The 56334-nt window shown below is 65.9% G+C and carries 57 protein-coding genes (2 of these 57 running past the window's edge); 21 read left to right on the plus strand and 36 right to left on the minus strand.

Translation table 11 applies throughout. The features are described 5' to 3' along the window. The 5 genes from fliD to W930_RS27905 form a co-directional block, all read left to right on the plus strand. Positions 1-1834: the 3' portion of a flagellar filament capping protein FliD gene (gene fliD / locus W930_RS0117440; RefSeq protein WP_023598392.1), read on the plus strand. Its footprint begins 215 nt before the window's first position; 1834 of the gene's 2049 nt are visible here — the last part of the coding sequence; its start codon lies beyond the left edge, outside the window; it ends in the stop codon at positions 1832-1834. Between the two features lie 57 nt (positions 1835-1891). Next, entirely contained in the window at positions 1892-2326 is a 435-nt protein-coding gene (gene fliS / locus W930_RS0117445) for a flagellar export chaperone FliS (RefSeq protein ID WP_023598391.1), read from the plus strand. Beyond that, a complete protein-coding gene (locus tag W930_RS0117450) occupies positions 2319-2657 on the plus strand; it encodes a flagellar protein FliT (RefSeq protein WP_023598390.1) in 339 nt (112 codons plus the stop codon). Before fliS ends, W930_RS0117450 begins: the two co-directional genes overlap by 8 nt. A gap of 70 nt (positions 2658-2727) precedes the next feature. Further along, entirely contained in the window at positions 2728-4191 is a 1464-nt protein-coding gene (locus W930_RS0117455) for a flagellar hook-length control protein FliK (RefSeq protein ID WP_023872617.1), read from the plus strand. Beyond that, the gene (locus W930_RS27905; RefSeq protein WP_023872619.1) at positions 4188-4559 is read left to right on the plus strand and encodes an EscU/YscU/HrcU family type III secretion system export apparatus switch protein; all 372 of its coding nucleotides are present in this window, start codon (positions 4188-4190) and stop codon (positions 4557-4559) included. The genes W930_RS0117455 and W930_RS27905 overlap by 4 nt, the downstream gene beginning before the upstream one ends. A gap of 199 nt (positions 4560-4758) precedes the next feature. On the opposite strand, the gene fliE is transcribed toward W930_RS27905, so the two are convergent. Next, positions 4759-5094: a flagellar hook-basal body complex protein FliE gene (gene fliE, locus W930_RS0117465; RefSeq protein ID WP_023598387.1), complete on the minus strand. Its 336-nt coding sequence runs from the start codon at positions 5092-5094 to the stop codon at positions 4759-4761. Between the two features lie 348 nt (positions 5095-5442). On the opposite strand from fliE, the gene fliF reads away from it, so the two are divergent. The 13 genes from fliF (at position 5443) to fliR (ending at position 17020) form a co-directional block, all read left to right on the plus strand. After that, positions 5443-7131 (plus strand): flagellar basal-body MS-ring/collar protein FliF, encoded by a 1689-nt coding sequence (gene fliF / locus W930_RS0117470; protein WP_023872620.1) that lies wholly within the window; start codon positions 5443-5445, stop codon positions 7129-7131. Further along, entirely contained in the window at positions 7118-8116 is a 999-nt protein-coding gene (gene fliG / locus W930_RS0117475; protein WP_023598385.1) for a flagellar motor switch protein FliG, read from the plus strand. The genes fliF and fliG overlap by 14 nt, the downstream gene beginning before the upstream one ends. Positions 8117-8135: 19 nt before the next feature. Then, positions 8136-8795, plus strand: coding sequence for a flagellar assembly protein FliH (fliH, locus tag W930_RS0117480; RefSeq protein WP_023598384.1), 660 nt, complete (start codon positions 8136-8138; stop codon positions 8793-8795). A 149-nt stretch (positions 8796-8944) separates the two neighbouring features. Then, positions 8945-10522, plus strand: coding sequence for a flagellar protein export ATPase FliI (gene fliI / locus W930_RS0117485; RefSeq protein ID WP_369798665.1), 1578 nt, complete (start codon positions 8945-8947; stop codon positions 10520-10522). A 12-nt stretch (positions 10523-10534) separates the two neighbouring features. Next, positions 10535-10987 carry a flagellar export protein FliJ gene (gene fliJ / locus W930_RS0117490; RefSeq protein WP_023598382.1) on the plus strand — a complete coding sequence of 151 codons (453 nt, stop codon included), beginning with the start codon at positions 10535-10537 and terminating at the stop codon, positions 10985-10987. A 14-nt stretch (positions 10988-11001) separates the two neighbouring features. Further along, the gene (locus tag W930_RS27910; protein WP_023872621.1) at positions 11002-12420 is read left to right on the plus strand and encodes a flagellar hook-length control protein FliK; all 1419 of its coding nucleotides are present in this window, start codon (positions 11002-11004) and stop codon (positions 12418-12420) included. A gap of 213 nt (positions 12421-12633) precedes the next feature. After that, positions 12634-13116 (plus strand): flagellar basal body-associated protein FliL, encoded by a 483-nt coding sequence (gene fliL / locus W930_RS0117500; protein WP_023872622.1) that lies wholly within the window; start codon positions 12634-12636, stop codon positions 13114-13116. Between the two features lie 7 nt (positions 13117-13123). After that, positions 13124-14122 carry a flagellar motor switch protein FliM gene (gene fliM / locus W930_RS0117505; RefSeq protein ID WP_023598379.1) on the plus strand — a complete coding sequence of 333 codons (999 nt, stop codon included), beginning with the start codon at positions 13124-13126 and terminating at the stop codon, positions 14120-14122. Further along, positions 14122-14559 carry a flagellar motor switch protein FliN gene (gene fliN, locus W930_RS0117510; RefSeq protein WP_023598378.1) on the plus strand — a complete coding sequence of 146 codons (438 nt, stop codon included), beginning with the start codon at positions 14122-14124 and terminating at the stop codon, positions 14557-14559. Before fliM ends, fliN begins: the two co-directional genes overlap by 1 nt. Further along, positions 14556-15080 carry a flagellar biosynthetic protein FliO gene (fliO, locus tag W930_RS27915; RefSeq protein ID WP_023598377.1) on the plus strand — a complete coding sequence of 175 codons (525 nt, stop codon included), beginning with the start codon at positions 14556-14558 and terminating at the stop codon, positions 15078-15080. The genes fliN and fliO overlap by 4 nt, the downstream gene beginning before the upstream one ends. Before the next feature lie 137 nt (positions 15081-15217). After that, on the plus strand, positions 15218-15922 hold the full coding sequence (fliP, locus tag W930_RS0117520) for a flagellar type III secretion system pore protein FliP (protein ID WP_048806776.1): 705 nt from the start codon (positions 15218-15220) through the stop codon (positions 15920-15922). A 16-nt stretch (positions 15923-15938) separates the two neighbouring features. Further along, a complete protein-coding gene (gene fliQ / locus W930_RS0117525) occupies positions 15939-16208 on the plus strand; it encodes a flagellar biosynthesis protein FliQ (protein WP_010807718.1) in 270 nt (89 codons plus the stop codon). A 20-nt stretch (positions 16209-16228) separates the two neighbouring features. Then, complete coding sequence (gene fliR, locus W930_RS0117530) at positions 16229-17020, plus strand: flagellar biosynthetic protein FliR (protein WP_023598375.1); 792 nt, start codon at positions 16229-16231, stop codon at positions 17018-17020. 154 nt (positions 17021-17174) lie between these two features. On the opposite strand, the gene flgL is transcribed toward fliR, so the two are convergent. The 11 genes from flgL to flgB all read right to left on the minus strand — a co-directional run bounded on the left by flgL (position 17175) and on the right by flgB (position 27893). Next, a complete protein-coding gene (gene flgL / locus W930_RS0117535; RefSeq protein WP_023872623.1) occupies positions 17175-18410 on the minus strand; it encodes a flagellar hook-associated protein FlgL in 1236 nt (411 codons plus the stop codon). 16 nt (positions 18411-18426) lie between these two features. After that, positions 18427-20415, minus strand: a complete 1989-nt coding sequence (flgK, locus tag W930_RS0117540) for a flagellar hook-associated protein FlgK (RefSeq protein ID WP_023598373.1) — start codon at positions 20413-20415, stop codon at positions 18427-18429. Positions 20416-20561: 146 nt separating this feature from the next. Then, the gene (gene flgJ / locus W930_RS0117545) at positions 20562-21449 is read right to left on the minus strand and encodes a flagellar assembly peptidoglycan hydrolase FlgJ (protein ID WP_023872625.1); all 888 of its coding nucleotides are present in this window, start codon (positions 21447-21449) and stop codon (positions 20562-20564) included. Between the two features lies 1 nt (position 21450). Next, positions 21451-22635 carry a flagellar basal body P-ring protein FlgI gene (locus W930_RS0117550; RefSeq protein ID WP_023598371.1) on the minus strand — a complete coding sequence of 395 codons (1185 nt, stop codon included), beginning with the start codon at positions 22633-22635 and terminating at the stop codon, positions 21451-21453. Further along, on the minus strand, positions 22635-23348 hold the full coding sequence (locus tag W930_RS0117555) for a flagellar basal body L-ring protein FlgH (RefSeq protein WP_023872626.1): 714 nt from the start codon (positions 23346-23348) through the stop codon (positions 22635-22637). Before W930_RS0117555 ends, W930_RS0117550 begins: the two co-directional genes overlap by 1 nt. Positions 23349-23359: 11 nt before the next feature. Then, complete coding sequence (gene flgG, locus W930_RS0117560) at positions 23360-24142, minus strand: flagellar basal-body rod protein FlgG (protein ID WP_023598369.1); 783 nt, start codon at positions 24140-24142, stop codon at positions 23360-23362. Positions 24143-24176: 34 nt separating this feature from the next. Then, positions 24177-24920: a flagellar basal body rod protein FlgF gene (locus W930_RS0117565; protein WP_023872627.1), complete on the minus strand. Its 744-nt coding sequence runs from the start codon at positions 24918-24920 to the stop codon at positions 24177-24179. Between the two features lie 41 nt (positions 24921-24961). Continuing rightward, positions 24962-26218 (minus strand): flagellar hook protein FlgE, encoded by a 1257-nt coding sequence (gene flgE, locus W930_RS0117570; RefSeq protein WP_023598367.1) that lies wholly within the window; start codon positions 26216-26218, stop codon positions 24962-24964. Positions 26219-26290: 72 nt separating this feature from the next. After that, entirely contained in the window at positions 26291-27019 is a 729-nt protein-coding gene (gene flgD / locus W930_RS0117575; protein WP_023598366.1) for a flagellar hook assembly protein FlgD, read from the minus strand. Positions 27020-27042: 23 nt separating this feature from the next. Beyond that, on the minus strand, positions 27043-27447 hold the full coding sequence (gene flgC, locus W930_RS0117580; RefSeq protein WP_023598365.1) for a flagellar basal body rod protein FlgC: 405 nt from the start codon (positions 27445-27447) through the stop codon (positions 27043-27045). Between the two features lie 5 nt (positions 27448-27452). Then, positions 27453-27893: a flagellar basal body rod protein FlgB gene (gene flgB / locus W930_RS0117585; protein WP_023872631.1), complete on the minus strand. Its 441-nt coding sequence runs from the start codon at positions 27891-27893 to the stop codon at positions 27453-27455. Positions 27894-28345: 452 nt separating this feature from the next. Between flgB and flgA the strand changes: the two genes are divergently transcribed. The 3 genes from flgA to W930_RS0117600 all read left to right on the plus strand — a co-directional run bounded on the left by flgA (position 28346) and on the right by W930_RS0117600 (position 30313). Beyond that, positions 28346-29383, plus strand: a complete 1038-nt coding sequence (flgA, locus tag W930_RS27920) for a flagellar basal body P-ring formation chaperone FlgA (RefSeq protein WP_023598363.1) — start codon at positions 28346-28348, stop codon at positions 29381-29383. Between the two features lie 136 nt (positions 29384-29519). Further along, a complete protein-coding gene (gene flgM / locus W930_RS0117595) occupies positions 29520-29858 on the plus strand; it encodes a flagellar biosynthesis anti-sigma factor FlgM (RefSeq protein WP_023598362.1) in 339 nt (112 codons plus the stop codon). Then, positions 29855-30313 carry a flagella synthesis protein FlgN gene (locus tag W930_RS0117600; RefSeq protein ID WP_023598361.1) on the plus strand — a complete coding sequence of 153 codons (459 nt, stop codon included), beginning with the start codon at positions 29855-29857 and terminating at the stop codon, positions 30311-30313. The genes flgM and W930_RS0117600 overlap by 4 nt, the downstream gene beginning before the upstream one ends. A gap of 8 nt (positions 30314-30321) precedes the next feature. On the opposite strand, the gene W930_RS0117605 is transcribed toward W930_RS0117600, so the two are convergent. The 24 genes from W930_RS0117605 to W930_RS0117720 form a co-directional block, all read right to left on the minus strand. After that, entirely contained in the window at positions 30322-30648 is a 327-nt protein-coding gene (locus W930_RS0117605) for a type II toxin-antitoxin system HicB family antitoxin (protein WP_023872632.1), read from the minus strand. Further along, on the minus strand, positions 30638-30892 hold the full coding sequence (locus tag W930_RS29705; protein WP_072619129.1) for a toxin HicA: 255 nt from the start codon (positions 30890-30892) through the stop codon (positions 30638-30640). The genes W930_RS0117605 and W930_RS29705 overlap by 11 nt, the downstream gene beginning before the upstream one ends. A gap of 175 nt (positions 30893-31067) precedes the next feature. Next, positions 31068-31796 (minus strand): RNA polymerase sigma factor FliA, encoded by a 729-nt coding sequence (locus tag W930_RS0117615; protein WP_023598359.1) that lies wholly within the window; start codon positions 31794-31796, stop codon positions 31068-31070. Between the two features lie 37 nt (positions 31797-31833). Beyond that, positions 31834-32679 carry a flagellar synthesis regulator MotR gene (locus W930_RS27925; protein ID WP_023598358.1) on the minus strand — a complete coding sequence of 282 codons (846 nt, stop codon included), beginning with the start codon at positions 32677-32679 and terminating at the stop codon, positions 31834-31836. Beyond that, a complete protein-coding gene (flhF, locus tag W930_RS0117625) occupies positions 32672-33940 on the minus strand; it encodes a flagellar biosynthesis protein FlhF (protein ID WP_023872633.1) in 1269 nt (422 codons plus the stop codon). Before flhF ends, W930_RS27925 begins: the two co-directional genes overlap by 8 nt. Further along, positions 33937-36042, minus strand: coding sequence for a flagellar biosynthesis protein FlhA (gene flhA, locus W930_RS0117630; RefSeq protein ID WP_023598356.1), 2106 nt, complete (start codon positions 36040-36042; stop codon positions 33937-33939). Before flhA ends, flhF begins: the two co-directional genes overlap by 4 nt. 3 nt (positions 36043-36045) lie before the next feature. Further along, positions 36046-37197, minus strand: a complete 1152-nt coding sequence (gene flhB, locus W930_RS0117635) for a flagellar biosynthesis protein FlhB (RefSeq protein ID WP_023598355.1) — start codon at positions 37195-37197, stop codon at positions 36046-36048. 186 nt (positions 37198-37383) lie between these two features. Further along, entirely contained in the window at positions 37384-38007 is a 624-nt protein-coding gene (gene cheZ, locus W930_RS0117640) for a protein phosphatase CheZ (protein ID WP_028731189.1), read from the minus strand. Positions 38008-38060: 53 nt separating this feature from the next. Beyond that, entirely contained in the window at positions 38061-38459 is a 399-nt protein-coding gene (gene cheY / locus W930_RS0117645) for a chemotaxis response regulator CheY (RefSeq protein ID WP_023872635.1), read from the minus strand. A gap of 137 nt (positions 38460-38596) precedes the next feature. Continuing rightward, on the minus strand, positions 38597-39676 hold the full coding sequence (locus W930_RS0117650; protein ID WP_023598352.1) for a chemotaxis response regulator protein-glutamate methylesterase: 1080 nt from the start codon (positions 39674-39676) through the stop codon (positions 38597-38599). Beyond that, entirely contained in the window at positions 39673-40347 is a 675-nt protein-coding gene (gene cheD, locus W930_RS0117655; RefSeq protein ID WP_023872636.1) for a chemoreceptor glutamine deamidase CheD, read from the minus strand. Before cheD ends, W930_RS0117650 begins: the two co-directional genes overlap by 4 nt. A gap of 1 nt (position 40348) precedes the next feature. After that, a complete protein-coding gene (locus W930_RS0117660) occupies positions 40349-41293 on the minus strand; it encodes a CheR family methyltransferase (RefSeq protein ID WP_023598350.1) in 945 nt (314 codons plus the stop codon). Positions 41294-41303: 10 nt separating this feature from the next. Beyond that, positions 41304-42929 (minus strand): methyl-accepting chemotaxis protein, encoded by a 1626-nt coding sequence (locus tag W930_RS0117665; RefSeq protein WP_023598349.1) that lies wholly within the window; start codon positions 42927-42929, stop codon positions 41304-41306. Positions 42930-43113: 184 nt separating this feature from the next. Then, positions 43114-44898, minus strand: a complete 1785-nt coding sequence (locus tag W930_RS0117670; protein ID WP_023598348.1) for a methyl-accepting chemotaxis protein — start codon at positions 44896-44898, stop codon at positions 43114-43116. A gap of 71 nt (positions 44899-44969) precedes the next feature. Next, entirely contained in the window at positions 44970-47384 is a 2415-nt protein-coding gene (locus W930_RS31075) for a methyl-accepting chemotaxis protein (RefSeq protein WP_051610654.1), read from the minus strand. 112 nt (positions 47385-47496) lie between these two features. Next, complete coding sequence (locus W930_RS0117680; protein ID WP_023598346.1) at positions 47497-48012, minus strand: chemotaxis protein CheW; 516 nt, start codon at positions 48010-48012, stop codon at positions 47497-47499. Positions 48013-48029: 17 nt separating this feature from the next. Then, positions 48030-50267: a chemotaxis protein CheA gene (cheA, locus tag W930_RS0117685; protein WP_023598345.1), complete on the minus strand. Its 2238-nt coding sequence runs from the start codon at positions 50265-50267 to the stop codon at positions 48030-48032. Between the two features lie 66 nt (positions 50268-50333). Next, positions 50334-50717: a response regulator gene (locus tag W930_RS0117690; RefSeq protein WP_023598344.1), complete on the minus strand. Its 384-nt coding sequence runs from the start codon at positions 50715-50717 to the stop codon at positions 50334-50336. 17 nt (positions 50718-50734) lie between these two features. Then, positions 50735-51736, minus strand: coding sequence for a flagellar motor protein MotB (gene motB, locus W930_RS0117695; RefSeq protein ID WP_023598343.1), 1002 nt, complete (start codon positions 51734-51736; stop codon positions 50735-50737). Positions 51737-51748: 12 nt separating this feature from the next. Beyond that, on the minus strand, positions 51749-52609 hold the full coding sequence (gene motA / locus W930_RS0117700) for a flagellar motor stator protein MotA (RefSeq protein ID WP_023598342.1): 861 nt from the start codon (positions 52607-52609) through the stop codon (positions 51749-51751). A 117-nt stretch (positions 52610-52726) separates the two neighbouring features. Then, on the minus strand, positions 52727-53323 hold the full coding sequence (gene flhC / locus W930_RS0117705) for a flagellar transcriptional regulator FlhC (RefSeq protein WP_023598341.1): 597 nt from the start codon (positions 53321-53323) through the stop codon (positions 52727-52729). A 66-nt stretch (positions 53324-53389) separates the two neighbouring features. Continuing rightward, entirely contained in the window at positions 53390-53707 is a 318-nt protein-coding gene (gene flhD, locus W930_RS0117710) for a flagellar transcriptional regulator FlhD (RefSeq protein WP_023598340.1), read from the minus strand. A gap of 612 nt (positions 53708-54319) precedes the next feature. Beyond that, a complete protein-coding gene (locus W930_RS0117715; protein ID WP_023598339.1) occupies positions 54320-55531 on the minus strand; it encodes a Bcr/CflA family multidrug efflux MFS transporter in 1212 nt (403 codons plus the stop codon). Positions 55532-55644: 113 nt separating this feature from the next. Then, a protein-coding gene (locus tag W930_RS0117720) for an AMP-binding protein (protein ID WP_023598338.1) crosses the window boundary here: on the minus strand, positions 55645-56334 show its 3' portion. 1029 nt of this gene lie beyond the right edge of the window; 690 of the gene's 1719 nt are visible here — the last part of the coding sequence; its start codon lies off the right edge, out of view; its stop codon occupies positions 55645-55647.

Below are 56334 nucleotides of genomic sequence, written 5' to 3' on the forward strand. Positions count from 1 at the left end.
GAGCGCCTCGCAGTATCTGCAAATGTCGGCCAACGTCGCCGACAACACGATTCTCACCGCGTCGAGTTCCACCGGCGCGGCGGCCGGCGCCTACAGCGTCAATGTCTCGCAACTGGCGCAGGCGCAAAGCCTGTCGACGAGCGGGGTGGCCAACCAGACGAGCGCCATCGGTTCGGGCACCGCAACCAAACTGACGTTCTCGTTCGGTACGATCACGGGCGGCACGCTCACCAACGGTACTTATTCGGGCGCGGGATTCACCGCCAACGCCTCGCAAACGCCGGTCACCATCACCATCGACAGCAGCAACAACTCGCTGCAGGGCATCCGCGACGCGATCAACGCGTCGGGCGCGCCGGTCAATGCGACGATCGTCAACGACGGTAGCGGCACCCCGTACCGCCTCGTGCTGACGTCCAAGACCACGGGCGAGAACATGAGCATGAACATCTCCGCGGCCGCCGGTGGCGACGCGACGATCACGAACATGCTCACCTACGACGCAACGGGCACGCAGAACCTCACGCAAACGGCGGCGGCTCAGAACGCCAAGCTCACCGTCAACGGCCTGGCCATCACCAGCGCCACGAACAGCGTGCAGAATTCGGTGCAGGGCCTGTCGCTGTCGCTCATCAAGACAGGCACCACCACGGTCACCCTGTCCAACAATTCCAGCGCGGTCACCAGCGCGGTCCAGAGCTTCGTCACGGCGTACAACACGCTGCAAAGCACCATGACCACGCTCACCAAGTACGACCCGACGGGTCAGGCCACGGGGGCGCTGATCGGCGACTCCACGGTGACCCTGGTGCAAACGCAGTTGCAGAACATCCTGAACGGCCGCCTCCCGGGCGTGCAAAGCACGGGCCTCTCGTCGCTCGCGCAGATCGGCGTGAACTTCCAGACCGACGGCACGCTCGCACTCGATACCTCGGCGCTGAACAAGGCGATGTCGACGGGCACCGGCTTTCAGCAACTCGCGTCGCTGCTCGCCACGAACGGCATCAGTTCCGACAGTCTGATCACGTACAACAGCTCGTCGACCAAGACCCAGCCGGGAAACTACGCGGTAAACATCACGCAGATCGCCACGCAGGGCACGGCGACCGGCTCGGTGACGCTACCCGCCAGCACCACCATCACGGCGGCGAACAATCAGTTGAACATCCTGCTCGACGGTAACAACGCGAGCATCGTCATTCCGAACGGCACCTATACGGCGGACCAACTCGCCACAGCCATTCAGTCGGCCATCAATGGCAACAGCGTATTCTCGGGCGCCGGCTCCGGCGTGAGCGTGGCGCAGAAGAACGGCATTCTCACGATCACGTCGAATCGCTATGGCTCGGCCTCGCGCGTACAGGTCACGGGCGGCTCGGCTTATGCAGGCGTGTTCGGTACCAATACGCTCACGACGGGCGTCGACGTGCAGGGGACCATCGGCGGCCTGTCGGCCGTGGGCAGCGGCCAGACGCTCACGGGCGGCGCCGGTACGGCAGTGGACGGCCTGAAGCTGACAATCGGCGGTTCGAATACGGGCAGCCGTGGTACGGTATCGTTCTCGCAGGGGTATGCCTCGCTGCTGAACAATCAGGTCACCGACTTCCTCAGCACGAAGGGCGCGATCTCGTCCGCCACGAGCAGCCTGAACGCCACGATCAAGCAGATCCAGCAGCAGGAATCGGATTGGCAGGATCAGATGACGCAGATGCAGAACCGCTATCTCGCGCAGTTCACCGCGCTCGACGCCACGATGGCCAAACTGCAGAACACCAGCGACTACCTCAAGCAGGTGCTGGGCGGTTCGTCCTCGTCGTCCTCGTCCTCGAAGTAATCGAAGTCATCGAAGCCAGCGCGCAACGCTCGACGTCCACGCGCTTGGGAGAAAGTCATGTACGGTCAAAACGCCGCCAATGCCTATCGCAAGGTCGGTCTCGAAACAGGGGTGGTCGCCGCCAGCCCGCATCAGCTCATCGTGATGCTGTTCGACGGCGCCAAGGCAGCGCTCACCAAGGCACGCGTTCATTTCGAGGACGGACGCATCGCCGAGCGTGGCCAGGCCATCTCCAAGGCCATTGGCATCATCGGCGGGTTGCGCGATGGCCTGAACATGGAAGTCGGCGGGGAACTGTCCCGTAACCTGCGCGATCTCTACGACTACATGAGTCAGCGTCTGCTCGAGGCGAATCTCGAGAACGACGTTGCCAAGGTACGGGAAGTCGATACCCTGCTCGAGACGATTGCATCGGCCTGGCGCGAGATTGCCCCGGCTACCGGCACGGGTGTCCCCGCCGCGCAGGCGGGCACCGGAGTGCGCTATGAATGAAGCCACGACTTTGCTGAACTGCTACGAAAGTATTGCCGGCCTCACCGAGCGCATGCTCGGCGTGGCGCGCGACGGCGACTGGGATGCGCTCATCGATCTCGAGACGCAGTACCGCGCGCAGGTCGATTCGATCAAGCAACTCGACGCCTCGCTGCCGCTCACCGAAGACGAGCGAGCGCGCAAGCACGCGATCATCCGGCGCATTCTGGCCGACGATGCCGCCATTCGGGATCTCGTGGTGCCGCGTCTCGCGCACCTCGATGCCATGATCCACAGCACGCGCCGTCAACGTGCCCTGCACGAAGTCTACGGCCTGAACCTGGGTGCCTGACCCGCATCCGATGCGCCGCGGCGCGGCGACATCGGCGGCGCGTCACGACGCTCACACTTCGGAGTAAGGCATGGCCGGTCTCGACTCGGTTCTGGCCACGACACTCGCACGGCGGCTCGACTCGCTGCTCGGCCTCGGCCAGGGCGGTTCATCGACGAATGCTCCCAGTGCCATCGCAGGCACCCAGCCGACGGGAGACGCCACCACGGCCCTCGGCGACCTCGCCGCCAAAGCCTCGCCCACGGCCGTCGGTCTTGGCAACACGCCGTCGCAAACCCCTGCCCGGCTGCCGACGCCAGTCCAGCAGGCGACGCTGTCCGCCGCCGCCCGCACCATCGACACCATCCTGCGTCTCGCCCCCGACTCGCCCGGTCCCGTGCAGGCCAGCGCACCAGTGTGGCCTGCCGCCCCCGGCACGGGCGCGCCCGCACTGGCGCCGTTGCTCGCCTCGGCATTGAAGGAAGCATTGTCGGCCAGCGGACTGTTCTACGAATCGCATCTTGCGCAGTGGGCCTCGGGCAGCCGCTCGTTCGAGCAGTTGCAGGCCGAGCCGCAACTGCGCTGGCCGGCGTCGGCCAACCTCGCCGCGCAGTTGCGCGCCGCCGGGGCCGACGCCACGCTGCCCGGCCCCGGACCGCTCACCCGTTTGCTTGGACCCGCGGGGGCGGAAGCGTCGCTCGCGACCGGCTGGCCGACGCTCAGCGCGGCCGGCTTGCCCGGCGCAACGCCGCCGGCGCCGGTGCAGGCGGGCGTGCCGGGCCAACCCACGCCCGGCAATGCCGCCGACGGCGGATTGAACGCGAGCGCGAATCTCCCGAACACCGCCACGGCGCTGGCCCATGCGGCCAGCGTGGCGCATGCCACGAACACCGTGCTGCCGAGCGGTCACGACCTCGCCGCCGTGTCCCCGGCCGACGGCGGTGCCGCCACGGCCAGTTCCACCGGCGCACAGCCCCATGGACCGGCGGGCGCAATCGCCGCCGTAGCCAATACCCCGGCCGAGAGCGTGACGCTCGTGCGCCAGCAGCTCGACATGCTCGTCAATCCGCAGTTTCAATGGAACGGCATGGCGTGGCCCGGCGCACCGATGGAGTGGCAGGTCGAAGAACGCGCCGGACAAGGCGCGCCCGGCGAAGCGACGGCCCCATCGACCTGGCACACGCACTTGCGGCTCACACTGCCGTCGCTGGGTACCGTCGACGTTACGCTTGGCCTGTCGGGTCAGCAGTTGCAGGCACGCTTGCTGACCGACTCCACGGCATCGGCCGATGTGCTCTCGCATGAGGGCGAGGCGCTGCGCCAGCGGCTCGCGGCGGTCGGTCTCGTCGCAAGTCAGTTGTCGTTCGGCGCGATGGACGGCACGATGGACGGCGGAACCGGCGGCGGACCGGCGGGCGCGGTGTCAGGCTCGGACGAGTCCGTCGGGCCGTCTGCGCGCATGCACGCAGACACCGCTCCCCCACCGACGAGCGAAGGCCGGACGTCGCCTGCCGCACAGGGAACGGATGGCACGCCAACGGGAGGTGACGCATGACGCTGCCGCCCGAACGCCGCACCGCCGTTGCGCTTGCCTACGGCGCCAAGGACGCGGCACCGCGCGTCGTGGCCAAGGGCTACGGCCTGCTGGCCGACACCATCGTGCGCACTGCGCGAGAGCATGGACTGTATGTGCACGAGTCGCCGGAACTCGTGAGCCTGCTGATGCAGGTCGATCTCGACCAGCGCATTCCGGCGCAACTCTATCAGGCGGTGGCGGAACTGCTGGCCTGGCTGTACAAGCTCGAAGCGGGCCGGGGCGGCAAGCCGCCGCCGCTGCCCCCGGGCGTGCTGCCGCCCGAAGCACTCCCCGAAGCCGCTGCCGCGCCGGCGGCCCCACCCGCCGGGCCTGAATCGGCGGCCTGACTTCCACCGGCGCCAGGCCGCCGTCGCGTGGCTCGATCTCACCAAGACGCCAAGCCGTCCCCACCATAAAAAAGCCCCGCCTGACGACGGGGCTTCTTCATTCACGGCACTCACGTCATGCCCGGCGCATTCGCTCGCCACCGCCAACGTCTGCGGCAACGCACGCCTGCAACGGCCCGACAACGGCCCGACCGCGGCATTACACCTGCATGTTCATCACGGTGGTGTAGGCCGAAACCAGCTTGTTCCGCACCTGCAGGCTCATCTGGAAGCCGATGTTCGCCTTTTGCAGGTCGACCATCACGTCGTTGAGCGCCACGCCCGGCTCCCCCATTTCGAACGCCCGGGCTTGCGCCTCGGCGCCGTTCTGCGATGCCGACACCCGCTTGAGCGACGCTTCCAGCTCGGACGCGAAACCGCCCGTCTTCGACGCCGACGCCGCACCGGCGTTGGACGTACCCATAATCGAGCCCGCCGCCTGCGACGCCACGCCGCCCAGCTTCTGCAGTACCGATTCGATCCCCGGAATAGCCATATTGCCTGTCCTCGATTGGCCCGGCGGCACGCAACTTCGCGCAGCGCTGGCCGGTTTGCCTCTGGTTAGCCTTTTTCAGCTAGGTCGGAGCTTAGCACCGGTCGGCAAGCCTCCAATACCTTAATTAACGGCAAAACACCCGCCTAATCCACAGAACGATTCCACATTCGCCAACGAATAATCTGGACCATCGGCGTCGTGCGCTCCAGAGACCGGATCCTTTCCGTTCCTTCGCCCCCAAGGGCCTGAGCACCGCACCAAGCGTACCCCCGGAGAATCCTGTCGCATGTTAGTGAGCACTTCCACCGCGATGAACGTCATGACAACGCCGCTGGCGTGGAGCCGCGCATGAATGCCGCCACGCAGCCGGCCGACGTTGCCGCCAAACCCCCTCTGCTGGCGCAGTTGCGTTCGCGTGAACGCCTGCCCCTGCTCATCGGGGGTGCGGCGCTCATCGCGCTGCTGATCGCCGTTTTCCTGTGGAGCCGCGCGCCCGATTACAAGGTGCTTTACAGCAACCTGAGCGACCGTGACGGCGGCGCGATCATCACGTCGCTCCAGCAGATGAACGTGCCTTACAAGTTCGCCGAGGGCGGCGGTGCCATTCTGGTACCCGCCGAGCAGGTGCACGACGTTCGGCTGCGCCTGGCTTCCCAGGGCCTGCCCAAGGGCGGTCTGGTCGGCTTCGAACTGATGGACAACCAGAAGTTCGGCATCAGCCAGTTCGCCGAACAAGTCAATTACCAGCGCGCGCTCGAAGGCGAACTCGCCCGCTCGGTCGAGTCGCTCTCGGCCGTGCAGGCCGCACGCGTGCACCTGGCGATCCCCAAGCCGTCGGTCTTCGTGCGCGAACAGCAGAAGCCGAGCGCCTCGGTGCTCGTCACGCTTTACCCGGGCCGCGTCCTCGACGACGCCCAGGTCAGCGCCATCGTTCACATGGTCGCGTCGAGCGTGCCCGAGCTGCCGGTCAAGAACGTCACCGTGCTCGATCAGAACGGCAATCTGCTCTCGGCGCAAAGCGGCAATGCGCTGGGTCTGGACGCCAGCCAGCTCAAATACGTGCGCGAGCTCGAGCAGTCGTACGCCCGTCGCATCGAAGCCATCCTGAACCCGATCGTCGGGCCGGGCAACGTGCACGCGCAGGTCACGGCAGACGTGGACTTCAACCAGGTCGAGCAAACGTCCGAGAACTACAAGCCGAACTCCGGCGAGCAGGCGGTGCGCAGCCAGCAAAGCAGCGAAGCCTCGCAGATCGGCATCACGCCGCCGGGCGGCGTGCCGGGCGCGCTGTCGAACCAGCCGCCGGGCCAGGCCACCGCGCCGATCACGCAGCAGCAACAACAATTCGCTCAGCAGGGTGCGAACCCGGCAAGCGCGGCCAGCGCGCCGCAGGGTCCGCGCAGCGATCGCAAGGACGCCACGGTCAACTACGAGGTCGATCGCACGATTCGCCACGTACAGCAAGCCACGGGCGGACTGAAGCGCCTCTCGGCCGCCGTGGTCGTGAACTATCGTCCGGGCACCGACGCCAAGGGCAAGGCCGCCATGGTCGCGCTCACGCAGGCGCAGCTCGACCAGATCCAGAACCTGTCGAAGGAAGCCATCGGCTTCTCTGCGCAGCGCGGCGACACGCTCAACATCGTGAACAGCCCGTTCACGGTGGAAGAAGATCCGGAAGCCAACCTGCCGTGGTGGCGCCAGCGCCAGAACATCGAGCTGGCCAAACAGGTCGGCAAGTGGGCGCTGATCGGGCTGATCGGCATCTATTTGTGGTTCGGCGTGGTGCGCCCGGCCATTCGCAAGCACCTCACCCCGCCGCCGCCGGCCGAGCCCTCGCTCGCTGGTGCGGGCGGCGCGGTCGGTGCGGGCGAGGAAGGGGCCGAGGGCGAGAGCGCCGACGGCACGCCCGGCAAGTCGGGCGAACTCAGCGCGTACGAGCGCAACTTGCAGTATGCGCGCCAGGTCGCGCGACAGGATCCGAAGATCGTGGCAACGGTAGTCAAATCATGGGTGGGTGGTGGCGATGAGCGCGGCTGAGGGACTCCAACGCAGCGCCATCCTCCTGATGTCGCTGGGTGAAGACGAAGCGGCGGAGGTCTTCAAGTACCTTGCGCCACGCGAGGTGCAAAAGCTCGGTGCGGCCATGGCCTCGCTGCGGCAAGTCACGCGCGACCAGATCGCCGACGTGCTCCAGGACTTCGTGCTCGAAGCCGAGCAGCACTCGGCGCTCTCGCTCGACTCGTCGGAATATATCCGTTCGGTGCTCAACAAGGCACTGGGCAACGACAAGGCCGCGGGTCTCATCGAGCGCATTCTGCAAGGTGGCGACACCAGCGGCATCGAAGGCCTCAAGTGGATGGACTCCACTGCCGTGGCCGAGCTGATCCGTCACGAACATCCGCAGATCATCGCCACGATCCTGGTGCATCTCGACCGCGACCAGGCGTCGGAAGTGCTCGCGCTTTTCACCGAACGCCTGCGCAACGACGTGGTGCTGCGTATCGCGACGCTCGACGGCATTCAGCCGGCCGCCCTGCGCGAGCTCAACGACGTGCTCACCAAGCTGCTCTCGGGCAGCGAAAACATCAAACGCAGCCCAATGGGCGGCGTGCGCACCGCCGCGGAAATCCTCAACTACCTGGGCGGCGTGCACGAAGAGTCGGTCATCGAAGCCGTGCGCAACTACGATTCGGACCTCGCGGCGAAGATCGTCGAAGAGATGTTCGTGTTCGAGAACCTGCTCGACGTGGAAGACCGCAGCATCCAGGTGCTGCTCAAGGAAATCGAGTCCGAGTCGCTCATCATCGCGCTCAAGGGCGCGCCGGCCGAGCTGCGCGAGAAGTTCTTCAAGAACATGTCCGCGCGAGCGGCCGAACTGCTGCGCGAAGACCTCGAGTCGCGCGGTCCGGTGCGTGTCTCGGAAGTCGAAGCCGAGCAGAAGAAGGTGCTGCAGGTCGTGCGGCGCCTGGCCGATCAGGGCGCCATCATGATCGGCGGCCGCGGCGACGACGCCTACGTATAACGGATCGGGGCCCGCGCGCATGTCGACCATCATTCCGAAAGAACGCCTCTCCGCCTGGCAACGCTGGGAGATGGCGTCGTTCGATCCGCCGCCGCCCCCGCCGCCGCCCCAACCCGAACCGCCGCGACCGCTCGACGATCCGGCACTGGCCGCCCAGATCGCCGCATGGCGCGAGGAGGCCCGCGCCGAAGGTCACGCGCAAGGCTACGCGGCAGGCCACGCCGAAGGCTATGCCGCCGGTCAGGCCGCCGGTCAGCACGAAATCGACACCCGCGCGGCGCAACTCGCCGACATCGCCCATGGTTTCGGCAACGCGGTGAATGCCATCGACCGGGAAGTCGCCGAGCCGCTGCTTGGGCTGGCGCTCGACATTGCGCGTCAGGCGCTGCGCCAGACGCTCACGGTGCGCCCCGAAACGCTCCTGCCCATCGTGCGCGAGCTGCTTGCCAACGATCCGCTGACCGGCTCGCCGCGGCTGTTGCTCAACCCTGAAGACGTGACGCTCGTCGAAGCCCATGTGGGCGCGGAACTGCAGGCCGCCGGCTGGACCGTGCGCGCCGACCCGGCCATCGAGCGCGGCGGCTGCAAGGCGGAAGCGGCCAGCGGCGAAGTCGACGCCACCGTAGCCACCCGCTGGCAACGCGTGATGGCCGCCCTGGGCAAGGACCTGCCATGGTGAACGCCGAACTCACCCCGCTCACCGCTCATGCGCCGGTGCTGTCCAGCACCGAAAACACGCATGGCGAGGCACCGGCCGCGTCGCCTTCATCGCCCGAGCCCGTGCCGGCGAACGACGGCACGACGCCCTCGGTGCGGCTGTGGGATGAGATCGACACGCCGGCCCCGCCCGTGCAGGCCGGCGCACTGCAACCTGAAGATCACGACGACGCCCCGGGCGATCCCGAGACACGCCATGCCGCGCGCGCCACCCGGGAAGCGGACGGGCCGGCCGACGCTGACACCGACGCGCCCGCGCCGAAAGCCGCCGTGCACGCCCTGAACGCCCGTGAGATCGCTCGCGACGCGCATCTGCGCCGCTGGCAGAACACGTTGCGCGAGCGCATCGCGCACGTGCACGCCGTGGAACCCACGCGCCGCTGCGGCCGGCTCACCCGCGCAGCGGGCCTCGTGCTCGAAGCCGTCGGCCTGCGCCTGCCCGTGGGCGCCGGCTGCCTGATCGAGTTGCCGGTGCACGACGCATCGCGCGAACCGGCGACCGCCGAAGCCGAAGTGGTCGGATTCGGCGGCGACCGCCTCTTTCTCATGCCGCAAACGGAAGTCTCCGGCCTGCTGCCCGGCGCCCGCGTGTTCCCCATGGAACCGGCCGCGGACGGCCCGCTGCCGAGCCAGCGCCACAACGGCAAACGGCTGCCCGTGGGCGAAGCCCTGCTCGGCCGCGTGGTCGATGCCGCCGGCCGTCCACTCGACGATTTCGGCCCGCTCGGCATGACCGACAGCGCGTCGCTCGCCTCGGTGCCGATCAACCCGCTCGGCCGAGCGCCCATCGAGTCGGTGCTCGACGTCGGTGTACGCGCGATCAATGCCCTGCTCACCGTCGGACGGGGCCAGCGCATGGGGCTCTTCGCGGGCTCGGGGGTCGGCAAGAGCGTGCTGCTCGGCATGATGGCGCGCTTCACGCAAGCGGAGGTCATCGTCGTCGGCCTGATCGGCGAGCGCGGCCGCGAAGTGAAGGACTTCATCGAGAACATTCTCGGGCCGGACGGTCTGGCGCGTTCGGTCGTGGTGGCGGCACCGGCCGACGTCTCGCCGCTGCTGCGCCTGCAAGGCGCGGCCTATGCCACCACGCTCGCGGAGTACTTTCGCGACCAGGGCAAGGACGTGCTGCTGATCATGGACTCGCTCACCCGCTATGCCATGGCGCAGCGCGAGATCGCGCTGGCCATCGGCGAGCCGCCCGCCACCAAGGGGTATCCGCCTTCCGTGTTCGCCAAGCTGCCCGCGCTCGTGGAGCGCGCCGGCAACGGCCCGGACGGCGGCGGCTCGATCACGGCGTTCTACACCGTGCTCACCGAGGGCGACGATCAGCAGGACCCGATCGCCGACTCGGCCCGCGCCATTCTCGACGGCCATATCGTGCTCTCGCGCCAGTTGGCTGAATCGGGCCATTACCCCGCCATCGACATCGAACAGTCGATCAGCCGGGCGATGGCCGCGCTCATCGACGACAACCAGTTCGACACGGTGCGCCGCTTCAAGCAGATGCTCTCGCGCTACCAGCGCAACCGCGACCTCATCAACGTGGGCGCGTACGCGCCGGGCAGCGACCCGATGCTCGATCAGGCCATCGAGCTCTATCCCCGTCTCGAAGGCTTCCTGCAGCAGGGAATGCGCGAGCGGGCCAGTTATCCGGACGCCGTGCAGCAGTTGCGCGGCCTGTTCCACTGATCGGAGGCGGCCATGAATTCCACCCTGCCCCTCAAGTTGCTCATCGAACTCGCCCAGAAGGACGTCGACGAAGCCGCACGCCTGCTCGGCGAACGTCAGACGCAGCGGGCCGAGGTCGAGCGTCAGCTCGACGCCTTGCGCCAATATCGCCACGAATACCGCACGCGCATGCAGACGGCGACGGTTCAAGGCATGGCGGGACACGACTGGCGCAACTTCCAGCAATTCATCGACACGCTCGACACGGCCATCGGGCAGCAGGCCATGCTGCTCGAGCAAGCCGAGGAGCGTCTTGCGGCCGCACGCCGGGAATGGCAGGCGCAACAGCGTCGCCTGAATTCCTTCGGCACGCTCGCCACGCGCGAAGAAGCCCGCACGGCGCTGCGGGTGGCGCGTCGCGAACAGAAGGAAAACGATGAGTACGCCGCGCGCAGCCTGCGACGCCGCGCCGAATCCCCGATTTGAAGGACCGAACCGACATGTCGATTCTGAGCTTCCTGACCGACGCCGCCGGCGCCGCCCAAGCCGCCAAGGCCAATCGCGCCGGGGCGTCGAACGCCGACGACGGCAGCGCGCTGCCGTTCTCCACCGTGCTCTCGCAACAGACGCGCCAAACCGTGGCGCCGGCGGCAAGCAATGCTGCGGGCAACACTGCGCAGGGCGCGTCCTCGAACAACGCCGGCAGCACGAAGTCTTCCGACAACACGACCAACGGCAGCGCGTCGGCGAGCCAGGCCGGTCAGACGGCGCAAAGCAATCAAACGAACGCTTCGAACGCTTCGTCCAAGACGACGAAGGCAACGACGGCCGACACCGACAAGGACGAGAACGCCGACGACGAAGTGCAGGCCGCCGCGCCCGGCGACCCGGCGGCCGCCCTGGCCGTCGCCCTCGCCGCGATGAACAATGCACCGCTCGCGCCGCCGCAAGCGCCCCCACCCGCCGCCGCGGCCGGCGCTGACGCTGCCGATGGCAAGCCGGGCAAGGGTGCCGCCATTGCGGCCGCCGTGAACGGCGCCCTGCAAGCGAGTGGCGCCGCTCAACTGGCCGGCCAGCCACCGGTCGGCGCCGACGCAAACGGCGCGAAGGCAACCACGGCCGCGAGCCAGGCGCCGGCGGCCGGCGCCGTCACGCCGGCCAACCCGACCGGCGGCATCTCGCTCGACACCCTGGCAAAGAACGCCACGACGTCGCAGCCCGCCACCGTGCCGCAGCCGGCCGCGGCCGAAGCCAAGTCGACATCGCCCGCGGGCGCCGACGCCCAGCGCATGGCCGATGCCATGACGCAGGCGCAAGGCCATCGCGACGCCACCGCACAGGCGAACACCGCCACCCAGGCGATCCAGGCTGCCGCACAGGCCGCACAGGCAACAACGCCCGTCGTCGATGCCCAGCCACAGCTTCAGGCCCAGGCCAACCTGCCCGCGGCGCTCGCGCTGAACGCGCGCGTGGGTACGCAGGACTGGAACAACCAGCTCTCGCAGCAGGTCGTGTGGCTTTCGTCAGCCCATGCGCAGACCGCGCAACTGAGCCTGAACCCGCCCGATCTCGGCCCGCTTCACGTGGTGCTGAACGTGGCGAACGATTCGGCGCAGGCGATGTTCGTGTCGCAGCATGCCGCCGTGCGCGACGCGGTGCAGGCCGCGCTGCCGCAGTTGCGCGAGAGCCTCGCCAACAATGGCATTGCCCTGGGCAATACCACCGTGAGCAGCGACAGCGCGCAACAGCAGGCCTTCGCGCAGCACGGCGCCAATGGCAATGGCGGCAATGGCGGCGGGAACGGGAACGGAAGCGCGCGCGGCACGACCGGCTTCGGCCAGACCGACGACGCACCGCTCGCCACCACGGTCAGTGTGCCGATGCGCGCCGCCAACGGCCTGGTCGACACGTTCGCCTGACGCGCCCGACAGTCCGGGGCTGACGCGACGCCCGGGAACCGCGGCGGCATTGGCCGCCCGGCCGGGCGCGACGGTGCGCCGCAGCGCCCTAAAGCCCGCGAGCGTTTCTGCCGTTAAGACAAAGACACGAGTTAGACGCGATTGTCCCTTCTTTTCGGCCGATCACCCGATGGCGGGTTGGCCGACAATCTTTACCCAATAGCAGGCGAACACATGGCAAATCCCGCATCGACGCAAGCCGCGGCTCCCTCTGGCGGGGGCATGCGCAAATGGATTCTGTTGATCGTCGCGGTAGCCCTCATGGCCGCCGCCGGCGCCGCAACGGCCGTGTATTTGCTGACCGGACGCAACGAAGCGGCGAAAGCACCGCCGCCCCCGCCGCCACCGGTCTTCGTGAGCATGGACCCGTTTACGGTGAACCTGACCGGCGAGGACGGCGAACGTTACCTGCATATCGGCCTCTCGCTCAAGGTGGCGGATGCCGAGACGCAAGCCCGCATCACGCAGCACATGCCCGAAGTGCGCAGCCGCGTGTTGCTGTTGTTGTCGTCCAAGCAGCCGCAGGATCTGGCCACGATCGACGGCAAGCGTCGTCTGGCAAGCGAAATCCGCTCGCTGGTCGCGCAACCGTTCGCGGCCAACATGCCGCAGCAGGCCGTGGGCGAAGTGCTGTTCACCGCGTTTGTAATTCAGTGAGTGATTCATGGCGCATGAGGAGTTCCTGTCGCAGGAAGAAGTCGATGCCCTTCTGAAGGGTGTCACCGGCGAGCAGGATGACCGGTCCGAGTCGGTAGATCATTCCGGCATCAGGCCATACAACATCGCGACGCAAGAGCGTATCGTGCGCGGGCGCATGCCCACGCTCGAGATCATCAACGACCGCTTCTCGCGCCTGTTCCGTATTGCGCTGTTCAACTTCATGCGCCGCAGCGCCGAAATCTCGGTGAGCCCGGTGCGGGTGCAGAAGTACAGCGAGTTCATTCGCAACCTGCCCGTCCCGACCAATCTGAATCTGGTCCACATCAAGCCGCTGCGCGGCACCGCGCTGTTCGTGTTCGACCCGAACCTCGTGTTCCTGGTGGTGGACAACCTGTTCGGCGGCGACGGCCGGTTCCACACTCGCGTGGAAGGCCGCGACTTCACGCAGACCGAGCAGCGCATCATCGCGCGTCTGCTCGACCTGGTGTTCGAGAACTACGGCGCGTCGTGGAAGCCGGTGCATCCGGTGGAATTCGAGTACGTGCGCGCGGAGATGCATACGCAGTTCGCCAACGTGGCCACCCCGAACGAGGTAGTGGTCACCACGACCTTCGACATCGAGTTCGGCTCGGTCGGCGGCGAATTCCACATTTGCATGCCGTACTCGATGATCGAGCCGCTGCGCGACCAGCTCTCGAGCCCGTTGCAAGGCGAAACCCTCGAAGTCGACAAGCGCTGGGTGCGGCTGCTCTCGCAGCAGGTGCAGGCCGCCGATGTCGAGATCGTGACCAATCTTGCGCAGATCGACATGACGCTGTCGCAACTGCTCAACATGCGCGTGGGCGACGTGATTCCGCTCGACGTGCCCGAAGTGCTGGAAGCCAAGGTCGATGGCGTGCCCGTGATGCACTGCAATTACGGCGTCTTCAACGGCCAATACGCGCTGCGCGTGAACCAGATGATCAACCATTCGCACAGCGATTACTCGAAGGACAACGACTGATGAGCGATACCCCTCAAACGCCCGGTGACGACGCCCAGGCCATGGCGGACGAGTGGGCCAGTGCCATGGCGGAGCAGACGGCTGCCGAACCGGTCGCCGAAGCCGCGCCGCAGCCGACCGCCCCCGTGTTCCAGCCGCTGGCCGCCACCGCCGGCAACCCCGGCACGGCCACGCACAACGACATCGATCTGATCCTCGACATCCCGGTCCAGATGACCGTGGAGCTCGGCCGCACGAAGATCGCCATCAAGAACCTGCTGCAACTCGCGCAGGGCTCCGTGGTGGAGCTCGACGGCATGGCCGGCGAACCGATGGACGTCCTGGTCAACGGTTGCCTCATCGCCCAGGGCGAAGTGGTGGTCGTGAACGACAAGTTCGGCATCCGCCTGACTGATATCATCACGCCATCCGAACGCATCCGTAAGCTCAACCGATGATTCCTTCCGATGTCCGCGGCAAGCCCGTGTGGCGCGCCGCGGCAGCCGCCACCGCCCGAGTGGTAGCCAAAGCTACGCTTATTGCGTATTTCCCGGCGTCATTCGTCGCCACCGCCCACGCGCAGGGCGCGGCCTCCCAGGCCGCCGCCGTGCCGAGCCTCGGCGGAGCAGGCATCGTGCAGACGGGCCTCGGCCTGGTGCTTGTGCTGGCCCTGCTTTTCGGGCTCGCGTGGCTCGCGAAGCGATTCGGTCTGCAACGTCCGCTAGGCGGGGGCAACGTGCGTATCGTCGGCAGCGCCGCGGTCGGCCAGCGCGAGCGCGTGGTGGTGGTGGAAGTCGCGGGCGACTGGGTCGTGCTGGGCGTGGCACCGGGACAGGTGCGCAGCCTGCACGTGATCGATGCCGACCGTGTCGCCGATCTGCCCGCCGCGCCCCCCGTTGCCCATCCGGGCGCGCAAGCCAACCGTGCCGCGCAGGCTTTTGCACAAAAGTTGCGCGAATCGATGAAAAAGGATTCCTGATGTCACGCGGTCAGTCCCGGAGCCCGATGGGTCCGGCGCTGGGGTCGGCTCTGGGGTCGGCTCTTGAGTCGGCCCGGCTCGCGCGGAGCGCGCCTGTCGCGCTGATCGCCCTCGCGGCCGCCGCCCTCATCGCGCTGATGCTGCCGGGCGCCGCTTTCGCGCAGGCCACGCTCCCCGCCCTCACGAGCACCCCCACGCCGGGCGGCGGACAGACGTACTCGCTGTCCGTGCAGACGATGCTGCTGCTCACGTCGCTGGGGTTCCTGCCGGCGATGCTGCTGATGATGACGGCCTTCACGCGCATCATCATCGTGCTCTCGCTGCTGCGGCACGCCATCGGCGTGACCACCTCGCCGCCGAACCAGATCCTGATCGGGCTGGCGCTGTTTCTCACCTTCTTCGTGATGTCGCCGGTGTTCGACAAGGCCTACACCGACGCCTATCAGCCCTTCGCCGCCAACAAGATCAGCTTCGAACAGGCGATCGACACGGGCGCCAAGCCGTTCCACGCGTTCATGCTCAAGCAAACCCGCGAGGCCGATCTGGCACTCTTCGCCAAGCTGGCGAAGACCCCGCCGATGAACGGCCCGGAAGACGTGCCGATGCGCATTCTCGTGCCGGCGTTCGCCACGAGCGAGCTGAAGACGGCCTTCCAGATCGGCTTCACGATCTTCATTCCATTCCTCATCATCGATCTGGTGGTCGCGAGCGTGCTGATGTCGATGGGGATGATGATGGTTTCGCCCTCCACCGTGTCGCTGCCTTTCAAGCTGATGCTGTTCGTGGTGGTCGACGGCTGGCAACTGCTGCTGGGCTCACTCGCCCAGAGCTTCACGATGTAGCGGCGAGGCGCAGGATATGACTCCGGAAACCGTCATGGCGCTGGCCCATCAGGCAATGCAGGTGACGCTGCTGCTCGCCGCGCCGCTGCTGCTCGTCGCGCTCGTCTCCGGTCTGCTCGTGAGCCTGTTCCAGGCGGCCACGCAGATCAACGAAATGACGCTGTCGTTCATCCCGAAACTGCTCGCCGTGTTCGTCACGCTCGTGATCGCCGGCCCGTGGATGCTCAACCTGATGGTCGACTACATGCGCCAGCTGCTCACCGGCATTCCGGGCCTGGTCGGCTAGGCCGCGCGGGCGCACCGGCGGTGATCAGCTTCACTTACGAACAGCTCTCGGGCGTCATCGCGGCGTTCCTGTTTCCGTTCGTGCGCCTGCTGGCGTTGTCGATGAGCGCACCGCTCTTTGGCGACGTCTCCGTACCCTCGACCGTCAAGATCGGCCTGGCCGGCATTGTCGCGCTCGCGCTCGCGCCGGTGCTCGGGCCAATGCCGGCCGTCTCGCCGTTTTCGTGGGAAGGCCTGTGGATCATGGTGCAGCAGATCGTGATCGGCGCCGCGCTGGGCTGGTGCATGCAGATCGTGTTCTCGGCGATCAGCATGGCGGGCGATTTCGTCGGCTTGCAAATGGGCCTGTCGTTCGCCACCCTGCTCACGCCCAACAGCGACGGCAGCACCGCCGTGCTCGGCATGCTGCTCAACGTGGTGGCCATGCTCGTGTTCCTCGCCACCAATGGCCATCTCGTGATGTTCGCCACGCTCGTGCAGAGCTTCACGGTGCTGCCCGTGTCTTCCGTACCGCTTGCCGTGACCGGCTGGCAGTACCTTGCCATGCTGGGCGGTCAGCTGTTCACGCTGGCGCTCATGCTCTCGCTGCCGCTCGTGGCCGCGCTGCTCATCTGCAACCTCGCGCTGGGTATTCTCAACCGCGCCGCGCCGCAGCTCAACATTTTCGCGGTGGGCTTTCCGCTCACGCTGGGCGTCGGCCTGGTCGTGATCGAGCTGATGATGCCGCGCATCGCCCCGGTGATGGACCACTTCTTCTCGATCGGCATCGACATGATGATTCGCGCGAGCGCCGCCTTCGTGCCGAAACTCTGAGCGCCGGGCGCCATGCTCGCCTGCGTCGCGCTTCACGAGCGCCGCTTGCCGGCCATCCGCAAAAGGACGACGGGCCACCCGGCATTGCCGCGTGGCCCGCGCTTGTCGACGTTGGAGACCTGGGGGAGACATGCTCCCGGCCCCGCCTCGCCGATCAGAGGAAGTTGAACAGCGAGAGCTTCTGGGTCTGCATGAAGCTTTGCTGCGATGCCTGCAAGGCAGCCTGCAACTGCGCGAATTTCGTTGCCGCCGAGTTCCAGTCCACGTCGAGCAGATCCGACAGTTGCGACTGGTAGTTCAGCGAATTCGTGTCGCCGATGTTGTTGAGCGACGTCAACTCGTTCATGCGCGAGCCTACCGTGGTGCGCACCGTGGTCACGTTGTCGTAGGTGTTGCCGAACAACTGGTTGAACGTCGTGAGCGCGTTGCTCAGATTGGCCTGGCCGGTGCCGTTGGTACTGTTGATCGGCGTCTTGAGCGTATTGATGAGCGCCTGCAGGTTGTCGAACACGTTCGTGCTGCCCTTGTTCGCCGGTTGCACCGTGTACGTGTCGCCCGTGGCCGGTGCGCCGGTAAAAGTCACGCTCTTGCCGCCGAACGCGATCGGCTGGCCTGCCGTGTAGGCGCCCGTCACATCGGCCACCGTGGTGTCCGTCATGTCCTTGACCGTGTAGTTGGTCGAGGGCGGCGTGGTCGTGTTGTCGATCGCGAAGCTGATCTGATACTGGTGGTTCGCGCCGGCGTTGGTCACGTCGGTCGTCGACACCGTGGAGTACACGCCCGTGCCCTGGTTCGTTGCGCTGCCGCTGATCACCGCGCTGGCCGTGCCGGCCTGGACGCCCTGGAAGATGGACGAACCGATGTCGTTGACGGCGATCTGGCGGTTCGGGCTGACCTGAACGTAACGCACGCCGGTGTCTCCGGCATACGATGCGCCGGTCGCCGATGCCACGTACGCGGCCGAATTGCCCATGAAGCCCGAGAACAGGTACTGACCGTTTGCGTCGGTCGTGTTCGCCAGCGAGAGCAGTTGCTGAAAGCTCGACTGCAGATCGGTGGCGATGGTCGCACGATCGTTGTCGTTGAGCGTGGGGTTGCCCGCCGCGACCACCTGCGACATCACGTGCTGCAACGAATTGATGATGCTGCCGAAGGTCGAGTCCTCGAGCTGTAGTTGCGTCGTTGCCGAGGCGCGGTTCGACGCGTACTGCGTGTTCATGTCGTTGTCCTGCGACACCGCCACGGCCTGCGCTGCGGCGATCGGATCGTCGCCCGGCGTGGTCACGCGCTTGCCCGAGGAAAGCTGCGCCTGGGTGTTGAGCAGATCAGAGGTGTTCTGGCTCATCGCCCGCATCCCCTGGTCGTAGATCATGTTGGTGCTGATACGCATCGCTGTGCCCCTGCGCTTAGTTGACCATCTGGAGGATGGTGTCGAACAGCGTCGACGCGGTCTGAATCACTTTCGAATTGGCCTGATAGAGCTGCTGAAACTTGATCAGATTGGCCGCTTCTTCGTCGAGGTTCACGCCGGAATTGGACGACTGTGCTTCCTGCGCCTGCTTGAGCAGCGTCTGCTGGGCCGCGCTGGTCGACTTGTACGTGTTCGTGGTCGAGCCCACGTACGACACGAGGTTCGCGTACGCGGACGCATAGCTTTGCGAGCCGCCGACCTTGGTCTTGTCGTTCTGCAGTGCCGACAGCGCCAGGCCGTTGCGGTTGTCGGTCACGGCGCCCGACGTATTCGGGGCGATCGTGAACGTATCGCCGTTGTTCGGCGTGCCCGACAGGTTCACGGTCATGCCGCTCATCGTGATCTTGGCGCCGTTCGTGGCGTCGTAGGGCACGGTGGCGCCCGCGGCGTAAGTGGTGGTCGTGCCATTGACCGTCACGGTCATCGGCGCCGGGGCCACCAGCGTGAGCGCACCGGTCGTGGCGTCCTTGCTGAACGTGAAGTTGACGGGTGCAGTCAGTACGTTCGACAGATAGGACGCGTCCACCGAGCCCTGATCCACCTTGAGCGAGCCACCATTGGCCGTGCCCGTCGAGGCAATGATCGGAGCGGCCAGCGCGATCTTGCCCGGATCGGTGATCGCCACGCCGATGTTCTGGGCAGCGTTGCGCGTCGGCTGGATCGTGAAGCTGTCGCCCGCGACCATGCCCGCGGTCGTGACCGAGAAGCCGTCGGCGAACGCCGCGCCGGTGCTGTCCTGGAAGTTCAGCGCCGCGCCCGGCGTGGCCGGCGCGCCGGCAGTCCACTTCGCGCCGTCGGTCAGGCGCGTCATCGTGTAATTCGTGCCGTCGTAAGTCACCGTGTAATCGCTCGTGGTGACCTTCGAGGCGTCGGTGATCGAGGCGTTGAGCGTGGCCGCGTTCGAGTTGCCCGTGTTCGCGATGATCGTCGGATTCGGCACCGTGAAGAAGTTACCGCCGAGTTGGCCGTACAGATCCAGGCCCAGCTGGTTCTGTGCGTTGAACGTGCCGGCCAGCGACAGTGCGATCTGCCCGAGCGAGTTCTGGGCCTGCGTAAGCGCACCGCTGCGGAACGACAGCAGGCCGGCGAGCGAACCGCCGGAGATCGACGATTCCGGAATGGCGACCTTCGTGCCGTTGCCCATGATATAGGCCACGGTCAGTTGCGACGGGTCACTCGTCGACGCGATGGTCGTGAGCTGGTAGGCGGAGTTTCCCGAAACCAGCGACTGGCCGTTGCCGATGAAGACGTTGTACGAGCCGTTGCTGTCCTTCACGACGTTCGTCTGGACGATGGCGTTCAGGTTGGCGATGGCCTGGTCGCGCTGATCGAGCAGGTCGTTGGGCGTGGCGCCACCGCCGTTGGCCTGCGCCTGCACGATCGCATCGTTGAGCGTGGCGATCTGCTTCGCGTAGGTGTTGATCTGGTCGGTCGACTGCTGGATGTTGCCGTTCACGGCGGTGCGCAGCGACGACAGCGTGCCGGACAGCGACTGGAACATGCTCGTGAGCGTTTGCGCCGACGAAATCACCGTGGCGCGCGTGGCCGAGTTGTTCGGCGCGGTCACGATGGTCTGCAGGTTCGTGAAGAACGTCGACATCGATGCCGACAGGCCCGTGGTGGAGCTGCCCAGCGCGTTGTTGATCTGCGAGATCTGCTGGTAGTACGTGTTGAGCTGGCTGTACTGGGTCTGCGCCTGGTTCGCCTGGTTAGCCAGGAACTGGTCGTACACGCGCGACACGTCGTTGACCAGCACGCCCTGGCCCAGGTAGCCCACGCCCGTGAACTGGCTGTCGGCCTGGGTGTAGCTGACGATCTGGCGGTTATAGCCGGCGGTCCCCGAATTGGAGATGTTATTGCCGGTGGTATTCAGGGCGAACTGGGAGGCGTTCAGCCCGCTCATGCCAATATTGATTAGGCTCATGATCTCGCGGCTTGAATAAGAGGCGCGCCCCGCGGTGAAATGCCCGCTCGCGCGCCGTTACCGATGTGTTTACGGCAGTCCGGCAGCAATATTGAGGGTGACACGCCCCCGATCGCTTCGGGCGCGATGCCGTGCCGCTCGCCCCGTCAGGCGAAGTGCTTCATGATCTTGATGAGCTTGCTCGCGTACTGCGGATCGGTGGCGTAGCCGGCGCGCTGCAGATTCGTGGCGAAACCGGCGGCGTCGTTGGCGCTGGCCACGACCGATGCATAGCGCGGGTTCTTCGAAATCAGGTTGGCGTAGTCGGCGAACGCCTCGTCGTACGAGTGGTATGCGCGGAACTTGGCCATCACCTTGCGCGGCTGGCCGTTCACGTACTCCGTGGTCGCCACCTCCACGGTCGGGCCGTTCCAGTTCTTGCCGGCCTTGATACCGAAAACGTTGTAGCTCGTGCTGCCGTCGGCGCGACGGATCTCGCGCTTGCCCCAGCCGGACTCGAGCGCCGCCTGGCTGAGCATGAACCGCGCCGGAATGCCACTGCTCGCGCTGGCGTTCTGCGCGGCCGTGGCCATGCGGTCGACGAACTCGCCGGCCACCGCAGGCGCGCCGTCGGCCACCCCGATGGCGTCGGCCGAGTTGTATGCGCGTCCTTGCAGCGACTGCTGACGCCCCATCGCGGCAGGCGGCAGTGTGGTGCCGGTTCTGGCGAGCTGCTTGAGCATGAGGTCGGCCAGACCGATGCCCTTGTTCGAGGCAAGCTGCTGGGCGAGCTGATCGTCGAGCATGCCGTTGAACATCTTTTCCTGATCGCTGCCCAGCAGCCCGCCGGACATCGTGGCCTCGCGCATGCTCTTGACCATCATCTGCGTGAAGACGGCCTCGAACTGCTTGGCGGCTTGCTGCGTGGCTTGCGGCGTCTGTTGATGGGCAGCGGCACGCAGCGCCGTGAGGCCCTGCATGTCGTAGGAGGCGCGTTGCGTCAGATCGGGCAGCGAGGCGCCCGCCGCGCCCGTGAGTCGGTTGCCGTCGGCCATATCAGATGATCTCCAGATCGGCGCGCAGGGCGCCCGAGGCCTTCATGGCCTGCAGAATCGACATCAGGTCCGCCGGACTCGCGCCAAGCGAGTTCAGCGCCTTGACGACGTCGGCGAGGTTGGCGCCCGCTTTGACCATCCTGAGCGCGTTGTTCTCCTGTTGGACGGAGATTTGCGAATTCGGGGCCACGACCGTCTGGCCGCCCGAGAACGGCGCCGGCTGGCTCACGTTGTTCTGGGTATCGATGACGACCGACAGGTTGCCGTGAGCCACCGCGCACTGCTGGATCGTGACATTCTGGTTCATCACGACCGAGCCGGTGCGCGCATTGATGATGACGCGCGCCGCGGTATTGTCGGGCTTCACTTCGAGGCTCTCGAGCTGGGCGAGGAATTGCACGCGCGAGGCCGGATCGGTCGGCGTGCGCAGCAGGATCACGCGCCCGTCGAGGGCCTGTGCGGTGCTGTAGCCGAAACGGCGGTTCACGGCATCGACCACGCGCTGCGCGGTCGAGAAGTCGGTCACATTGAGCTCCATCTGCACGGTGCCCGGCTGACCGCCCATGGCGGTCGGCACGGCGCGCTCGACGATGGCCCCGCTTGGAATGCGCCCCGACGCGAGCTGGTTGACCGTCACGCTCGATCCGTTGGCCGACGCGCCGGCCCCGCCCACGAGCAGGTTGCCCTGCGCGAGCGCGTAGACCTGTCCGTCCGGGCCCTTGAGCGGCGTCATGAGCAGCGTGCCGCCACGCAGGCTCTTGGCGTTACCCATCGACGAGACCACCACGTCGATCGCCTGGCCGGGACGCGTGAAAGCGGGCAGCGTGGCCGTGACCATCACGGCAGCCACGTTCTTCAACTGCATATTGGTGCCGGGCGCGACCGTAATGCCCAGTTGCGAGAGCATGTTCGTCATGCTCTGCACGGTAAACGGCGTCTGGGTGGTCTGGTCGCCCGAGTTGTCGAGACCGGCCACGAGGCCGTAGCCGATCAACTGGTTGTCGCGCACGCCCTGAATCGACGCCAATTCCTTGAGCCGCTCGGCGTGGGCGACGCCCGGCACAACGAATGCGCCCGCGACGCCCACCACGCCGGCCACGGCAAACGCGGCGACACGGCGGCCGATGCTCAGGCAAAGCGGAGGGAAGCTAGGCGCACGGCGCGACAGGTACGGCATGATCGACATCAGAATGGCGAAATGTTGAGGAAGAAGCGCTGCAGCCAGCCCATGGTTTCGGCTTCGTTGATGTAGCCCTTGCCACGGTATTCGATGCGCGCATCGGCCACCTGCGTCGAAGGCACGGTATTCGCGCCCGAAATCGTCTGCGGGGCGACGATCCCCGAGAACTTGATGTACTCCGTGCCCTGGTTGATGGCGATCTGCTTCTCGCCGGCCACCGCGAGATTGCCGTTGGCGAGCACGTCCATCACCGTCACGGTGATCTGCCCCGAGAACACGTTGTTGGCGTTGGCCGCGCCCTTGGCGTCGAACTTGTTCGCACCGCTTGCGTCCAGCCCCTGGTTGTTGAGCACGCCGCCGATCACGCCCGGCGTCTGATTCAGCTTCAGGCTTCCGCTGCCGGCGCGCGTCGTATTGGCGGCCGAGTTCTTGCTCGCGGCCGTGTTTTCGTTGATGACGATCGTGAGAATGTCGCCAACGTTGCGCGGGCGGCGGTCCTCGAACAGCGGACGGTTCGAATACAGCGGGCGGTAGATCGAGCCTTCCGGGTCGGCCGCGACCGGCGGGGGCGGCGGACGCGTGGTCGTCGGCCCGGTCACCACCGGCTCCTGCGGCACGTAGGCGCAGCCCGCCAGACCGCTCAGCGCGGCGGCGGCCGCGAGCGCAATAATCCGCGCGAGGCCCGCGCTGCGTGGCTTGAGGGTCGGTGAGGCGGACATGGCAAGACTCCTTACATCTGCGTCAGACGCTGCAGCATCTGGTCGGACGCCGTCACCGCCTTCGAGTTGATTTCATAGGCGCGCTGCGCCGAAATCATGTTCACGAGCTCCTCCACCACGTTCACGTTCGACGTTTCGACGTAGTTCTGGTTGAGCACGCCCGCGCCATTGGTGCCCGGCTGCGCGACGTTCGGCGCGCCCGAGGCGGCCGTCTCGGCGTACAGGTTCTCGCCCATGCTCTGCAAACCGGCGTTGTTGATGAACGTGGCGAGCTGGAACGTACCGATCTGCACGTTGGCCGTGCTGCCCGGCTGCGTGACCGACACGGTGCCGTCGCGCGCAATGGTGAGCGAGAGGGCGTTGGCCGGGATCGTGATCGCCGGCTGGACCGGGTAGCCCGAAGCCGTGACGAGCTGGCCGTTGTTGTCGACCTGGAACGAGCCGTCGCGCGTGTAGGCGGTCGTGCCGTCCGGCATGAGCACCTGGAAGAAGCCGTCGCCGTTGATGGCCACGTCCTTCGCATTGTTCGTGGACGTCAGGTTGCCCTGCGTGAAAATGCGCTCGGTCGCCGCCGGGCGCACACCGGTGCCCAGCTGCAGGCCCGACGGCAGCAGCGTTTGCTGCGACGACTGCGCGCCGGGCTGGCGGATCGTCTGATACAGCAAGTCCTCGAACACCGCCCGGCCCTTCTTGAAGCCGTTCGTGCTGGTGTTGGCGAGGTTGTTGGAAATCACGTCCATGTTCGTCTGCTGGGCGTTCATGCCGGTGGCAGCGATGTAGAGCGAACGGATCATTGGGTTTTCTCCCCGAATACGGTTGCGGCGCCGATCAGCTGAAGTTCAGCAACTGGTTGGCGGATTGTTCGTTGGTATCGGCCGTCTGCAGCATCTTCATCTGCATTTCGAAGGCCCGCGACTGCGAAATCATGTCCACCAGACCACTGACCGGGTTGACGTTACTCGCCTCGATCGAGCCGGCCACGACGACGACGTTCGGATCGACCTGTGCAGGGGCGTTGTTGGCCGTGCGGAACAGGCCGTCGTCGCCACGCACCAGATTGCCCTCCGGCGGATTGACCAGCTTGAGCTGGCCCATCACGGCGATGGAGTTGGGCGGATCGCCCTGCCCGAGCGCCGAGATCGTGCCGTCGGTGCCGATGGTCACCGCGGCGCCCGGCGGCACGGCGGCCGGCCCGGCGTCGGTCATGATCGGCTGGCCGTGCAGCGTGAGCTGGCCGTCGGCCGTCATTTCGATGTTGCCGCCGCGGGTGTAGGCTTCGCGGCCCTGCGCATCGCGCACCGCAATCCAGCCCTGGCCCTGGATAGCCACGTCGAGCGGGCGGCCGGTCTGCTGCATGGCGCCGGGCGTGAAGTCGGTGCCCGGCGTGGACGTGGCCACGAAGGTGCGCGTGCCCGTGGTGCCGTCCGGGGCGCGCACCGGCGCCTGACGGAACGCCGCGAGCTGGGCGCGAAAGCCCGGCGTCGACACGTTCGCCAGATTGTTGGCCGTGGTCGACTGCTGCTCCATGGCCTGCGTTGCGCCCGTCATGGCGATGTAGATCAGACGATCCATCGACGGCCTCCGTGCAAGTTACGCATGCGCACCGCTCCGCGTTACAGGTTGACCATCGTCTGCATCAACTGATCTTCGGTCTTGATCGTCTGCGCATTCGCCTGATAGTTGCGTTGCGCGGTGATCATGTGGACCAGTTCAGCCGTCAGGTCGACGTTCGACGCTTCCACGGCGCCCGCCTGCAGCTTGCCGAGGTTGGTGCCGCCCGGCACGCCGACGATCGGGATGCCCGACGCCGCCGACTCCGACCAGAGGTTGTTGCCCATCGGGATCAGGCCCTGCACGTTGTTGAAGTTCGCCAGCGCGACCTGACCGAGCACCATCGACTGGGTGTTCGAATACGTGCCCACGATCGTGCCGTCGGCATTGAAGGTGAAGCCGGTCAGACGACCCGAGGAGTAGCCGTTCTGCGTGAGCGTGTTCGGCGTGTAGGTATTGCCGTATTGCGTGGTGCCCGACAGGTCGAGCGTCATGTTTCCGTTCGACGCGCCGTTAGCGTAGGTGATCGTGGGCAGCGTGATCGGGCCGGTCACGGTGGCGCCGGTCGAATCCGTCTGCGACACGAGGCTGCCGGCCGAGTTGAACGTCATCGTGCCGATCGGGCCGGCGCCGACTTGCGTCGTGCCGTCGACCGAGGCGTAGACCGTCCAGGTGGCGTTGTTGGTGGTCGTGTCGACGCTCGTCTTCTTGAAGTAGAGGTTCACGTCGTGCGAATTGCCCAGCGAGTCGTAGACCTTGAGCGACGTGGCGTTCGTGTAGGAATTCGGATCGGTGATCGAGAACGGCGTGGTGTTCACGGCGCTGCGCGAATCCAGGTTGAACTGGCCGGTGACCTTGGTCGTGGCCGTGGGCGCGAGATCACCCGTCGGAATTTGCAGATCGACCGGCGACACGCTGTTGATGATGCCGTTCGGGCCGGCCAGATAGCCGGTCAGGTGATCGCCGTTGGCGTCGACGATGTAGCCGTTCTTGTCGAGCGAGAACTGGCCGTTTCGCGAGTACGCGATGGTGCCGTTGTTCGACACGCGGAAGAAGCCGTTGCCCGAAATGGCCAGGTCGAGCTGGCGGTTCGTGACGGTGATGTCGCCCTGCGTGAACTGTTGCGCGATCGCCGCCACGCGCGTGCCGATGCCGACGGTGTTGTTGCCCGCGCCGAACAGCGAGTTGGCGTAGATGTCGGCGAATTGCGCCTGCCCCTGCTTGAAGCCGACGGTCGCCGCGTTGGCAACGTTGTTGCCGATCACGTCGAGGTCCTTGGAGGCAGCGTTCAGGCCGCTCAATCCGGTCGAAAAGGCCATGTGATACTCCTGAGATTCGGTTGACGACGCTGCGCGTCGTGGTTGATTCGTTAAGAGACTTGAGCGGTCGGGTTACAGAATTTCGCGCACGTCGGCGAGCTTGACGTTCGAGCCCGTGCCGACGTTGAGCATCGGCGAGCCGGTCGTGCTGGCCACCACGCTTTGGACCTGGGCGTAGGAGAGCAGCGTCGGCGTCATGGACTTGCCATTGGCCGAAGCGCTCACCGACAAGGTGTACTTGCCGTCGGCCACGGCGGTGCCCGAATCGTCCTTGGCGTCCCAGGTGAGCGCCTGCACACCGGCGTCGAGCGCCCCCGCGTTGACCGTGCGAACCACCTTGCCGGTGGCGTCCTTGATCTGGATCGTGACGGTGTCGGCGTCGCTCGGCAGTTCGAAGCCGAACGGCGTGGCGGTCTTCGTGACCGTGCCGTCGGTGGCCGTGGTGCTGCCCACCCCGATGGTGCTGCCCGGAATCAGCACGCCCTTGCCCACGAGCGCGGCGGCCTGCAGGCTCTGCGTCGAGTTGATCTGCGAGGTCACCGCCGAGAGCGTGGTGTTGAGCTGGGTGATGCCCGAGACCGTGCTGATCTGCGCGAGCTGCGAGGTCACCTGCGAGTTGTCCATCGGGTTGAGCGGGTCCTGGTTGTTCATCTGTGCGACGAGCAACTTCAGGAAGCTGTTCTGCAGATCGTCGGCGCTGCCGGCCGACGAGTTCGAGCTGGCGCTGCTGGCCGTGCCGTTGATCGAATCGAGGAACGTCTGCGAGAAGTTCGCGGCGTTCGACGTATTGATACTTGCCATGGTTCTGGTCTCCGCGCGGCTGCTTACTGGCCGACCGTGAGGGTTTTGAGCATCAGCGTCTTGGCGGTGTTGAGCGCCTCGACGTTGGCTTGATACGAGCGGGAAGCGGAGATCATGTTGACCATCTCTTCCACCGGATTCACATTGGGCATCGTCACGTAACCCTGCGCGTTGGCGGCCGGGTTCTTCGGGTCGTACACGGTCTTGAGCGGCGACGGGTCGTCGACCACGCCCGCCACCTTCACGCCGCCCACGTCGGCGCCCGCCACGGGGTTGACCTGAAACACGACCTGCTTGGCCCGGTATGGCTGGCCGTCCGGGCCGGTCACCGATTCCGCGTTGGCCAGGTTGCTGGCCGTGACGTTCATGCGCTGGGACTGGGCCGTCATGGCCGAGCCGGCAACGTCGAAGATGCTCATGAGTGGCATGGCGCTTACCCTTGTTGCGTGATGGCTGCCAGCATCGTCTTGATCTGGCTGGACAGGACCGTGAGGCCCGTTTGGTAATGCACGGCGTTGTCGGCGAAGTTCACCCGCTCGGCGTCGAGTTCGACGGTGTTGCCGTCGACGCTCTGCTGGTATGGCACGCGGTACAGCAGCTCGGGGCCGCCCATCGGCGGTGCGGTGCTCACTGCACGCCCGGCGATGTGGCGCGAGGATGTGCGCGCGAGCGACACGCTCGACTCGGTGGCGAGTTGCTGCTGCGCGCCGCGCTCGACAGCCTGGCTCAGGGCGTTGTTGAAGTCGACATCGCGCGCCTTGTATCCGGGCGTGTCCGCGTTGGCGATGTTCGACGAGATCACCTCCTGGCGATAGGCGCGCATGGCCAGCGCCTGCTGGGAAAATCGCAATGCCGCGTCCAGTTTGTCCATGATCTCGCCTCGCCCGATGCTTGCCTTGATGCTGGGGTACCGCTCAAAGAAACCTGTCCGTCGGCGCTGGCGACGCGCCCGGACCGCTCAGAAGACTCTGGCGGACGGCGTGCGGTGCGCAGACGGGATGTCCTGCCGGGTCCGGGAAAAGTGCGGACCTTTTGGCATGCTTCGCATCGTATGCGTAGCCCCCGGGATTCAATCGGAGGAATAGGAAGGAGATTGGCCGCCATTTCGGGCCATGCCCGGCAGGGCGACATCTCTAGAATGGCTTCCTGACGGCATCGGGCGGGGTTCGCCCCCCAGGCACAGGAGCACTGCCCGGTGCCGTCGGCTTCCCGGCCCGACGCGCATCGCGCCGGACGACGCCGACGATCGATAGGGAAGTCGTCGAGGTGGTTTGAACGCCGCACCCCGGGGAATCCCTCCCGGTGACGGCCGCAAGGAGAGTGAGCATGGCAGGCAAATTCGGCGGCGGTAGCGCCAATGCCCCCCGCGCGCGTCATACCTGGCTGCGCGGTCGACGCTCGTCCCTGTTTTCCCGCGTGTTCCCGGGTGTCGTGGCCGCCACGCTGAGCCTCGCGGCGGTTGGCATCGTGGGCGATGTCCATGCGGCAAGCGCGAACCCGGGCGTCGCCACCGATCCGGCAGCCCAAACGCTGGGCAATACGCTCGGACCGGCCGCCATCGTCATTCCAGGCAACAACACCGCCAGCGGTGTTGCGACGCATGTGGCGAGTGTCGGGCGTCCGGTTGCGACGGTGAACGCGCCGCCTCAGCCGGGTGCACCGGCCCAGGCGGGCGCCATGGCGGGTCCCGGCGCCCCGGTCGCCTCGGCCATCCCCGTCACCAACGCGCAGTTCCAGAACACCCAGGTTATTCGCCAGACGGCCGAGCGCTTTCTGCGCGAGCAGACGACCGGCCTGCCCGGCGCTGTCAACATCACGGTGGGCGACGCCGTGTCCGACCGCATGCCGGCGTGCATGGCGCTCGAACCGTTCCTGCCGCCCGGTGCACGTCTCTGGGGCTCGACGACGGTTGGCGTGCGTTGCGCGGGCGAGCGTCCGTGGACGCTTTATCTCCAAGCCCGCGTGAGCATCACCGCCACTTACTTCGTGGCGGCGCGCCAGATCAACCCCGGCGAGACCATCGGACCGAACGATCTGTCGCCGCGCCAGGGTGACCTCACGCTGCTGCCGCGCACGGTCGCCACCGACGCCGGCCAAATTGTCGGCACCGTCGCCGTTAACCGTATTACCTCGGGCCTGCCGATCCGCTCCGATCTGCTGCGCAGTGCGATTGCCGTGCAACAGGGACAGACGGTGCGCGTGGTCTCGCGCGGCTCCGGCTTCGAAGTCAGCACCGAGGGCCAGGTGCTTTCGCGCGCGAGCGCCGGCGATCCGGTGCAGGTGCGCACGCGCGCCGGGCAAGTCGTGAGCGGCACGGTCAAGACCGGCAAGAGCGGTGGCGTCGAGGTCGAAGTTGCACTATAAGTGAGCGCACACTTTCATTGAAAGTCTTTGAATATTTGCAGAACACACCCAGGCGCTTGAACTGGTAACAGGATGTTACTTGCCTAAAGTTATGGCGGATAATGCCGTTACACAGGCAGGTTTCTGGGGAAAGCACATGAAAATCGAACCACCGGCCAATCCGCTGAAAGGCGTTGGCGCGAACAAGGCGACCACCGATCGGACGACGTCTGGCACTGCGAGTGCCAATGGTCCTGCTGCGTCCGTGACAAGCGCGGGCAGCGATGCGAGCGTGAGCACGAGCGCCTTGTCGTCGGAGATGCGCGCGTTGCAGGCCGGGCTGGCCAAGACGGGATCGGCGGATATCGACGTTGCGAAGGTGGCGGCGATCAAGCAGGCAATTGCCGACGGCACGCTGACCATCGATGCATCCAAGATTGCGGACGGCGTCATCCAGACGGCTCGCGATCTGCTTTCCACCCAATCGAAGTCATGACAATCGATGCTCTGCTGAACGCCCTGTCTGTCGAGACGAACGCCATTGGTGCGTTCGCCGCGTTGCTTGGCGAGGAACAGCAGGCATTGGTGAGCGGTACGCTGGACACGCTGCCGGAACTGACCGAGCGCAAGACGCGAGCGGTCGCCGAACTGGCGTCGCTCGGTCGCGAGCGCGACGCGCGGCTGGAAGCCCTGGGTTATGCGCCCGACGAGACGGGGGCCACAGCTGCCGCCGCCGCTGACGCCCGGGTGGATGCAGCATGGAAGGCGCTCCTCGCCGCGGCCGCCGAAGCCAAGCGTGCGAACGACACCAACGGCGTCCTGATACGCACGCGCCTGACTTACACGCAGCAAGCGCTGAGTGTCCTCTACGGGCCGCAACAAAACGCCCCTCTCTACGGCCCCGACGGCCGCACCGCACCGCGCTCAAGCGGTGGAAGCGTGACGGCCTGAGGTGTTGCCTAGTTGGCGGCGAGTTTCAGGCTCGCCAGCCGATTCAGACTGACGCCCAATTCCGCAGCTTCTATCGCCAGCGCGCGATGCAGCGTAGGGGGAATCCGCACGCGAAATTCTCCGCTGTAACGATGCTCTGCCAACGGTTCCGGCACTTTCTCGCCGTTCTCGTTCATATCGTCGACCACTTCCGCCACCACCTTTCGGATACCGCTCAACGCACCTTCCGGCGTTGCATCGAGCCAGGATAACGACGGAAATTCCGTACAGAGCCCAACATGCTCGCCGTCCTCAGGAGACCATGTGAGGCGATAGGTGTAGTGATTAATGTTCATGCTCAAGGCCCTCGAATTTGCGAACGGCATTCAAGACCTGGCGCACCTGATAGACCTTTGCCATCCCGCCTGAATTTTGCAAATTTACGCGAGGATCTCCGTACCACGGAGTTTTGAACACCACGTGGCTGCCGGAGCGGCGTGGTGGCCCGAAATAGATCTCACAAAGCGACATCAATTCGGTAAAACGCACGTTGGCGGGCTCGCGGGCAATCTTGGCGAGGAGTTTGGCAGCAGGTGGCATGCCAGAATGGTGCCAATAATAGCACCATCCACTCAATACGGAAGTTTCCGAAAAGTTGAGAAAGCGTAGTTGTCCGGATGCGCCGTACGCACACAAAAAACCCTCGGGAGCTATCGCTTCACCGAGGGTTTTCAGACGGGGCCTGACGGCGCCGCTTCCGTGTTTGGACGATCGATCAACTCGCCGACGTCCAGGCCTTTTCACGCAGCGTCGCCCGCAAGCGCGAAATCGCCTGACTGTGCAACTGGCACACACGTGACTCGCTGACTTCCAGCACCGCACCGATTTCGCGCAGGTTCAGCCCCTGCTCGTAATACAGGCTCATCAGCAGCTTCTCGCGATCGGGCAATCGGTCGATGGCATCGACCACCCCGCCGCGAAGGCCCTCGTCGAGCAGCATCGTCAGCGGATCCGCGCCCGGATCGGAACAGATGCGGTCGATGAACGGCTCTTCATCCGCCGATTCGAAGTCCTCGTAATAGATCAGCTGACAGCCATGCACGTCCTGCAGCATCTGCTGATACTCGGACAGCCCGATGGACATCTCGCCCGCAATCTCACTCTCCGACGGCCCCCGGCCCAGACGCTGCTCCAACCGCTGCACCGCCTGCTCGATCTGACGCGCTGTCTTGCGGATACCGCGCGACGCCCAGTCCAGCTCGCGCAACTCGTCGAGCATCGCGCCACGAATGCGCTGACTCGCGTACGTCTCGAACTGCGCGCCCTGCGTCTCCTGGTACCGGTTCGCTGCATCGAGCAGCCCCAGCATGCCGGCCTGAATCAAATCCTCCAGCTCGACGCTCGCCGGCAGCTTCGCCATCAATTGCAGCGCCAGACGGCGCACCAACGGCGCGTATTGGGTCAGCGTGTCGTTCGTGTCGACCTTCCCGCGCGCGGTATACATGTTTCCCTCCGCTTCCTCTCGACGCGTGCCGTAACGCTCAGACCGTGTGCGCGCTGAGCGCGCCCACACCGTGCGTCAACTCGCCGCCGCCCAGCGCCGCCGGGCCCGACTCACGCACCGCCAACGGCCAATGCGTGACCTGTGCCGCCAACTGACGATACGCGATCGCCGCGGGCGCCATCGGAAACGCATCCACAACGGTGCGCATGAGCTGACGCGCCCGCATGACCTGGCGGTCTGCCGGTACGTGACCCGCCAGCTCCAGCGACACCGCCAGATAACGACTCGCCGTCGTGGCCAGATTGCGGCACACGACGCGCGCCTCCATATCCTCCGCCCTGTTCACCACCACCCGGAATTGCGCCAGCGCATATTCGAAATGCGCCCGCTTGATCCACGAATACGCCCCCGTGATCGATGCCGGCTCGCGCCCCAGCACCACCAGCACGTCGTGCGCGTGCGCCGCGAGCGGACTGAGCAGCGCACCCGCGTGCGTGCAGTCGATGACCACCACGTCGGGCTCGCCGATCGTCAGCAGCGGCAACGCGCGCGCCGGATCGATGCGCTCGGGATGGCGGTGCGCCACCGGCACCAGCGCCACGTTGTCGCGTGTGGATACCCGAATCGACTCCGGTGCGACCCGCCCCGCGAGCACGTCGTGAATGTCGCCTCGGAGCGGCACGCCCAGCGCCGGCGCGGCATGACCGCTCTCGTCGGCCAGCACCACATCCTGACCATGATGGGCCAGCGCACTGGCCAGATTCAGGGCAACACTCGTCTGACCGGCTTCAGGCGCACTTCCCACCACCGCGACGATACGCGTGGTATGGCGCGCCACGAGCCGGCGCAGTCCCTCCGCTTGATCGAGTACGAGTTTAACCAAAGCAGGCCTCGCCTGAAGGTTGCGCGGGCGCGAACAACCCGCTGTAGTTGGGATCGACCCCGCGCACCACGGCCGGCAAGTCCTCTTCGGCCGGCACGAACGGCGAACCGGTCACCGGCGCCGAGAGCGCCGTCTCGATCAGGAATTGCTTGTCGGCCACGTGCAGGTTCTCGGGCACCCGCTGTCCCGTGGAGACGTAATGCACCGGCAACCGGTGACGAATGACCGTGTCGAGCACCGATCCCAGGTTGGTCGTCTCGTCGAGTTTCGTCAGGATACACCCGGCCAGGTCGCCACCGCCCTCCGCGCTCGCGCTGCGGTAGGCGTGCACCACTTCGTTGAGCGTGTCGCCGTGGCTCGTGGCGTTGAGCAGCAGCAGGCGCTGCACCGGCGTTTCCGCACCGCACAGCATTGCCACCTGCTCGGGCACGGTGCGATCGCGCTGGCTCATTCCCACCGTATCGATCAGCACCATGTGCTTGTTGCGCAACTCGGTCAGCGCCAGACGCAGGTCCGTGGCGTCTTTCACGGCATGCACCGTCACGCCGAGAATCTTGCCGTAGATGCGAAGCTGCTCATGCCCGCCGATACGATAGCTGTCTGTCGTGAGCAGGGCGAGCTTCTCGGCGCCGTGACGCATCACGCAACGCGCCGCGAGCTTGGCCGTGGTCGTGGTCTTGCCCACGCCGGTCGGCCCCATCAGCGCGTACACGCCGCCGCGGTCCATCAGTTCGTCTTCGTTCGGCATGACGGGCAGGTTGCGCGTGAGCGCGCTCTTGACCCATTCCAGACCGCTTTCGCGATCGCTGCCCTCGGGCAGATGCTCGAGCAACGCGCGGCCCAGTTGCGCGGAAAAGCCCGCGGCAAGCAGCGTGCGCAGGATCTCGCCCTGCGCCGGCGAACGGCGTTGCTTGTCGTTCCAGACCAGCCCGGCCACCTGCTCTTCGAGCAGACCGCGCATGGTCTGGAGCTCGCCCATCATGCTTTGCGCGAACGCGCTCGCCGCCGCGGCGTCGTGCGCGCCCATGACCGGCGCTGCCGGCACGGCAGGCACGACCGGCGCGGCCGGACGTGGACGCGGACGATGCGTGGGCAGATCGCCGCTCGCGAGCACGTCCAGATCCTCTTCCGCCAACGCCACGATTTCCACGCCGTTGGCGACCGAGCGGTTGGACAACACGACCGCATCGGGTCCGATTTCCTCGCGAATCTGGCGCAGTGCGTCGCGGCACGTGCCCGCAAAGAATTTCCGAATCTTCACGCTTGACCTCCGATGAGTGCCGTCATTTTCACGTTGCGTGTGTCAGGCACTTCCGCATACGACAAAACCTTGAGCTGCGGCAGGCTGCGGCGCAGGAAGCGCGAGAGCAGCGAACGCAGCGGATGTTGAACCAGCAAGACAGGCGGCAAGCCCTGTCGCTCCTGACGCGACACGGCAGCCTGGGTTTCGCGCAGCAACGTGTCCGCGAGGCCCGGTTCGAGACCGGTACCGCCGCCGGCGGACAACGCCTGCGTGAGAATGCGTTCGAGATTGGCGTCGAGCCCGACCACTTCGAGATCGCCGTTGCCCGGGAACACGCTCTGCGTGATTGCCCGGCCCAGCGACAGGCGCACCAGCGCCGTGAGTTCGTAGGGGTCCTGCACACGCGCGCCGTGCTCGGCGATGGTGTCGATGATGGTGCGCATGTCGCGAATGGGCACCTGCTCCTCGAGCAGGTTCTGCAGCACCTTTTGCAGCGTGGTGAGCGCAATCGTCTTGGGCACCAGGTCTTCGATGAGTTTGGGCGCGTCCTTGCCGATGCGCTCGATGAGCTGCTGCACCTCCTGGCGGCCGAGCAGTTCGTGCGCGTGCGCGTTGATCAGGTGGTTCAGGTGCGTGGCTACCACGGTGCCCGCATCGACCACGGTGTAACCATACGCCTGCGCCTGGTCGCGCTGGCCCACGTCGATCCACGTGGCCGGCAGGCCGAAGGCCGGGTCGCGCGTGGGTGTGCCCTGCAGCGGCGCGCTGACCTGCCCCGGATCGATCGCGAGCAGTTGTCCCGGATAGGCGTCGCCCTCGCCGATGATCACGCCCTTGAGCGTGATTCGATACTGGTTCGGGCGCAGTTCCAGGTTGTCGCGAATGTGCACCACCGGGGCCAGGAAGCCGATTTCCTGCGCGAACTTCTTGCGAATGCCCTTGATGCGCTTGAGCAGTTCGCCGTCCTGGTTGCGGTCGACCAGCGGAATCAGGCGATAGCCGACCTCAAGCCCCAGCGGATCGACGAGCGCCACGTCGTCCCACGACGCTTCGGCCACTTCGGCCGGCGCGGACGTGGCCACCGGCGCCGGGCGCGCGGCCTGTTGCCTGTCGGCCTCCGCACGGCGGAACTGCCATCGGGCCAATGCGCCCAAGCCGACGGCCAACAGCAGGAAGGCGAAGTGCGGCATGCCCGGAATCAGCCCCATCAGGCCGAGAATCGCCGCCGTGATGCCGAGCACGCGAGGATTGCTGAACAACTGCGAGACAACCTGCTGGCCGACGTCCTCATCGGTCGCCACGCGCGAGACCACCACACCGGCGGCCGTCGAGATCACCAGCGCCGGGATCTGCGCGACGAGACCGTCACCGATGGTCAGCAGCGTGTAATTCTTCGCCGCCGTGGCCAGATCGAGATTGTGCTGCACCACCCCGACGATCAGGCCGCCGATGATGTTGATGAGCATGATCAGCAGGCCGGCGACCGCATCGCCGCGCACGAACTTCGACGCACCGTCCATCGAGCCGTAGAAGTCGGCTTCCTGGGCGATCACCGCGCGGCGCTTGCGAGCCTCTTCCTCGCCGATGAGACCGGCGTTCAGATCGGCGTCGATGGCCATCTGCTTGCCGGGCATGGCGTCGAGCGTGAAGCGCGCGCCGACTTCGGCGATACGCCCGGCGCCCTTCGTGATCACCATGAAGTTGATGACCACGAGGATGATGAACACCACGATACCCACGGCATAGTTGCCGCCCACGAGGAAGTGGCCGAAGGCCTCGATGACCTTGCCCGCGGCGTCGGGGCCCGTGTGACCTTCGAGCAGCACCACGCGGGTGGAGGCCACGTTCAGCGACAGGCGCAGCAGCGTGGAAAACAGCAGTACGCTCGGGAACGCCGCAAAGTCGAGCGGCTTTTGCGTATACATGCTCACGAGCAGCACCATCACCGACAGGGCAATGTTGAACGTGAACAGCAGATCCAGGATGAACGGCGGCAACGGCAGGATCATCATGCCCAGAATCATGATGATCAGCACCGGGGCGGCCAGCGATTTCAGGTTGCCGCCAAGGAGCAGTTGCGACGAGCGCAGCAGCTGGTTCGCGCGAGGGTTGAGGTTCATTCGTTACACTCGTTTCGGCCCGACGTGCCGCGGCGCGTCGAGCTCGGCCGGCACCGGCAGGTCCGACGGAGTGCGCGGCGCGGCGCCCCCCTCGGTACGCCAGCGGCGAAGCTGGAACACCCACGCCAGCACTTCGGCCACGGCCGTGTACAGGGTGGCGGGGATTTCATGGCCGATCTCCACGTGACGGTGCAGCGCGCGGGCGAGCGGCGGGGCCTCGAGAATCGGGATGTTATGCTCGGCGCCCATCTCGCGGATGCGCTGCGCGACGAGATCGACGCCCTTGGCGAGCACGCGCGGCGCGCGCATGTTGTCCTTGTACTCGAGGGCGACGGCAAAGTGCGTCGGGTTGGTCACGATCACGTCGGCCTTGGGCACGTCCTGCATCATGCGCCTGCGCGCCGCCTGGCGCTGTAACTGTCGGATATGCGCCTTGAGGTGCGGATCGCCCTCGGATTCCTTGTTCTCCTGCCGCACTTCCTCTTTGGTCATGCGCAGCTTCTTGTAGTGCTGCCAGAGCTGGTACGGCACGTCGATCGCCGCCACCAGCAGCAGCGACGCCACGATGAACGCGCAGCACACCACGATCATCTCGCCCACGTACGGCAGCGCCGCGCGCGGCGACTGGGTCATCAGGCCCATCACGGCATCTTTGTCGCGCGCGATGGCCCAGTAGGCCACGGCGCCGACCAGCAGCGTCTTCGCCACGGCCTTGACCAGCTCGATGAGCCCTTGCGTCGAGAACATGCGCCCCAGCCCCTTGAGCGGGTTCAGGCGACCGAAGTTGGGTGCGAGCGATTGGGTGGTGAACAGCCAGCCGCCCAGCGCCATCGGCGCGACGATCGCGGCAACGACCAGCACGGCAAACAGCGGCGCGATGGTCATCAGGGCGTCGGCGCCGGAATGCGCGGCATACGACAGCATGCGGCGGGTGTCCATGGCGGTGCCCGGCTCGAATTGCATGCCGCGGCGCATGAGCTGGCCGAAGCCCTGCGAGATCCGGTCGGCCGTCATCCACAGACCGGCGACCCCGGCCGCCAGCAGGGCGAACGTGGAAAGCTCGCGCGAACGCGCAACCTGTCCCTCCTCGCGCGCCTTTTCGAGGCGCCGAGGGGACGCTGGTTCCGACTTTTCGAGATCGCTATCCTCAGCCATGCCCTATCCACAACGGGCGGACGAACCCACCCTATCGCGACCGATTATGGCCGTAACGGTCAAGTCACAAAGGGGGGAATAGAGGCGGGAATGGGCGGTATTTCACGCCGGCGGTGAAAATAGCGTCGCAAGGCGCCCGGCGCCGGACCCGCCGACACGGTTCGACGGGTTCGGGACGAGGCGGCCTCAGAAGCCGAGACTCGCGAGCAGGTCGTCGACCTGCTCCTGGTCGGACACGATATCCGTGCGGCCTTCCTTCTTGATCTGCGGACCGTTGAGCAGGGAATCTTCCGCTTCCTTGCGCTTCTCGGGCGGCATGTTCTCGAGCAGCGTCTGGATCAGATGCTTTTCGATCTCCTGCACGACTTCCATGACTTTCTTGATGACCTGTCCGGTCAGATCCTGAAAGTCCTGCGCCATCATGATGTCCATCAGATGGTTGTTGGTCGCGCGGGTGTCGTCGGGCACGCGGCGCAGGTAGGTTCGCGTTTCCTGCACGAGCTGGCGCGCATCGTCGAGCTCGAGCGGTTGGTCGAACCACTTGGCCCAGCGCGCGTCGAGCGCGGCGGCGTCCGTTTCGAGACGCTCCTGAATCGGCTTGGCCAGTTCGATGGCCGTGAGCGCGCGAACGGCCGCCTGCTCGGTCATCGACGCGACATAGTTCAAACGGTCGCGGGCATCGGGAATCGCCTCCGCCGCCTGCTCGAGTTGCTTGTCCAGCCCGAGTTCGCGCAGATTGTCGCGCAACATGCGCGTGAGCTGCCCGATACGCATGAGCATGCGCTCGGCCGGGTCGGCTTCACCGGTCACGTAAGCGGCGTCGGGCTCGCCCGGCCATTCAGTGCTCGCGTCGTGGGTCACGCTCAGGCCCCCGTTTTTTCCATTTTCTCGAAGATCTTGCCGAGCTTTTCGTCGAGCGTGGCGGCCGTGAACGGCTTGACCACGTACCCGCTCGCGCCGGCCTGGGCGGCAGCGATGATGTTTTCCTTCTTGGCTTCGGCCGTCACCATCAGCACCGGGAGCTTCGCGAGGTTCGGGTCGGCGCGGATCTGCTGAAGCATCGTCAGGCCGTCCATGTTCGGCATGTTCCAGTCCGAGACCACGAATTCGAAATTGCCGCCACGCAATTTGGCCAGGGCGGCCGCACCGTCTTCCGCTTCATCGACATTGGAGAAGCCCAGCTCCTTGAGCAGGTTTCGCACAATGCGTCGCATCGTCGGGAAATCGTCGACGACCAGGAATTTCATGTTCTTGTCTACCATCATCACTCCAATTCTGCCGACATCCCGCTGGGATGCCGGCGATATTCACGGGCAAAATCCGCCATCACTCAGTGCCCTGAGTGTGCTCGCAATCCGAGGCGAAGCATACGGCGAAAAGGTGCCAAAAAGGCGTCCTACTATACCCGTTGCGTGCGTTCGCCAAATTTCGCGACCTGATGAAGCACTTTGCGCGCCATTTCGTGCAACGGCACCACCTCTTCCGCCCCGCCCATCGCGATGGCCTCGCGCGGCATGCCGAACACGATACAGCTCGCTTCGTCCTGGGCGAACGTGTACGCGCCGGCGCGGCGCATCTCCACCAGTCCGGCCGCACCGTCGCGGCCCATGCCCGTGAGAATCACCCCGATCGCGTTACGCCCGGCGTGCACCGCCGCGGAGCGAAAGAGTACATCGACCGATGGCCGATGTCGATTCACCGGCGGGGCCGGGTCGAGCAACGCCACGTAGTTCGCGCCGCTGCGCGAGAGCTGAAGGTGGGTGTCGCCGCCCGGGGCAATGTACGCGTGCCCCGGCAACACCCGCTCGCCATGCTCCGCTTCCTTCACGGTGATGCGGCAAAGCCCGTTCAGGCGCTGCGCAAACGACTTCGTGAAGCCCGCCGGCATGTGCTGTGTGATGAGAATCGCCGGTGCATCGGGCGGCATCGGCACGAGCACTTCGCGAATCGCTTCGGTCCCCCCCGTCGATGCGCCGATGATGATCAGCTTCTCGGTCGACACCAGCGGGTTGCGCAGCATCGGGGCGGCCTCGACCGGTGCGGGCACCGCGCTCTTTGGCGGGGCGCTGCGCACGCGGGCCCGGGCCGCCGCGCGAATCTTGTCGGCAATCATCTCGCCGTATTCGAGCATGCCGTCGCGAATGCCCAGACGCGGCTTCGTCACGAAATCCACCGCGCCGAGTTCGAGCGCGCGCAGCGTGACCTCGGAGCCGCGCTCGGTGAGCGACGACACCATGAGCACCGGCATCGGCCGCAGACGCATGAGCTTCTCGAGGAAGTCCAGGCCGTCCATGCGCGGCATTTCGACGTCGAGCGTGAGCACGTCCGGGTTATGTTGCTTGATCAGGTCGCGCGCCACGAGCGGGTCGGGTGCGGTCGCCACGACGGTCATGTCCGGTTGCGCATTGATGATCTCGGTCATCAGGCTGCGCACGAGTGCGGAATCGTCCACGCACAGGACTTTGATTGGTTCGCTCAAGCCTCCTCCATTTGTCGGTTGTCAGGCCCCGGCCGAGGCTTGGCATTTCTGGCCGGTGGCGCAAAGAGTTCTACGGAGCCCCGTACTTCGCGTGCGCGCAAACGCTGCGCGTACGCCTGTTCGCGCTGGACGATGGCCGGATCGCCCCGGTCGCCCAGCTTCTTGACCATCACCCGGCCGGTGCGCGGCAGAAAGCACACCTTGCGCGGATGAGGTCCGAGCAGATCCTGCGCGGTCACGCGAATCTGCTCCATCTCGAGATAGCGCAACACGAAATTCGCGTTGCGATCGCCGATGTTCAGTGTGGTCATGCCCGCGAGCACCGCGCCGCCGCCGAAGACTTTCGCCTCGAGACGTTCGCGTCGCGCGCCGAGCTTGATCAGCTCGTTGATGAGCATTTCCATGGCGTAGGCACCATAGCGCATCGATGCCGAGAGAATGCGCTCGCGCTCGCTCTCGCCATCGTCGGGCAGCATGAAATGATTCATGCCGCCGATGCCGGTGACCGTATCGCGCACGCACGCCGCCACGCACGAGCCAAGCACCGTCACGAGCATGATGTCTTCGGTCGTGACGAAATACTCCGACGGCAGCAACTTGACCGCCGGCGTGTTGAACTGGTTGTCGAAGTAATGGTTGGTCGCGAGAGCTTCCGCCAGTGGCTGCGCCATATCAGGCTCCCCGTGCGCCCGCACCTGCCAGTTCGTACACGGTCTGCCCTCGCAGACGGAACGCCCGGCTCACATACGTAAAGTTCTCGGAATGGCCCGCGAAGAGCAGACCGTCCGGCTTGAGCAGGGGCACGAAGCGCTCGAGAATGCGCGCCTGCGTGGCCTTGTCGAAATAGATCATCACGTTGCGGCAAAAGATCACGTCGAACGGACCGCCGATGTGCCACGACGGCGCGAGCAGGTTCAGCGGCTCGAACGTCACCAGCTGCTGCAACTCGGGGCGCACCTTGATCTTGCCCGCATTCGCCCCCGTGCCGCGCAGGAAATGACGGCGCAACTGCTCCTGCGAGAGTTTGCCGGTCTGCTCGCCGTTGTAGACCGCTGCCGAGGCCCGCGCGAGGACCTGCGTGTCGACATCGGTGGCCAGCACGCTCGCGTTCGGACGCGAGCCCAGCGTGTCGACCAGCGTCATCGCGATGGAGTACGGCTCCTCGCCTGTCGACGCCGCACAGCACCAGATCGAGATCGGCTTGGCGCGGTTGCGCACGAAATCGGCCAGCAGAGGGAAGTGGTGCGACTCGCGGAAGAACGATGTGAGGTTCGTGGTCAGCGCGTTGGTGAACGATTCCCACTCCGCGTCGCCGGTGTCGGCCTCGAGCATGTCGAGGTATTCGGTGAAACTCGTCATGCCAAGCGCGCGCAGGCGCCGTGCGATACGGCTGTACACCATCTCGCGCTTGTGCTCGGCCAGGGCGATCCCGGCACGCTGATAGATCAGATTGCGGATGCGACCGAAGTCGGCCAGCGAGAATGAGAAATCGCGCTCGCCCGAGAGGGCCGCACCGCTCGCGCGCGCGAATTCCGCGCTGCGCGAGCCGCTGCCGTCCGCGTCGGCGCCTGCGGCCCCCCGACGTGAGAACGGTACGTTGTTGCGCGAATCAGTCATGGTCGCTCACTCAGGCGGCGCGCGCCAATGCCGGCGCCGGTTCGCGGTGCGCGGCGCGCATCGCGTGCACACTGCCGCCCGTGCCGGTGTTGCCGGTTTGGAATACCGACACGGCCACGCGCAGGTCATGGGCCTGCGACTCCATCGCCCCGGCCGCGGCCGCGGCCTGCTCCACCAGCGCGGCGTTCTGCTGCGTGACTTCGTCCATCTGCGCCACGGCGCGATTGACCTGCTCGATACCGCTCGACTGTTCGGCCGACGCCGCCGAGATCTCGCCCATGATGTCCGTCACGCGTTTGACCGCCTGCACGATCTCGTCCATGGTACGGGCCTGCTCGGCCACGAGTGCCGTGCCGTCCTGCACGCGGCGCGCCGAGTCTTCGATCAGCGCCTTGATTTCCTTGGCCGCCGCCGCGCTGCGCTGCGCCAGCGTGCGCACCTCGCCCGCCACCACCGCGAAGCCGCGACCCTGCTCGCCCGCGCGCGCCGCTTCCACCGCCGCATTGAGCGCCAGAATGTTGGTCTGGAAGGCAATGCCATCGATCACGCCGATGATGTCGACAATCTTGCTCGAGCTGCTGGAGATACCGTCCATGGTCTCGCCGACCTGTCCCGAGACCTGACCGCCGCGCAGGGCGATTTCCGAGGCGTTGACGGCGAGCTGGCTCGCCTGGCGTGCGTTGTCGGCGTTCTGCTTGACGGTCGCCGTGAGTTGCTCCATCGACGAGGCGGTTTCTTCCAGCGACGCGGCCTGCTGCTCGGTGCGTGCCGACAGATCGGTATTGCCCGCCGCGATTTCGTGCGCGGCCGTGGTGATCGACTCGGTACCCTGCCGGATCTGCCCGATGGTCTCGGCCAGCGTTTGCTGCATGCGCTGCATGGCATAGAGCAGGCTCGCGGTGTCGCCCGGCGCCACCCTCACCTGGCTGTGCAAATCGCCGCCGGCAATGCGATGGGCGATTTCCGCCGCGTACTCGGGCTCGCCGCCAAGGCTGCGCTGAACGTTGCGGATGATCGCCATCATGGCGATCGTGACGACGATGCCGATCGCGAGCAAGGCAATGCCATAGCGGGCCAACGTGGCGTAGAACGCGTCGTCCACGTCCTGCACGTAGACACCGCTCATCAGGCCCCAGTCCCACGGCGCGTAGTACTTCACGAACGAGACTTTCGCGAGACGCTTCTCGCTGTTGGGCATGCGACCGTAGTACTCGACGAAGCCCGCGCCCTTTTGCTTGGCCACTTGAGCCATCTCGACGAAGAGCAGCTTGCCGTTCGAGTCCTTGTAGTTGGAAACGTCCCGGTTCACCAGATCGGCGAGCGTCGGGTGCATGAGCACGACGGGCTTCGAATTGAAGATGACCAGATAGCCGCTTTCGCCGTAACGCATGGACTTCAGCCGCTCCATGGCCTGCTGCTTCGCCTCGTCGACACTGATCTTGCCCGCCGCCGCCTGTGCCGCGTAGTCGCGCACGATGCCGTCGGCGCTCGTGACGATGTTTTCCACCGAGGCCCGCCGCTCCGTCATCATCGTGTCGCGTTCGTGCCAGGCAGCCCAGCCGCCGAGAATCAGAAGCCCCAGCCACATCAGCGCCAGCGCGGACCAGAGTTTTGCCTTGAGACTCAACTGCATCATGGTGTGACCTCCACTACCCGCGCCCCGCGGCCGCTTCGATGTGCGGCGCGCGAAGGCGCTTGTCTTGCTATTGTTGCCACTTGCCGACACGCATCTCGCCTGTCCAGACTGCGCCGGGCGAAACACGTGCACCGTTCCTGTAGGGTGTTGCCATGGCGTCGCCTGCGCGACGCCCGTCATGCGATCAGAAGGTTTCCCAGTCGCCGTTCGCGTCGTCCGTCCCCGTGCGAGCAGCTGCCGGCGCGGCGGGTGCCGGCTTGCGTAGCGGCGCCGGCGCCGCCTTGGCCGTGGGCGCCGGGCCCGGCGTCGCAGCCGACGCGGCCGGTGCTGCCGGCGCTGCCGGCGCGGCCGCCTTCTTCACCGCCGGGCGCGCCGCGGGCAGCGCCGCCAGAGCGGGCGCCGCATGGGCCGACGCCGCTTGCGACGCATCCAGACGGAATACCGAAACGACCGACTTCAGGCGATTGGCCTGCTCTTCCATCGAGCCGGCCGCCGCCGCGGCTTCCTCGACCAGCGCGGCATTCTGCTGCGTGACTTCGTCCATCTGCGTGATCGCGCGGTTGACCTGCTCGATGCCGCTCGACTGTTCGGCCGACGCCGCCGAGATCTCGCCCATGATGTCCGTCACGCGTTTGACGGCCTGAACGATCTCGCCCATCGTCTGACCTTGCTGGGCGACGAGGCCCGTGCCGTCCTGCACGCGGCGCGCCGAATCTTCGATCAGCGCCTTGATTTCCTTGGCCGCCGCCGCGCTGCGCTGCGCCAGCGTACGCACTTCGCCCGCCACCACCGCGAAGCCACGACCCTGCTCGCCCGCACGCGCAGCTTCCACTGCGGCATTGAGCGCCAGAATGTTGGTCTGGAAGGCGATGCCGTCGATCACGCTGATGATGTCGACGATCTTGTTCGAGCTGCTGGAGATACCCTCCATGGTCTCGCCGACCTGGCTCGAGACCTGACCGCCGCGCATGGCGATCTCCGAAGCGTTGACCGCAAGCTGGCTGGCCTGGCGCGCGTTGTCGGCGTTCTGGCGAACCGTCGCCGTGAGTTGCTCCATCGACGAGGCGGTTTCTTCCAGCGAGGCAGCCTGCTGCTCGGTGCGCGCCGACAGATCGGTGTTGCCCGCGGCGATCTGCTGCGCGGCCGAGGTAATCGACTCGGTGCCGGAGCGCACTTCGGCCACCGTGCGCACAAGGCTTTCCTGCATGTGCTTCACGCCCTTGAACAGGCGGCCGGTCTCGGTGTCGTTCCACACGTCGATGCGCTGCGTGAGGTCACCGTTGGCGATCTTCTCGAAATGCTTGATGGCGTCGTCAATCGGACCGACGATGGCGCGCGTGAGCGTGATCTGCGTAATAAGGCCGACGATCAGGCCCAGGCCGAGGCCGATGCCGACCATCCACATCACCATCGTGTAGCGTGCCTGCGCCGCGAGATAGCGCGCTTCGGCGTTCTTCACCTGCAGGTCGGCCAGCGCCGTCATCGCCTTCGTGTAATCGGCGAACAGGCGCGGCACGTCCATCACCGTCTTGGCGTGGAAGTCGGGGATATCGCCGGATTCGATGGCCTTGAGCGCGGGCAGAATGCCTTCGTTGGTCACCTTGCCGCGTGCGGCGATGACGGCGTCGGCCAGTGGCTTTTCGCCCTCGCTCATCGGCAACGCGGCGTAATTGCCCCATGCGTCGTCCGCCTTCTTGAGGTTGATGCGTACGCTGTCGATCGCTGTCTTGATCTCGGTCGGGTCGGCAATGAACTCGATGCGAGAGAGCGTCACGCGCGCGGCCAGCGTCGAGATGGTGGTCTGCGCGAGCGAACGCGACGACGCCATGTCGTTGGAATAGATTTCCTGCAGCGAGGCGTTGCTCTGTCGCAGCGACACGAGGCCCACTGCGGCGCCGACGACCAGCAGCACCATGAAGAGTCCAAGCGCCAGCGTCAGCCGGGCCCGGATGGTGACATTCTTAAACATAACGACCTCTACCCCCTGAAGACCGGCTCATCGCCGGTGTATCCATCCCAACTTTCCGAATCAATCGACGGTCAAAATTCTTCCCAATCGTCCGGGTCGCTCGCCTTGACGCCTGAAGCTCCCCCTGCGGCCCCGCCCGCCGGCGCCTTGCCGCGACGCTCCGCCAGTTGCAGCACCTGGCCATCCGCGGCAGATGACGCCGACGGGGCCGGTGCGGCCGGTGCGGTGGAAGCCTGCGGACGGCGCGTGGCCGTGCGCGAAGCGCCGCCCCCCGCGCTCGCGCGGGCCGGTGCGGCGGCCGATGCCACCTGCGTTTTCGTTGCGACGCGCTTTGCCTGATGCGCCTGATGCGCCTGAGTGGCCTGAGTGGCCTGAGTCGCCTGCACCGCACGGGGGGACGAAAGCGCCGCCGCCGCGCCCGCAGCGCCCGCAGCGCCCGCAGCGCCGGTCGCCCCGGCCGCCTTGAGGCTGTCGCCAACGCGGAACACCGACACGGCGTCGCGCAGTCGATGCGCCTGGTCTTCCAGCGAGCCGGCCGCCGCCGCCGCTTCCTCGACCAGCGCCGCGTTCTGCTGCGTGACTTCGTCCATCTGCGTCACGGCGCGATTGACCTGCTCGATGCCGCCTGACTGCTCGGCCGACGCCGCCGAAATCTCGCCCATGATGTCGGTGACGCGCTGCACGGCCTGCACGATCTCGTCCATCGTCTTGCCGGCCTGCGCCACCAGCGCCGAGCCGTTTTCCACGCGCCCGACCGAGTCTTCGATGAGCACCTTGATTTCCTTGGCCGCCGCCGCGCTGCGCTGCGCCAGCGTGCGCACCTCGCCCGCCACCACCGCGAAGCCGCGACCCTGCTCGCCCGCGCGCGCCGCTTCCACCGCCGCATTGAGCGCCAGAATGTTGGTCTGGAAGGCAATGCCTTCGATCACGCTGATGATGTCGACGATCTTGTGCGAGCTCGACGAGATGCCCTGCATGGTGTCGACGACGTTGCCGACCACCTGGCCGCCGCGCGCGGCGATCTCCGAGGCGTTGACGGCCAGCACGCTCGCCTGCTTGGCGTTGTCGGCGTTCTGCTTGACCGTGGCCGTGAGCTCTTCCATCGACGACGCCGTCTGTTCGAGCGACGCGGCCTGTTGCTCCGTGCGGGCGGAGAGATCGGTATTGCCCGCCGCAATCTCGCGCGAGGCGATGTTGATCGATTCGATGCCCTCGCGCACGTCCGAGACGATCGAGAGCAGGCTGTTCTTCATGACCGACAGTCCGAACAGCAATTGGCCGATCTCGTCGCGCCCCGTGCTCTCGGCCCTGCCGGTCAGGTCGCCCGCGGCGATCTGCTTGGACATGGAGAGCGCAACGCGCAGCGGATGATTGATCGCGCGACGCAGGACGCTGCCGAGCAGGAACAGCACGACGATGCCGCCGACGACGGCCACCGCCGTGGCCACACGCACGACCGTGTGCTCCTTCTGCGCGTGCTGGTACAGATCGGTCGCCTGGGTGAGCTCGAGGCGCGTGAGCGCGTTGAGTTCGTCCCGCATCGGGCCGTAGGCCGGCTTCACTTTCTCCAGATACGTCTGCTGGGCGCCCTCGGCGGAACCGGCGCGCAGCATCTCCACCGTCTGCAGAAGACCGTCGGTGGTGAACCGCTGGCGGATCACGTCGAACCGCTCGGCCTGCGCCCGCGTGGCCGGATCGGCCGTCTTCATGTATTCCGCCCATTGGCGGTTGATGTCGTCGAGGCTGCTCGCGATCTCGTCGCCCGCGCGCTTCATCGCGTCGAGGTTCGGGCTGCCCACGGCTTCGGCCACGAGCAACACGTCGCGGTCGAGCTTCTGCCCGATCGTACCCAGCGTAGCCACCGGTACCATGCCGTTCTGATACACCCTGAGCAGCTTGTCGTTGCTGCTCGACACCCCCCACAGGCCGAGACCGCCGACCAGTGCGAGCAGAATCGCGCCGAGCACGATGATGCCGGTCAGGCGCGCGCGCAGCGTGTCCAGGCGGATCTTGCGCAGCAGTGCGTGAATGCCGCCGCGCTCCACCTGTCCGCCGCGAATGCGCAGGTTGCCCGCCTGGCCGCTGCGAAAGCGCGCATAGATGGCTTCGGCCTGCGCCGTCGCCCCGGCTGCCGGGCGCACGCGCACGGACGTATACCCCACGACCGCGCCGTTATCCATCGTGGGCGTGACTGTCGCCAGCACCCAGTAGAAGTCGCCGTTCTTGCGGCGATTCTTGACCAGCCCGGTCCACGTGTCGCCGCGCTTGACCGTTTCCCAGAGATCGCCGAACGCTTCGGGCGGCATGTCCGGATGGCGTACGATGTTGTGCGGCGACCCCAGCAATTCCTCGCGCGAATAGCCACTCACCTCCACGAAGGCGGGATTCGCATACGTGATCCGCCCCTTCAGATCCGTCCGTGAGATCAGGTACTGATGCTCGCCGATGACGAATTCGTTCTGGGTAACGGGCTGGTTATCGCGCACTTGCTCGGTCTCCGTGGACGTTGGGTGAATGGGTTATGTCTGTGAGGTGGCGCCGCGGGTGTCTCGTCCCGCGCCGGCGTTCGACGTCATGCCGTCGGCGTCATCCGGTCGTTCAGCTCGCCAGACGCTCGATCAGCGCCATGTCCGAGCTGGTCATCAGCTTTTCGATGTCCATCAGGATCAGCATGCGGCCTTCGACCGTGCCCAGGCCCGTGATGTACTCGGTGGCCAGTTGCGCGCCGAACTCGGGGGCCGGCTTGATTTCGCCGCGTGCGAGCGTGAGCACGTCGGACACGCCGTCGACGACCATGCCGACCACGCGCCCCGCCACGTTCAGGATGATCACGACCGTTTGCGTGTCGTATTCCACGCGGCCCAGACGGAATTTGATGCGCATGTCCACGATCGGCACGATGATGCCGCGCAGATTGATCACACCCTTGATGAAATCCGGCGCATTGGCGATGCGCGTGACGGCGTCGTAGCCGCGAATTTCCTGCACTTTCAGAATGTCGATGCCGTACTCCTCCTCACCGAGCGTGAAGACGAGAAATTCCTGACCGTCGCCATCGGTCTGCATCGCGCCGCCCTGGCGCGACACGGCGTGCTCTTGCGAAAGGTTGTCCATCTGACGCGTCTCCGACTTCAGTTGAAGATCGTGGCCGCCGCCGAGCGCTGGCCGCGCTGGAGCGCCGCCACGTCGACGATCAATGCCACGCTGCCGTCACCCATGATGGTGGCGGCGGAAATACCGTGAATACGGCGGTAATTGGTTTCGAGGTTCTTCACCACGACCTGCTGCTGACCGACCAGCTCGTCGACGAGCAACGCGAAGCGGCGGCCTTCCGCCTGAAGGATCACGATGATCCCCTGCGTCGGGTCGAGGCGCGCATCGGGCACGTCGAACGCACGATGCAGCTCCACGAGCGGCAGGTACTCGCCTCGCACCAGCACGACCTGGCCTTCGCCCGTCACGGCGCGAATGTCGTCGCGGCGCGGCTGCAGCGACTCCATCACGAAGTTCAGCGGCAGGATGAAGATCTCCGGGCCGACCTTGACCGACATGCCGTCCAGAATGGCCAGCGTGAGCGGGAGCACGATGCGGATCGTGGTGCCCTTGCCGCGCGTGGACAGAATCTCGACGTGCCCGCCCATCTGCTGGATGTTGCGCTTGACGACGTCCATGCCCACGCCACGGCCCGACACGTCGGTCACCGCTTCGGCCGTGGAGAAGCCGGGCATGAAGATCAGTTGCCAGACTTCCTCGTCCGACATCGAATCCGAGACCGGCAGTCCTTGCTGCTGCGCCTTGGCAAGAATCTTTTCGCGACGCAGGCCCGCGCCGTCGTCGCTCACTTCGATCACGATATTGCCGCCCTGATGGGCCGCCGACAGCACCAGTTGGCCGACCGGGTCCTTGCCCGACGCCACGCGCAGTTCCGTGGTTTCGATGCCGTGATCGAGACTGTTGCGCACGAGGTGGGTGAGCGGATCGATGATGCGCTCGATCAGGCTCTTGTCGAGTTCGGTCGCCTGACCGAACGTCACGAGCTCGATCTGCTTGCCGAGCTTGGTCGCGAGATCGCGAACGAGGCGCGGGAAGCGCGAGAAGACGTAATCCATCGGCATCATGCGGATGGACATCACGGCTTCCTGCAGGTCGCGCGCGTTGCGCTCGAGCTGGCCCATGCCGTTGAACAGGCGATCGTGGAGCATCGGGTCGAGGCTGCTCGCCGTCTGGGCAAGCATGGCCTGCGTGATCACCAGTTCGCCCACGAGATTGATGAGCTGGTCGACCTTTTCCACGCCCACGCGAATCGAGCTGTTCTCGTGGCCTGCGGCGCCGCCGGCGGGTGCGGCGGCACGCTTTTCGGGCGGGTGCTGGGCACCGTTGCCATTGCCACTGCCGGCCTGCGTTGCGGGCGCGGCGGGCGGCACGACGATCGGTTCGGCGGCCGGCGGCGGGACGGGGGCTTCGATGGCGGGCGCCACGGGCGCGGCGGCGACCGGCGGCACTTCGGTCGGCGCGGCGGCCGCGGGCATTTGCGCGAAGATCTCGGACGACTGGACCGGTTCGACGGCCGGAGTTTCCGGGAGGGCGACGGGTGCGGCGGCTTCGGCGGCTTCGGCGGCGGCGGCATCCTGCACATCGATCTGCGACGGCTCGATCACGAAGCAGCACACCGCGAGGATGTCGTCGGCGTCGCACGTCGTGTCGAGCCACAGATGCAGCGCGTTCTCGGTCGACTGACGGCCGGCCACCTGCCCCAGATTGCCGAGCTCCTCGGCGAGCAGTGCCTGGTCCTTCTCGCCCACACCGGTCAGCGTGACTTTCAGGCGTGTCTGGCCCGCCGGCACGGCGCTGGCCGGTGCACCGCTCGCCGTTGCGGCCGGGGCATCGCCCCCTGCGGCACCCGGCGCGGCGGCGGCCGGCGCAGCAGGTGCCGGCGCGGACGGCGCGGACGGCGCGAGGGGCGCGGCAGAGACCGGCGCACCGTTGCCTTCGGCCGCGAGCTGTTGAAGCACCGCGCAGATGCGCGTCATGGCCTCGGCATCGGGTTCACTGGAGGCGCGGTAGGCATTCAGCTGTTGATGCAACACGTCTTTGGTTTCCAGGAAGGTGTCGACCATCTCGGTGCGCAACTGCAGTTCGCCGCGACGGGCGCGGTCGAGCAGGTTTTCCAGCAGGTGAGTGGTCTCGGTGAGCGCGGTGAAGCCGAACGTCGCGGCGCCGCCCTTGATCGAATGGGCAGCGCGAAAAATCGCATTGAGCTGCTCGTTATCCGGCGCGCTCACGTCGAGTGCGAGCAGAAGGTGCTCCATCTCTGCGAGCAACTCTTCCGCTTCATCGAAAAAGGTCTGGTAGAACTGGGTGATATCCACCGGTTTCCTCGTCCTAACTTGGTTGTGCCATCGACGCCATCTCCATCTCCGCCGTCCGCGCCGTCGTCATGCGCCTGCGCCGACGAGTGACCCGACGACGTCGACGAGTGCTTCGGGGTCGACCGGCTTGATCAGCCAGCCGCTGGCGCCCGCTTCGCGGGCCGCCGTCTTGTATGCGCCGTCGACCTCGGTGGTGAGCACCAGGATCGGGGTTTCGGCAAACGCGTCGAGCCCGCGCAGCGCGCGAATGAGCGACAGGCCGTCCATGCCGGGCATGTGCTGGTCGGTCAGCACCAGATCGAACGCCGCTTGCGACGCGAGGGCCAGCGCTTCCTGTCCGTCGCGAGCGGTCGTCACGGCGTAGCCCGCTTCGTCGAGCGTGGCTGCCAGGATCTGGCGCATCGACGCGGAGTCGTCGACGGCGAGAATCGTGTTGCGAAGGGCCTGCATGCGTCTCCTCTTGTCGGTTATCGCGCTGCCGGCGTGGCGCCGGGCGCGGCCGGCGGCTCGGGCGGCACGGGCACGCTCGGCACAGCGGGCAGCGTTCCGTTCATGACGGCGTTCACCACATCCATGCCGGCACCGCGCGCGTTTGCGGCGTCGATCGTCGGCTGGTCGCCTTCATGCCTGACCGACTGCTCGGCACGACGATTGAGCACGATGATGCTGATACGGCGATTGATCGGGTTGTAGGCGTTATCGCGATCGAGTGGCACGGTGGAGGCCAGCCCCACCACGCGCAACACCTTCTCGCCGTCGAGCCCGCCCGCGATCAGCTCGCGGCGCGAGGCGTTGGCGCGGTCGGCGGACAACTCCCAGTTGCTGTAGCTCTTGTCACCCTGTGCGTAGGCCGTGGCATCGGTGTGACCCGACAGGCTGATGCGGTTGGGCACGTCGTTGAGCGACTTGCCGATCTCGCGCAGGATGTCGCGCATGTACGGCTGCACCTGCGCGCTCGCATTGGCAAACATCGGGCGGTTCTGGTCGTCGACGATCTGGATGCGCAAACCTTCCGTCGTCACGTCGATCAGCAACTGCTTGCGGAATTGCCGCAGCGTGGGGTTATTTTCGATGGCTTTTTCAATGCGGGCCTTGAGTTCGCGCAAACGTTGCGCGTCGGCGCGCTCGGCCAGCTCGGCCGACATTGCCTGGCGCGACTTGACCTGGTCGCCGCGCGACTTCTGGCCGTCGGTGCGCGTGGTGTCGGTGCCGCCGCCGGGAATGACGCCGCTGTTGTCCGCCGCGTTGCGCCCGCCCATCAGGGCGACGGCCAGCGGCGTGCGGAAGTACTCGGCAATGCCCGTGAGTTCCTTGCTGGTCACGGAGCTGAGCAGCCACATCAGCAGGAAGAACGCCATCATGGCCGTCATGAAGTCGGCGTATGCGATCTTCCAGGCGCCGCCGTGATGCCCATGCCCGCCAGCCTTGCGGCGCTTGACGATGATGGGCCGCTCTTCTTTCTCGCTCATTGCTGCCGCCCGTCAACGTGCCTTGACCTGCCGCACGTGCTCTTCGAGCTCGGCGAACGACGGACGTACCGTGGAATACAGCACCTTGCGGCCGAATTCGACCGAGAGTGCCGGCGCGTACCCGTTCAGGCTCGCCAGCAGCGTGACCTTGATGCACTCGTAGAGCTTGACGGATTCATTGATGCGGTGTTCGATGAGCTGCGCCAGCGGCGAGATGAAACCATAGGCCAGCAGAATGCCGAGGAAGGTCCCCACGAGCGCCTGCGCGATCAGCGCCCCCAGCACCGCCGGGGGCTGGTCGGCCGACGCCATGGTGTGCACCACGCCCATCACCGCGGCCACGATGCCGAACGCCGGCATCGCATCGCCGGTCTTCTGCAGGCAGTGCGCTGGCACCTCGCCCTCGTGACGGTAGGTTTCGATTTCGTGATCCATCAGGTTCTCGATCTCGAACGCGTTCATGTTGCCGCTGACCATCAGACGCAGGTAATCGGTCAGGAACTCCATGATGCGCGGCTCGCCGAGAATGCGCGGATACTGCGAGAACACCGGGCTCGATGCCGGGTCTTCCACGTCCCCCTCGATGGCGAGCATGCCGTCCTTGCGCGCCTTGGCGAGCAGCACGTACAGGAGCGCCATCAGCTCCATGTACAGCTCCTTGGTGTATTTCGAGCCCTTGAACAGCATCGGCAGCGCTTTCATCGTCGCCTTGATCGCCTTGCTGTTGTTGCCCACCACGAACGAGCCAACGCCCGCGCCACCGATGATCAGCAGCTCGGTCGGCTGAAACAGCGCGCCCAAGTGGCCTCCGCCAATGACGAAGCCGCCAAAGACCGATGCCAGAACGATGATGTAACCAATGACGACAAGCACTGCCGGATACCTCTCGCAAAAATACGTCTACGGAAAAATTCCTTCCTGTTCAGAGGGCTTAACGGCAGACACGCAGGGAAACTGTAGGGGGTGCGACCTCGTGACAAACCCGCCCTTTCAGGCGGCCAACGGGGAAATATCCGTGTCGGGCACGGACGTGGCCACGGCCGGCGCCAGGTCGGCGGCTTGCGCGTGCTTGGCCTTGCGGGTCTTGCCCGCGCGCGAAGGCGGTGCGCACAGTCCGCAGACGTACTGGCCGTGCGGCTCGTGGGCATGCGTGACGAAATGGCCGCCGCAGCGCGTGCAGGGCGTCATTTGCAGCATCTTGCTGTCGAAGAAGCGCACCAGGGTCCACGCCCGGGTGAAGCCGAGCACCGGCTCCCATCCGTGCAACTCCACATGCTCTAGGTACAGGCGGTAGGCCTTCACGATGGCCTCGATACCCTGGCATCCGCCGTACTGCACGAGGTGGCGGTAGATGTTGTGAAACAGCGACGAATGGATGTTCGGCAGCCATGTCACGAACCAGTCGGTCGAGAACGGCAGCATGCCCTTGGGCGGCGAGGCGCCCTTGAGTTCCTTGTACAGTTTGATGAGCCGGTCGCGGCTCAGGCTCGTTTCCGCTTCCAGGAGTTGGAGGCGGGCGCCGAGTTCGATCAATTCGATGGCCAGCTGGATCTCGCGGGCTTCGAGAACGACGCTTTTGGTACGCATGGTCAGGCTTTCCTGGCAAGTCACACGAGGCGCCACCCGCGGGGTGGCACAGTGTGCGTCGCGAACTTACCCGATCTGCTCGACGGGCTGGCCCGCCAAGAGAATCGAAGCATGAGACTGCTGCATACCCACGTCTTTCGCGCCATGCGTGAGGCTCGAGAGAATCACGTGGTCGTCGAATCGAAATCGGCACAGAAGCTGGTTCGACCCCGCGAACTTGACGAGCTGAGCCAGTGTGAGACTGCCGAGCACGTCGGCCAGTTGGTCGCTGATGCCCAGGCGGAACATCGCCGCCGCGCGGTCCTCTCGGATCAGGCGCTGAGCCAGGACAAGGTAGGAGAGATTCAATTCACGAATCTCGTTCAGTGTTTCGCTGTTTCGCATGCGGCCCCCCGGCGCAATGGATGAATCTGGCGGTACTACTGTTTATTCCCTCGCATTGTGGACAAGGGCGAAAGATAAAGAAATCGGAGAAAAACTACAGGGGGAAGCAAGAAAAGCGGAAGTTTTTTGTAGGAGTTTTTCCTACATTCAGGAGACGAGCGCTCCCTGCGACGCGTTTGGGGAAAACGGTCGGTTTCGACAGCGTGACGCTTCATGAAAATTTCACAAAGCTGCGCTTTACTACTTGACTGTATTTCGGCTGCATCGTGCCGAACTTTAGTCAACCTTGCAAAAAATTTCAGGGGGGCTCTGCAAGGTAGGTCTGGAGCGTACTTTGCCTATTACACAAACGCTGGAACAGTGCAATTACAAACTGTTACAGGTGTCGACCGGTACGCCGAATTCCCTGTTTGGAAGGAAAGCTCTCGAATCAGTTCCCCGATTGCCTCGGCGGTGTGGCGAAAACTGCAATTGGCCACCTGCGTCCTTCTTTCCGACGTCCGCGTCCCGGGTGACGATCACTGACATGGGAATATTGCCGCGTCGTCGTGAATCTCCCGCAAGCGATTGCCGGATCACCCGCGAATGGCGGTCGCCTCGCGGATCCGCACGTCACACAGTCCCGGACGCGGGCGGCGCATGCGCGCCCGCCCGGCGAATCAGCACGGTGTGGAAGCACCAGGACAGCACGCCGCACACCGCCATGACGGCCGCCATCGGCACCGCCGAGCGCGCGTGCAGCAGCCCCACCGCCGCACCAGCGCTGGCGGCCGCGAGGAACTGCAGCGCGCCCAGCAGCGCCGACGCCGCCCCGGCACGGTGATGCTGCCGATTCAGCGCCTCGGCGATGGCATTCGGCTGCGAGAATCCCAGACTCGTGACGTAGGCGAAGAGCGGCACCATCAGCATGACGAGCCCGCCCACGCCAAGCGCCGCCACCGCGAGCATCAGCAGGCCCAGCACCGCAACGAGATTGTTGGTACGACGCAACACGTCAGCCGGCCGGCGCGTACGCAGCAGATAGGCGTTGATCTGCGACCCGCCGATGATCCCGCACGCGTTCAGGCCGAACAGCCAGCCATAGTGTGCCGGATCGACGCCGTACAGGTTGATGAATACGAAGGGCGAGCCCGTGATGTAGGCGAACATGCCCGCCTGCGACACTCCGCCTGCGAGCGCATTGCCCATGAATTCCCGATCGCTCAGCAACGCGCCGTAGTTGTGCCATGCGGTCGCGAGCCAGTTGCGCGCCTGGCGGAGCGCCTGGCGGGTCTCGGGGAGCCAGTAGACGGACATCGCGAAGCATGCCGCGCCGAACACCGTCAGCCCCCAGAAGATCCACCGCCAGCCGACGAACATGAGCACCTGCCCGCCGATGAGCGGCGCGAGAATCGGCGCGGCGCCCATGATCAGCGTCATGCGCGAGAGCACGCGGGCCACCGTGCTCGTGTCGAACAGATCGCGGGCCATGGCGCGGGCGATAACGAAACACGCACAGCCACCCACCGCCTGAATGAAACGGCAAACGATCAGTGTCTCGATATTGGGCGCCAGCGCGCAACCCGCCGAGGCAAGCGTGTAAAGCGCCAGTCCGGCATACAGCGGACGCTTGCGCCCGTAGCGGTCGGCGAGCGGGCCGTGCAGCAACTGCCCCAGCCCCAGACCGATGAAGAACGACGCCAGCGAGAACTGCGCCGCCGCGTCGGTGGTATTCAGCTCCTGGGCGATGCTCGGGAGCGCGGGCAGATACATGTCGATCGACAACGAGCCGATGGCCGACAGAATGCCGAGAATGAAGACCGTGCGGAAGGTGTGGGATGGCATGGGCGAGACCTAGGGTAATCCCGAATGATACGGCATTACCCTCGGCTTCGCTCAAAAAATAAGCAGGCGCCCGCCCGTGCCGGGTCGCGCGCGGGGCACGCGGATGAGGTCCTTCAGGCCGTTTTCACTTCCGAGAGTCCCAGCGATTCGACCATCTGTTCGCGCATGATGAACTTCTGCACCTTGCCCGTGACGGTCATCGGCATCTCGTCGACGAAGCGGATGTAGCGCGGAATCTTGTAGTGAGCGATCTGATCCTTGCAGAAGTCTCGGATGTCGTCCTCGGTGGCGCTCTGTCCCGGTTTGAGAATGATCCAGGCGCAGACCTCCTCGCCGTACTTGGCGTCGGGCACGCCGAAGACCTGAACGGCTTGCACCTTCGGATGGCGGAACAGAAATTCCTCGATCTCGCGCGGGTAGATGTTCTCGCCGCCGCGAATGAGCATGTCCTTCACCCGACCGACGATGTTGCAATAGCCCTCCTCGTCGAGCGTGGCGAGATCGCCGGTATGCATCCAGCCGTCGCGAATCGCTTCACGCGTACGCGGCTCGTCGTCCCAGTAGCCCAGCATCACCGAATAACCCTTGGTGCAGAGCTCGCCCTTCTCTCCGACCGGCACGATCTCGCCCGCGGCATCGACGAGCTTCACTTCGAGATGCGGCTGCACGCGCCCGACCGTCGTCACGCGCTTCTCGAGCGGGTCGGTGGTGGTCGTCTGAAACGACACCGGACTCGTCTCGGTCATGCCGTACGCGATGGTCACTTCGTTCATGTGCATCTGGCTGATGACCCGCTTCATCGT

The sequence above is a fragment of the Pandoraea sp. E26 genome (genome assembly GCF_000681415.1).
In the GTDB taxonomy this organism is placed as follows: domain Bacteria; phylum Pseudomonadota; class Gammaproteobacteria; order Burkholderiales; family Burkholderiaceae; genus Pandoraea; species Pandoraea pnomenusa.

What these genes read in the sequence shown, in the direction of transcription:
- fliS (WP_023598391.1), top strand. Translation starts at nt 1,892, where the DNA reads ATGTACGGTCAAAACGCCGCCAATGCCTATCGCAAGGTCGGTCTCGAA.
- W930_RS0117450 (WP_023598390.1), top strand. Translation starts at nt 2,319, where the DNA reads ATGAATGAAGCCACGACTTTGCTGAACTGCTACGAAAGTATTGCCGGC.
- W930_RS0117455 (WP_023872617.1), top strand. Translation starts at nt 2,728, where the DNA reads ATGGCCGGTCTCGACTCGGTTCTGGCCACGACACTCGCACGGCGGCTC.
- W930_RS27905 (WP_023872619.1), top strand. Translation starts at nt 4,188, where the DNA reads ATGACGCTGCCGCCCGAACGCCGCACCGCCGTTGCGCTTGCCTACGGC.
- fliE (WP_023598387.1), bottom strand. Translation starts at nt 5,094, where the DNA reads ATGGCTATTCCGGGGATCGAATCGGTACTGCAGAAGCTGGGCGGCGTG.
- fliF (WP_023872620.1), top strand. Translation starts at nt 5,443, where the DNA reads ATGAATGCCGCCACGCAGCCGGCCGACGTTGCCGCCAAACCCCCTCTG.
- fliG (WP_023598385.1), top strand. Translation starts at nt 7,118, where the DNA reads ATGAGCGCGGCTGAGGGACTCCAACGCAGCGCCATCCTCCTGATGTCG.
- fliH (WP_023598384.1), top strand. Translation starts at nt 8,136, where the DNA reads ATGTCGACCATCATTCCGAAAGAACGCCTCTCCGCCTGGCAACGCTGG.
- fliJ (WP_023598382.1), top strand. Translation starts at nt 10,535, where the DNA reads ATGAATTCCACCCTGCCCCTCAAGTTGCTCATCGAACTCGCCCAGAAG.
- W930_RS27910 (WP_023872621.1), top strand. Translation starts at nt 11,002, where the DNA reads ATGTCGATTCTGAGCTTCCTGACCGACGCCGCCGGCGCCGCCCAAGCC.
- fliL (WP_023872622.1), top strand. Translation starts at nt 12,634, where the DNA reads ATGGCAAATCCCGCATCGACGCAAGCCGCGGCTCCCTCTGGCGGGGGC.
- fliM (WP_023598379.1), top strand. Translation starts at nt 13,124, where the DNA reads ATGGCGCATGAGGAGTTCCTGTCGCAGGAAGAAGTCGATGCCCTTCTG.
- fliN (WP_023598378.1), top strand. Translation starts at nt 14,122, where the DNA reads ATGAGCGATACCCCTCAAACGCCCGGTGACGACGCCCAGGCCATGGCG.
- fliO (WP_023598377.1), top strand. Translation starts at nt 14,556, where the DNA reads ATGATTCCTTCCGATGTCCGCGGCAAGCCCGTGTGGCGCGCCGCGGCA.
- fliP (WP_048806776.1), top strand. Translation starts at nt 15,218, where the DNA reads ATGCTGCCGGGCGCCGCTTTCGCGCAGGCCACGCTCCCCGCCCTCACG.
- fliQ (WP_010807718.1), top strand. Translation starts at nt 15,939, where the DNA reads ATGACTCCGGAAACCGTCATGGCGCTGGCCCATCAGGCAATGCAGGTG.
- flgL (WP_023872623.1), bottom strand. Translation starts at nt 18,410, where the DNA reads ATGCGTATCAGCACCAACATGATCTACGACCAGGGGATGCGGGCGATG.
- flgK (WP_023598373.1), bottom strand. Translation starts at nt 20,415, where the DNA reads ATGAGCCTAATCAATATTGGCATGAGCGGGCTGAACGCCTCCCAGTTC.
- flgJ (WP_023872625.1), bottom strand. Translation starts at nt 21,449, where the DNA reads ATGGCCGACGGCAACCGACTCACGGGCGCGGCGGGCGCCTCGCTGCCC.
- W930_RS0117550 (WP_023598371.1), bottom strand. Translation starts at nt 22,635, where the DNA reads ATGTCGATCATGCCGTACCTGTCGCGCCGTGCGCCTAGCTTCCCTCCG.
- W930_RS0117555 (WP_023872626.1), bottom strand. Translation starts at nt 23,348, where the DNA reads ATGTCCGCCTCACCGACCCTCAAGCCACGCAGCGCGGGCCTCGCGCGG.
- flgG (WP_023598369.1), bottom strand. Translation starts at nt 24,142, where the DNA reads ATGATCCGTTCGCTCTACATCGCTGCCACCGGCATGAACGCCCAGCAG.
- W930_RS0117565 (WP_023872627.1), bottom strand. Translation starts at nt 24,920, where the DNA reads ATGGATCGTCTGATCTACATCGCCATGACGGGCGCAACGCAGGCCATG.
- flgE (WP_023598367.1), bottom strand. Translation starts at nt 26,218, where the DNA reads ATGGCCTTTTCGACCGGATTGAGCGGCCTGAACGCTGCCTCCAAGGAC.
- flgD (WP_023598366.1), bottom strand. Translation starts at nt 27,019, where the DNA reads ATGGCAAGTATCAATACGTCGAACGCCGCGAACTTCTCGCAGACGTTC.
- flgC (WP_023598365.1), bottom strand. Translation starts at nt 27,447, where the DNA reads ATGCCACTCATGAGCATCTTCGACGTTGCCGGCTCGGCCATGACGGCC.
- flgA (WP_023598363.1), top strand. Translation starts at nt 28,346, where the DNA reads ATGGCAGGCAAATTCGGCGGCGGTAGCGCCAATGCCCCCCGCGCGCGT.
- flgM (WP_023598362.1), top strand. Translation starts at nt 29,520, where the DNA reads ATGAAAATCGAACCACCGGCCAATCCGCTGAAAGGCGTTGGCGCGAAC.
- W930_RS0117600 (WP_023598361.1), top strand. Translation starts at nt 29,855, where the DNA reads ATGACAATCGATGCTCTGCTGAACGCCCTGTCTGTCGAGACGAACGCC.
- W930_RS0117605 (WP_023872632.1), bottom strand. Translation starts at nt 30,648, where the DNA reads ATGAACATTAATCACTACACCTATCGCCTCACATGGTCTCCTGAGGAC.
- W930_RS29705 (WP_072619129.1), bottom strand. Translation starts at nt 30,892, where the DNA reads ATGCCACCTGCTGCCAAACTCCTCGCCAAGATTGCCCGCGAGCCCGCC.
- W930_RS0117615 (WP_023598359.1), bottom strand. Translation starts at nt 31,796, where the DNA reads ATGTATACCGCGCGCGGGAAGGTCGACACGAACGACACGCTGACCCAA.
- flhA (WP_023598356.1), bottom strand. Translation starts at nt 36,042, where the DNA reads ATGAACCTCAACCCTCGCGCGAACCAGCTGCTGCGCTCGTCGCAACTG.
- flhB (WP_023598355.1), bottom strand. Translation starts at nt 37,197, where the DNA reads ATGGCTGAGGATAGCGATCTCGAAAAGTCGGAACCAGCGTCCCCTCGG.
- cheY (WP_023872635.1), bottom strand. Translation starts at nt 38,459, where the DNA reads ATGGTAGACAAGAACATGAAATTCCTGGTCGTCGACGATTTCCCGACG.
- cheD (WP_023872636.1), bottom strand. Translation starts at nt 40,347, where the DNA reads ATGGCGCAGCCACTGGCGGAAGCTCTCGCGACCAACCATTACTTCGAC.
- W930_RS0117660 (WP_023598350.1), bottom strand. Translation starts at nt 41,293, where the DNA reads ATGACTGATTCGCGCAACAACGTACCGTTCTCACGTCGGGGGGCCGCA.
- W930_RS0117665 (WP_023598349.1), bottom strand. Translation starts at nt 42,929, where the DNA reads ATGATGCAGTTGAGTCTCAAGGCAAAACTCTGGTCCGCGCTGGCGCTG.
- W930_RS0117670 (WP_023598348.1), bottom strand. Translation starts at nt 44,898, where the DNA reads ATGTTTAAGAATGTCACCATCCGGGCCCGGCTGACGCTGGCGCTTGGA.
- W930_RS0117680 (WP_023598346.1), bottom strand. Translation starts at nt 48,012, where the DNA reads ATGGACAACCTTTCGCAAGAGCACGCCGTGTCGCGCCAGGGCGGCGCG.
- W930_RS0117690 (WP_023598344.1), bottom strand. Translation starts at nt 50,717, where the DNA reads ATGCAGGCCCTTCGCAACACGATTCTCGCCGTCGACGACTCCGCGTCG.
- motB (WP_023598343.1), bottom strand. Translation starts at nt 51,736, where the DNA reads ATGAGCGAGAAAGAAGAGCGGCCCATCATCGTCAAGCGCCGCAAGGCT.
- flhC (WP_023598341.1), bottom strand. Translation starts at nt 53,323, where the DNA reads ATGCGTACCAAAAGCGTCGTTCTCGAAGCCCGCGAGATCCAGCTGGCC.
- flhD (WP_023598340.1), bottom strand. Translation starts at nt 53,707, where the DNA reads ATGCGAAACAGCGAAACACTGAACGAGATTCGTGAATTGAATCTCTCC.
- W930_RS0117715 (WP_023598339.1), bottom strand. Translation starts at nt 55,531, where the DNA reads ATGCCATCCCACACCTTCCGCACGGTCTTCATTCTCGGCATTCTGTCG.